The organism is Actinophytocola sp. (assembly GCF_036378875.1).
GTDB lineage: Bacteria > Actinomycetota > Actinomycetes > Mycobacteriales > Pseudonocardiaceae > Actinophytocola.
This window is the reverse complement of sequence record NZ_DASUVO010000045.1, coordinates 57672-112686: the sequence shown is the minus strand read 5'-3', so window position 1 is coordinate 112686 and position 55015 is coordinate 57672. Positions and strand designations below refer to the sequence as shown.

Genomic DNA, 55015 nt, shown 5'->3' with positions numbered 1-55015 from the left:
GCAGGGCCTGGTGATCTACCTGATCCTGGACGATCAACTCCTTGTGGATGTGCTCGAGGTGATCTGGGTCGGCTGAGCAGCGACACTTGCTCGCCAAAGTAGAACGTGTTTCACTCTGGGGGTGACCCAGGCACCGTTGTCTGCTCCGCTCGACATCGGGTTCGACTACACCCGGTCACTCGGGCCGACCTTGAGTCGGTTCGTCACCGGGCTCGCTCAGCGGCGGATCTTCGGAGCGCGTGGCTCCGACGGCCGTGTGCACGTACCGCCGCCGGAGTACGACCCCGTCACCAGCGAGCCACTCACCGAACTGATCGAGTTGGCGCACACCGGGACCGTCACCACGTGGTGTTGGCAGCCGGAACCTCTTGCGGGACAACCACTCCAGCATCCGTTCGCGTGGGCGTTCATCCTGCTCGACGGGGCTGACACGCCCATGTTGCACGCCGTGGACGCGCAGGACGTGCACACCGGCATGCGGGTGCGTGCGCGGTGGGCCGAGGAGGGCGGCAACGGGATCCGCGACATCGAGTGTTTCGCGCCCGACGCACCCGAAACCGAACCGCGGCCTGCCGACGAACTCACCATGATCACGACCCCCATCAACCTGCACTACATGCACTCGGCCTCCCCCGAGGAGAGCCTGTACCTGCGCGGGTTGGCGGAGGGCCGGCTGCTCGGGCAGCGCTGTCCGGTCTGCCGCAAGGTCTACATCCCGCCGCGGGGCGCCTGCCCGACCGACGGCGTGCCCACCGAGGAGGACGTGGAGCTTCCCGACCGCGGGATAGTCACCACGTTCTGCATCGTCAACGTGCCCTTCCTCGGGCAGCGCATCAAACCTCCTTACGTGGCCGCCTACATCCTCCTCGACGGCGCCGACATCGCCTTCCTCCACCTGGTCCTCGGTTGCGCGGCGCAAGACGTGCGGATGGGCATGCGTGTCGAGGCGGTGTGGAAACCACGCGACGAGTGGGGCACCACCCTCCAGAACATCGACCACTTCCGGCCCACCGGCGAGCCGGACGCACCCTACGACAGCTACGCGGGTCACCTATGAGCATCGACGTCTCGATCGTCTCCTTCGCACAGGCGCCCAACGTCCGCGAGACCCACGGCACCACCAACGGTGTCGAGATGCTCGTGCCCACCATGAAGGAAGCGCTGGACCGAATCGGACTGTCCAAGAAGGACATCGGGTTCTGGTGTTCCGGGTCGTCGGACTATCTTGCCGGTCGGGCGTTCTCGTTCATTGCCGCCGTGGACGCCATCGGGGCGTTCCCGCCGATCCACGAGTCCCACGTGGAGGCGGACGCCGCCTGGGCGCTGTACGAGGCGTGGGTCAAGATCCGCACCGGTGAGGTCGACACCGCGCTCGTCTACGGGTTCGGGAAGTCGTCGGCCGGGCAGCTGCGCCGGGTGCTGGCACTGCAGCTCGACCCGTACACGGTCGGTCCACTGTGGCCGGACGCGGTCAGCATCGCCGGACTCCAGGCCCGGCTCGGCCTCGACGCCGGGCTGTGGACCGAGCGTGACATGGCCGAGGTCGCCGCCCGCAGCCGGGCCGCCAACCCGGCCGCCCAGATCTACGAGCAGGTCACGGTCGACGAGCTGCTGGGACGTCCGTACGTCGCCGACCCGTTGCGCAAGCACGACTGCGCACCGATCACGGACGGCGCCGCCGTCGTCGTCCTCGCCACAGCCGATCGCGCAAAGGATCTCTGCGAGCAGCCGGCGCGGATCACGAGCATCCAGCACCGCGTCGAGTCGGCGAGCCTCGGCGCCCGCGACCTCACGGCCTCGCCGTCCACAGTGGCCGCGGCGAAGGCCGCGAACGCCGACGGGATCGCGCTCGCCGAGCTACACGCGCCCTTCACGCACCAGGAAATCCTGCTACGGCAGGCACTTGGGCTCGGTGACGAGGTCGTGCTCAACCCGTCCGGCGGACCGCTCGCCGGCAACCCGATGTTCGCGGCCGGACTGGCCCGCATCGGGGAGGCGGCCACCCGCTTGAAGCCCGGGGAACGCGCGCTCGCCCACGCGACCAGCGGGCCCGCGCTCCAGCAGAACCTCGTGTGTGTACTGGAGGCCGACTAGAAATGGCTAAGCAACGCGCCGCCGTCCTGGGTGTCGGCCAGACCCACCACCGCAGCAAACGGCTCGACGTGACCATCGGCGGGCTGTGCCGCGAGGCCATCGACCGCGCGCTCGCGGACGCCGAGCTCACGTTCGACGACATCGACGCGGTGGTGCTCGGTAAGGCGCCTGACCTGTTCGAAGGCGTCATGATGCCCGAGCTGATGCTCGCGGACGCCATCGGCGCGACCGGAAAACCCTTGCTGCGCGTGCACACGGCGGGGTCGGTCGGCGGCTCGACCGCCAATGTCGCTGCGAGCCTGATCCACGGCGGTGAGCACTCGCGCGTGCTGGCCGTGGCGTTCGAGAAGCAGTCCGAGTCCAACGCGATGTGGGCGCTGTCGATCGCGGTGCCGTTCCACATGCCGGTCGGCGCCGGCGCGGGCGGCTACTTCGCGCCCCACGTGCGGTCCTACATCCGCCGTTCCGGTGCGCCGAAACACGTCGGCGCGCTCGTGGCCGTCAAGGACCGCCGCAACGGTGCGAAGAACCAGTACGCCCACCTGCGACAACCGGACATCACGCTCGAGTCGGTGCAGGCGTCGGCGATGCTGTGGGACCCCATCCGCTACGACGAGACGTGCCCGTCGTCGGACGGGGCGTGCGCGATCGTGCTCGGCGACGAGAACGCCGCCCAGGGACGCACCGCGGCGTGGATCCACGCCACCGCCATGCGCACCGAGCCGACCACGTTCGCCGGGCGTGACCAGGTCAACCCGCAGGCCGGGAAGGACGCGGCGGCGGCGTTGTGGCGGGACGCGGGGATCACCGACCCGCTGTCGCAAGTGGACGCGGCGGAGCTGTACGTGCCGTTCTCGTGGTTCGAGCCGATGTGGTTGGAGAACCTGGGTTTCGTGGAGGAGGGCCAGGGCTGGAAGCTCACCGAGTCCGGCGAGACCGAGATCGGCGGGCGCCTTCCGATCAACCCGTCCGGAGGCGTCATGTCGTCCAACCCCATTGGCGCGTCGGGAATGCTGCGGTTCGGCGAGGCCGCCATGCAGGTGATGGGCCGGGCCGGCGAGCACCAGGTGGACGGCGCACGCATCGCCGTCGGCCACGCGTACGGCGGCGGTTCGCAGTACTTCTCGATGTGGGTCGTGGGAGCTGAAAAACCATGAAGTTCACTGTTGGCGTCGCCATGAGTCCGCTTGACCAGCTCGGCGAGCTGGCGCGGACGGCTGAGGAGTGCGGCTACTCGTCGATCGCCTTGCCGGACTCCCTGTTCTACTCCGAAGAAGCGTCCGCGAAGTATCCGTACACTCCGGACGGCAGCCGGTTCTGGGATGAGGAGACGCCGTGGGCGGACCCGTTCGTCGCGGCTGCCGCCATGGGTGCGGTGACGTCCCGGATCCGTTTCTACACGCAGGTGTTGAAGCTCAACCCGCGCAATCCGGTGCTGCTGGCGAGGCAGATCGGTTCGGTGGCCGTGCTCACCGGCAACCGCTTCGGCCTTGGGGTCGGGCTGGGTTGGTCGCCGGAGGAAACCCGTTGGTGCGGCGGGGAGTTCGACCACCGCGGCGCCCGCGCCGACGAGGCGATCGACGTGCTCAAGCTCATCCTCGGCGGCGGAATGGTGGAGTACCACGGGAAGTACTACGACTTCGACCGTCTGACGATGAGCCCGGCGCCGGCCGAACCCGTGCCGGTGTACGTCGGCGGGCACACCGACGCCGCCCTGCGGCGCGCGGCCCGCGTCGGTGACGGGTGGACGTCCGCGATGATCAAGTTCGACGACCTGCGTGACGTCATCGACCGGCTCGGCAAGCTGCGCGCCGACCACGACCGCACCGGTCCGTTCGAGATCCAGGCGGTCTGCATCGACCGGTTCGGTGTGGACGGTTACCGCAAGCAGGCCGAGATCGGCGTCACGGACGCGATCGTGGTGCCGTGGGTGTTCTACGGCGTCGGCCTCGACGGACCGCTGCAGGCCAAGAAGGACGGCATGAAGCGGTTCGCCGACGAGATCATGGGGAAGGTATGACGGCGATCACCTGGAGTGGCCCGGAGGCCACGCATCCGGCACGCAGCGCGTCGCGCAGGTCGATGGACGCGGTGACCCGCGGCGCCAAGGAGGAATGGCTCGCGTTGTTCGCCGACGACGCCGTGATCGAGGACCCGGTCGGGGTGTCCATGTTCGACCCGACGGGCGACGGCCACCGCGGCAAGGAGGCGATCTCCGCGTTCTGGGACATGGCGATCGCCAAGGCCGAACGGTTCGCCTTCGACATCCGGGACTCGTTCGCCGCGGGCAACGAGGTCGCGAACGTCGGCACCATCACGGCGTTCCTGCCCGGTGGGGCCATTGTGGACACCGAGGGTGTGTTCGTGTACCGGGTGAACGAGGACGGGCTGGTTGTGTCGCTGCGCGCGTTCTGGGAGACCGAGCGCGCGATGGCTACTCTGCGGCAGGCGTGAGCTCGATCCCGTAGTCCGCGCAGGCCTTCACCACGTCGTCCTGGTTGAAGTCGGTGCGGGCGAGGAAGTCCGCGAGCACGGCGTCCTCACTGAACACGGTCAGTGAGAAGTACGCGGAGTCGAACGCTCTCCGTAGTTCGTCGTTGGGCGCGCCCGCGCGAATCCGGGACAGCTTGTCCATCGTGGTGTCGACGACGGTGGAGAACTCGGCCGGCGCGGCGGCGTAGTTGCCTGCCGCTGAGTAGAGTGCGCTGACCGCTTTGCCGTAGTCGTCGCAGAAATGAGCCGCTGGGTTGGGTCCGGCGCACGCGGTCAGCACGCCGGCGACGACGGCGACCGCGGTGGGAAAGCGACGAACCATCCGCCCAGCCTGCCTGGTCGGCTGGGCGGCCACCTGCCTCATGCGGACGGCAGAAAGGGTCGCGGCGACCGCACCTTCGGGCAGCGGTCAGCGTGCGACGCCGACCCCCTGGCGGATCGAGCGGTCGTCGGCGAGGAGCGCGAGCATGGCGTGGGCGACCTCAGCACGGGACGCCTTGTGCCCGTTCCGCACGTTGGTGCCGAACGCGGTCCGGTACTCGCCAAGCGGATCGTTGGTGAGCTGGGGCGGTCGCACGACCGTCCACTTGAGATCTGTGGCCGCGATGTCCCGCTCCATCACGGCGAGGTCGTCGTAGATGCCGGACGCGATCTTGCGTATCGCGGCGAACATGAACCGGCCGAGCAGACCCTCACCGTCCGGTCTTGGCCCGATCGGCGCGGCACTGACGGCGACGAACCGCTCGACACCGGCACCCCGGAGCGCGGTGAGGATGTGCCGGGTGGGCACCGACGCGGCATGGACGTCCCGGAAGCCGCTAGGCCCGACGCCAGATAGCGCGGCGTCACTGCCCGAGATGGCAGCCTGGACACGTTCGGTGTCGGCGAGATCCGGCACTGTCACCAGATGTAATGCCGGATGGCTCGGCAGGCTGAACCGGGCCGGGTTCCGCACGATCGCCGTGACCGTGTGGCCTTGTTCCAGGGCGAGCTTCACCAGCTGGGTGCCGACGCCACCTGTCGCACCGAAGACCGCGAGCTTCACGATGTCCTCCCAGGTTATATTTCTGTACGCACTACATATGATATGGAAATCGTACTATATGACAAACGTAGCACAAGGGCGCGGGCGGCGCAGGCTCGTCACGACCGTCAAAGACGCGGTACGGAGCCTGAGAACAGAGCTGGCGCTGCTCAACCGGCGAGTCACGGGCCGTCTCCAGCTCCGCGAGGGAGACCTGGACCTGCTGGAGGTGATCGCACGACTGGGGCCGATGGGCCCGTCCACGCTGGCCCGACACACGGCACTGCACCCGGCGACGATGACCGGCGTGCTCGATCGCCTCGAGAAGGGCGGCTGGGTGACCCGTGAACGCGACCCGGACGACCGGCGCAGCCTGGTACTCCACGTCCGCCGCGACCGCGTCCGCGAGATCCTCACCCTGTACAGCGGCATGAACCAGGCCCTGGACGACCTGTGCGCCAACTACACCGACGACGAACTACGGGTGATCGCCGACTTCCTGACCCGCGCAGCAGAAGCAGGCAACTCAGAAACCAGAAACCTGGACGAACCATGACGAGGCCCGGCCTCCGGCCCCCGTCTCCAGCATCTCACGGAGCACCGACAGTTCCGGCGCGCGAGGCCCCAGCCGTCCACAACATCGCGTGTCCAACACCAGAGACCCGCGTGTCCAACAATCCGGACCGGTGAGTTCGACAAACGCGGCTACTGGCGTTAGCCGTTTTTGTTGAACTCAGGGGTCCACTGTGTTGGACACGCGGGTCTGGGGCGTTGGACTCGCGGGGGTTAGGCGTAGGTGACCTGTAGTTCCTTGATGCCGTTCAGCCAGCCGGAGCGGAGGCGGCGGGGTTCGCCTGCCTTCTTGATGTTGGGCATGTGGTCGGCGATCGCGTCGAAGATCAGGCCGATCTGGAGGCGGGCCAGGTTCACGCCGACGCAGTAGTGCGGGCCCGTGCCGCCGAAGCCGAGGTGGGGGTTCGGGTCGCGGGTGATGTCGAACGTGTACGGGTCGTCGAAGACGTCGGTGTCGAAGTTCGCCGAGGCGTAGAACATGCCGACCCGGTCGCCCTTCTTGATCTGGGCGCCGCCCAGCTCGGTGTCCTGCAGGGCCGTGCGCTGGAAGGACATCACCGGGGTGGCCCAGCGGACGATCTCGTCGACCGCGGTCGACGGACGTTCCGCCTTGTACAGCTCCCACTGCTCCGGGTTGTTGAAGAACGCGTTCATCCCGTGGCTGATGGAGTTGCGGGTGGTCTCGTTGCCGGCCACCGACAGCATGAGCACGAAGAAGCCGAACTCGTCGGAGGCCAGGGCCGAACCCTCGATCTCGGCATTGATCAGCTTGGTGACGATGTCGTCAGCCGGGCACTTGCGCCGTTCCTCGGCCATGTTCCACGCGTAGCCGAGCAGTTCGACGGACGCCGCCTCGGGGTCGGTCGAGTACTCGGGGTCGTCGTAGGCGGCCATCTGGTTGGACCAGTGGAACACCTTGTGCCGGTCGTCCTGCGGGACGCCGAGCAGCTCGGCGATCGCCTGCAGCGGCAGCTCGGACGCGACCTGGGTGACGAAGTCCCCTCCGCCGTGCTCCTTGGCGTCCTTGACGATCTGTTCGGCGCGCGCGGCGAGGTTGTCCTTCAGGCTGTTGATCGCCTTCGGGGTGAAGCCGCGGGAGACGATACCGCGCACCTTGGAGTGCTTCGGCGGGTCGATGTTGAGCATGATGAGCCGTTGGGCTTCGATCTTCTCCCGGGTCATGTCCGGGCCGAAGCGGATGATGGCCGTGTTCTCCTCGGCCGAGAAGACGTCGCTGTTGCGCGAGACCTCCTTGACCTCCGCGTGCCGGCTGACGACCCAGTAGCCGTCGTCCTGGAACCCCGCGATGTTGTGCGGCTGGGCGTTCCACCACACCGGCGCGGTGCGGCGGAGCTCGGCGAACTCCTCGACCGGGACACGCTGCTCCAGCAGGTCCGGGTCGGTGAAGTCGAAGCCAGCCGGGATCCGAGGTGCGGTCATTGCAACCTCCCAAACATGGAACACGTTCTACCTCGATTCAAGCACACCTCCCGAGCAGAAACCAAGCGACCGCTTGCTTCGGTAGGTAACGCGTTCTAGTTTGGTGGGCATGGGTAACCCGGTGATCGTCGCGGCCGCACGCACTCCCATCGGCAAGCGTGGCGGTGCGCTGTCCGGCTGGCACCCCGCCGAACTGCTGGGGGTCGCCCAGCGTGCCGTGGTTGACCGCGCCGGCGTCGACCCCGCACTGGTCGAGCAGGTGTTCGGCGGGTGCGTCACACAGGCCGGCGAGCAGTCCAACAACGTCACCCGCACCGCCTGGCTGCATGCCGGGCTGCCGTACCAGACCGGCTGCCTGACCCTCGACGCGCAGTGCGGCTCGGCACAGCAGGCCATGCACCTGATCGCGGCGCAGATCACGGCCGGCGCCATCGACGTGGGCATCGCGTGCGGCGTCGAGTCGATGAGCCGCGTGCCGTTGCGCAGCAACATGGGCGTGGACGTCGGCAAGCCGAGGCCCGACTCGTGGGACATCGACCTGCCCAACCAGTTCGGCGGCGCCGAGCGGATCGCCGTCCGCCGTGGACTGTCCCGAGAGGACCTGGACCGGTTCGGCGCGCTGTCCCAGCAGAAGGCGCGCAAGGCCTGGGACGCCGGCCACTTCGACCGCGAAGTCGTGGCCGTCGGTGACGCGACCCGGGACCAGGGACTGCGTGAGACCAGTATGGACGCGCTGGCAAAGCTGAAGCCCGTGCTCGAGGACGGGCTACACACGGCGGGCACGTCGTCGCAGATCTCCGACGGGGCGTCCGCCGTGCTGCTCATGGACGAGGCGAAAGCACAGGCGTTGGGGATCGCGCCGCGCGCGCGGATCGTCACCCAGTGCCTGGTCGGCGGCGAGCCCTACTACCACCTCGACGGCCCCGTCCAGGCGACCGAGCGGCTGCTCGCGCGGAGCGGCATGAAGATCGGCGACCTGGACCTGTTCGAGGTCAACGAGGCGTTCGCTTCGGTGGCGTTGTCGTGGATGGCGGTGCACCAGCCCGATCCAGACCTGGTCAACGTGAACGGCGGCGCGATCGCCATCGGCCACCCGGTCGGCAGCACGGGCACCCGGCTCGTCACCACCGTCCTGCACGAGCTGGAGCGCCGCGACGCGTCGACCGCCCTGATCACGATGTGCGCGGGCGGCGCGCTGTCGACGGGCACGATCATCGAGCGAGTGTGAGATGAGCATCGAGGTAACCGAGGCCGAGCCCGGTGTGGTCGTGGTGACGGTGGACTACCCACCGGTCAACGCGCTGCCGGTGGCCGGCTGGTTCGCTCTGGCGGACGCGGTCACGAACGCCGGTCGCGACCCCGGCACCCACGTCGTCGTGCTCAGGGCGGCCGGTCGCGGGTTCAACGCGGGCGTGGACATCAAGGAGATCCAGCAGAAGGGCCACGGCGCGCTGGTCGGCGCCAACAGGGGTTGCTACGCGGCGTTCGGCGCGGTGTACGACTGCGAGGTGCCGGTCATCGTGGCCGTGCAGGGGTTCTGCCTCGGCGGTGGCGTCGGGTTGGTCGGCAACGCGGACGTGGTGGTGGCGAGCGACGACGCGACGTTCGGACTGCCCGAAGTGGACAGAGGCGCACTCGGCGCGGCCACACACCTGTCGCGGCTCGTGCCGCAACACCTGATGCGTGCCATGTACTACACGGCGTCGACCGTCACGGCCGAACAGCTGCACCACTTCGGCTCGGTGTACCGGGTGGTGCCGCCCGCCGAACTGGAGGGCGCCGCGCTGGAGGTCGCGAAGCAGATCGCCGCCAAGGACACCAGGGTGATCCGAGCGGCGAAGAAGGCGATCAACGGCATCGACCCGCAGGACGTGCACCGCAGCTACCGTTACGAGCAGGGTTTCACGTTCGAGCTCAACCTGACCGGAGCGTCTGATGAGGCCCGGCAAAGGTTCCTGGAGGGTAAGTGAGAGACAAGCGGATGACCGCTGAAGAAGTGGTCTCCACGCTGTCTGACGGGATGACCATCGGCATCGGCGGCTGGGGGTCCCGGCGCAAGCCGATGGCGCTGGTACGCGCGATCCTGCGCTCGTCGTTGAAGGACCTCACGGTCGTCTCCTACGGCGGCCCGGACCTCGGGCTGCTGTGCGCGGCCGGCAAGGTCCGGACGGCCGTGTTCGGGTTCGTCACGCTGGACTCGATCCCGTACGACCCGTACTTCCGGAAGGCGCGCGAGTCGGGTGCCATCACGGTCCGGGAGTGGGACGAGGGCATGTTCCAGACCGGACTCCGCGCCGCGGCACACCGGTTGCCGTTCCTGCCCATGCGCGCCGGGCTCGGTTCGGACGTGGTGACCTACGACCCGACGCTGAAGACCATCCGCTCGCCCTACGAGGACGGCGCGGAGCTGCTGGCGGTGCCGGCGCTGCACCTGGACGCGGCGCTCGTGCACCTCAACCGCGCGGACCGGCACGGCAACGCGCGCTACCTCGGCCCCGACCCGTACTTCGACGACCTGTTCTGCCTGGCCGCCACCAAACGGTACGTGTCCTGCGAGTCCATCATGGACACGGCGGAGCTGGCAGCTGCCGGACCGCCGCAAACGCTGCTGCTGAACCGGATGATGGTCGACGGCGTGGTGGAAACCCCACGTGGCGCGCACTTCACCAGCTGCGCGGGCGACTACGGTCGGGACGAGGCGTTCCAGAAGGAGTACGCGTCGGCGGACTGGGAGTCCTTTGTCGACAAATACCTGAGCGGGGACGAGGCCACATACCAGAAGGCGGTGGCATGAGCACCATCGATGTCTGCGTGGTCGCCTGCGCCGAACTGTTCCGCGGTGACGGTGAGATCGTGGCCAGCCCCATGGGGTTGGTACCACAGCTCGGCGCGAAGCTCGCGCGGTCGACGTTCGAGCCGGACCTGCTGCTGTCCGACGGGGAGGCCACGTTGCTGACGGCGGACGGTGTCGCCGAAGGGTGGCTGCCGTACCGCGCGGTGTTCGACGTGGTCGCGCACGGCCGGCGACACGTCGTCATGGGCGCCAACCAGCTCGACCGGTACGGCAACCAGAACATCTCCTGCATCGGTCCACACGCGACTCCGAAGCGGCAGCTGCTCGGTGTCCGGGGTGCACCGGGGAACACCATCAACCATCGGACGAGCTACTGGGTGCCGAAACACTCGCCGAGGGTGTTCGTACCGGCCGTGGACATGATCTCCGGTGTCGGTCGCGACCGTGGCGGACACGTGTACCGCGTGGTGACCAACCTGTGCGTGCTGGACTTCGGCGGCCCGTCCCACGCGATGCGCGTCGTGTCACTGCATCCCGGCGTCACGTTGGACGAAGTCGTTGAGCAGACCGGGTTTCCCCTGCACGCGGAGGACCCGCCGGTGACCAGGTCCCCGAGCGAGGAGGAGCTGGCACTGATCGCGAAGCTCGACCCGACCGGCGCGCGGAACGCGTGATGGACACCGCGCTGACGAGGCTCGTCGGAGTCCGCCACCCGGTGGTGCAGACCGGCATGGGCTGGGTGGCCGGGCCCCGGCTGGTGTCGGCGGTCGCGAACGCGGGCGGCCTCGGCATCCTCGCGTCGGCCACGATGACCTACGAGGAGCTGGAAACCGCGATCGCCGAGGTCCGTTCCCGCACCGAGGCGCCGTTCGGGGTCAACCTGCGCGCGGACGCCGTGGACGCGAAGGACCGGGCCGAACTGCTGATCAGGACCGGTGTCCGGGTGGCGTCGTTCGCGCTGGCGCCGTCGAAGGAACTCATCGCGCGGTTGAAGGACGCGGGTGTGGTGGTGATCCCGTCCATCGGCGCGGTTCGGCACGCCGAGAAGGTCGCCGGCTGGGGCGTGGACGCGGTGATGGTGCAGGGCGGCGAAGGCGGTGGCCACACCGGACAGGTGGCGACGACGGTGTTGCTGCCCTCGGTGGTCGACGCGGTCGACATCCCGGTGATCGCGGCGGGCGGCTTCTTCGACGGCCGGGGTCTGGCCGCGGCTCTGGCGTACGGCGCGGCGGGAATCGGCATGGGCACGAGGTTCCTGCTCACCCAGGAAAGCACGGTGCCGCAGGCGGTCAAGGACGCGTACCTGGCGAGCGGCCTGACCGACACGGTGGTCACGACCAGGGTGGACGGCATGCCGCACCGGGTGCTGCGCACGGATTTGGTGGCAGCACTGGAAATCAGCGGCCGCGCACGTGGGCTCCTGCGGGCCGTCGGAAACGCGGCGCGGTTCCGAAGCCTGACGAACCTGTCCTGGCGGGGCATGATCCGCGAGGGCCTTGCCATGCGGCACAACCACAAGGTCACGTGGTCACAACTGATCATGGCCGCGAACACGCCGATGCTGCTGCGCGAAGGACTCGTCAACGGCAACACCGACGCGGGCGTGCTGGCATCGGGTCAGGTCGCCGGCGCGCTGAAGGACCTGCCGACGTGCGCGGAGCTGATCACCGGCATCGTCACCGACGCCGAGGCCATCCTCCGCAAGCTGTCCTAGTAGGACACCGCCTTCTCCAGCTCCTCCAGCGACTCGTCCAACAGGCCGAGCAGACGCTGCAGGTGCGGCACCGTGCCGCGGCAACCCGTGAGCCCGAACTCCAGGCTGCCGGCATAGCTGGTGACCGTGATGTTCAGCGCCTGCCCCTCGTACGGAATGGACAGTGGGTACACGCCCTGCATCCGGGCGCCGTTCCAGTACAGCGGCTTGCGCGGCCCTGGCACGTTCGAGATCAGGACGTTGAACGCGGGCGGCGCGACCTTGACCATCCCCGGGATCATCCCGATACCCAGCGGAATCAACGGCACCGCGGACAGCGCGAGGATCTGCAGCCGGCTCATGCCGTGGTAGAACTGCTTGCCCTTGAGCATCGAGTCGTGGATGGCCGCCAGGCGATCACCCGCGTCCGCCTCGGTCGTGGCCAGGTTGCACAGGATCAACCCGATGGCGTTACCGCCGAAGCCCTCGCCGGCGCGCAGCGACATCGGAATCGCCGCCACCAGCGGCCGGTCCGGCAGAGCGCCGAGATCCAGCAGGTACTTGCGGAGGGCGCCGGAACACATGGCGAGCATGACGTCGTTCAGCGTCACCCCGGCGGCCCTCACGACCGCCTTGATGCGGTCGAGCGGCCAGCCCTGCGCGGCGAACCGGCGGGCACCGGTGATCGCCACGTTGAACATCGACCGCGGCGCCTGGAACGACAGCGTGGCGGACTGCTCCCGGAACACCTCGTTCACGACCCTGGTCGCGGCCGACCCGGCACCACGGATCTCGTTGAGGAACTCGGTGACCGCACGGACCGGGTCGAACCCGTCGTCCTCGCGCTTGGTGTCGAACACGTCGGTCCGCACGCGCGGTGACCACGGTGGACGCACAGTCATGTCCGACGGGTCCTCTGACAGCGACGCCTGCATGAGCCGCAGCGCCGACACGCCGTCCAGCAGGCTGTGATGGACCTTCGTGTACGTCGCGAAACGGTTGCCCTGCAAGCCGTCCATCATCGTGAACTCCCACAGAGGACGATGACGGTCGAGTAGGTAGCCGTGCAGACGGGAGGTCAGCTCCAGCAGCTCACGCACCCGGCCGGGGCGGGGCAGGCCGGACAGTCGCACGTGGTGCTCGAGGTCGAGGTGATCGTCGTTGACCCACGCGAACTGGCCGACGGTCCCGACCGGCCCGCGCGGACGGCGCCGGAAGAGCGGGCGGACGTCCGCGAGCGACAGCAGCTGTTTGTGGAAGTCGTTGACGTAGTCGGGACCCGCGCCCTCCGGCAGCTCGAACAGCTGCAGACCGCCGACGTGCATGGGGTGCTCACGCGACTCCGCGAGCAGGAACATCGAATCCGTCACCGGCATGATGGGCATCGTGGACCTCCTGATCGCACCTTAGTGCGCATGCCCAACCTACGGGTGCTGGCTGCTCACCGAAATGACCTCACCCGTCAGGTAGGAGGAGTAGTCGCTCGCGAGGAACACCATCACGTTCGCGACCTCCCACGGTTCCGCCGCGCGACCGAACGCCTCACGGGCGGTCAGGTCGCGTAGAAGCTCCTCGCTCGTCACCTTTGCGAGGTGTGGGTGCATCGCGAGGCTCGGGGCCACCGCGTTCACGCGGATCCCGTGCGTGGCCACGTCCATGGCCGCGCACCGGGTGAACGCCATGACACCCGCCTTGGCGGCCGCGTAGTGGGCCTGGCCCTCCTGCGCACGCCAGCCGACCACCGACGCGTTGTTGACCACGGCGCCGCCGTCGCCCTGCGCGACCATCTGCTTCAGCGCGGCACGCGTGCACCGAAACGTCCCGTGCAACGTTACGTCCACGACGCGGAACCACTCGTCGTCGGGCATGTCCAGAACGGACCGGGTGCCGCCGAGGCCCGCGTTGTTGATCATCACGTCCAGCCGGCCGTACTCCGCGACCGTGCCGTCGATCAGCGCCTGGACCTGCTCCTCGTCGGTCACGTCGCACACGATCGGGTGGACGCCCAACTCGGCGGCGGTCTTCTCGAGCCGGCGCTCGTGCCAGTCGCTCACCACGACCCGCGCGCCCTCCTCGACGCACCGGCGAGCCACAGCGGAGCCTATGCCGGTGCCAGCCGCGGCCGTCACCACGACCACCTTGTCCCGCAACAGATCGTGGGCCTTCATGCCCTGGCCTCCCTCGGCAGACCGAGCACCCGCTCGGCGATGATGTTGCGCTGGATCTCGTTGGAGCCGCCGTAGATCGTGTCGGACCGGCTGAACAGGAACAGTCGCTGCCACTCCGAGAGGTCGCCGTCAGTCACCATGCCCGCCGCGCCCAGCACCTCCATCGCCAGCTCACCCAGTCCGCGGTGCCAGTTCGCCCATACCAGCTTGGTGACCGACGCGCCCTCGCCGTCGATCGTGCGCAGCGCGTGCCAACGCATCACGTCCAACCCGATCCGCGCCCTGGTCAGCTTCTCCCGGATGACCGGGTCGTCGAGCACCCCGGTGTCCCGCGCGAGCGACACCAGCGCCTCCAGCTCGCGACGGAACCCGACCTGCAAACCCAGCGTGGCGACGCCGCGTTCGAACGCCAGCGTGGCCATCGCGACCTGCCAGCCGCCGCCGACCTCGCCAACCACCAGGTCGGCGGTGGTGCGGGCACCGTCGAAGAACACCTCGTTGAACTCCGACCCACCGGTCAGTTGCTCAATGGGACGTACCGACACGCCCGGTTGGTCCATGGGCACGAGCAGGTACGACAACCCGGCATGCCGTTTGGCTCCCGGCGTCGTCCTGACCACCGCGAAACACCACTGGGCCACGTGGGCGAGCGAGGTCCACACCTTCTGCCCCGTGATCACAAACTCGCCGTCGTTCAGCACCGCCGACGTCGACACCGAGGCGAGGTCCGACCCGGCACCCGGCTCCGAGTAGCCCTGGCACCACAGTTCCTCGACCCGCCTGATCGGCGGCAGGAACCGGGCCCGCTGCGCGTCCGTGCCGAGCGCGATCAACGTCGGGCCGAGCAGTTCCTCGCCGAGGTGACTAACCCGTGCCGGCGCCTCCGCCCGCGCGTACTCCTCGTGGAACACCACCCGCTCCTCGACCGACGCGTCACGGCCGCCGTACTCCTCCGGCCACCCGAGGCACGTCCAACCCGCCGCCGCGAGATGCCGGTCCCACTCGATGCGCTCGTCGAAGGCCTCGTGCTCTCGACCGGGCCCGCCGAGCCCGCGGAGCGCGGCGAAGTCGCCGGACAGGTTGTCGGCCAACCATTCCCGCACCGTTGCGCGGAACTCCTCAAGGGCCGTCATGGGGTGTTAGCCTACCAAGCAATTGCTTTGGTAGGAGGCAACGTGACCGACGTCGTTCAGTACGAGGTCACCGGTCCAGTGGCGACGGTGACCATGAACCGCCCCGAGTACCGCAACGCCCAGAACTCCGCCATGACCTACGCGCTCGACGCCGCGTTCACCCGCGCCGTCGACGACGACGGGGTCAAGGTCATCGTCCTCGCGGGTGCCGGCAAGCACTTCTCGGCCGGGCACGACATCGGCACCCCGGGCCGGGACGTGGACCAGTCGTTCGAGCGCAAGGCCGTCATGTGGTGGGACCACGTCGGCAAGCCGGGCGGCGACAACCGGTACGCCAGGGAGATGGAGGTCTACCTGGGCATGTGCCGGCGGTGGCGGGAGATCCCGAAGCCCACGATCGCCATGGTGCAGGGCGCGTGCATCGCGGGCGGGCTCATGCTGGCCTGGGTGTGCGACCTGATCGTGGCCTCGGAGGACGCGTTCTTCTCGGACCCGGTCGTCCGCATGGGCATCCCGGGCGTCGAGTACTTCGCGCACCCGTGGGTGCTGGGTCCGCGCGCGGCCAAGGAGTTCCTGTTCACCGGCGGGCGGTTCGACGCGGCATGGGCCAAGGAGAACGGCATGGTCAACCGGGTCGTGCCCCGTGACGAGTTGTCGAAAAAGACCTACGAGATGGCGGAGACGATCGCGGCCATGCCCCGCTTCGGGCTCGCGCTCACCAAGCGGGCCGTCAACCAGGCCGAGGACCAGATGGGCCTGCGGAACGGCATGGACTCCGTCTTCGGCCTGCACCACTTCGCCCACGCCCACAACGCCGAGACCGAGAAGGACTCGCTCGCCGGCATGGACGCCCGATCGATGAGGGATGCCGCCAGTGGATCTTGACCTGGACGCCGCGACCATCGAGTTCCGTGACGAGGTGCGCGACTGGCTCGCCGCGCACGTGCCGGTGAAACCGTTGCCGCCCATGGACACCGACGAGGGCTTCGAGCCCCACCGCGAGTGGGAACGCACGCTCGCCGAGGCGCGACTGTCCACAGTGACCTGGCCGCACGAGTTCGGCGGGCGCGACGCGAGCCTGCTGCAGTGGGTGGTGTTCGAGGACGAGTACTACGCGGCGGGCGCGCCGGCCCGCGTCTCCGCCAACGGCATCGCACTGCTCGGTTCGACACTGATGGCGTTCGGCACGGAGGAACAGAAACAGCGCGTCCTCCCCCGCATGTCCCGCGCCGACGACATCTGGGCGCAGGCGTGGTCGGAACCGGAGGCCGGCAGCGACCTGGCGGGTGTGCGCAGCAGGGCCACGAAAACCGACGGGGGCTGGCTCCTCAACGGACAGAAGACGTGGAGCTCCCGCGCGAGCCACGCCGACCGCGCGTTCGGACTGTTCCGCAGTGACCCGGCCGCGGAACGGCATCGTGGCCTCACCTACGTGATGTTCGATCTCAAGGCCGACGGTGTGACCGTCCGGCCGATCGGACAGCTCGACGGCGTGCCGGGCTTCGCGGAGATCTTCCTCGACGACGTGTTCGTGCCGGACGAGGACGTGATCGGCGAGCCGGGCGACGGCTGGCGGGTCGCGATGAGCACGGCCAGCAACGAGCGTGGGCTGACGCTCCGCAGCCCCGGCCGGTTCGTGGCGGCAGCGGAACGGCTGGTCGAGCTGTGGCAGTCGAACCCGGACCCCAAGATCGCGGACCGCGTGGTCGACGCGTGGATCGGCGCGCGGGCGTACCGGCTGTACACGCTCGGCACGGTCAGCCGCCTGAACGAGGGCGGCACGCTGGGCGCGGAGTCGAGCATCAACAAGGTGTTCTGGTCGGAGCTGGACGTGGCGCTGCACGAGACCGCAATCGACCTGCTGGGCGCGGAGGGTGAATTGGCCGGCGCGTGGCAGTCCGGCTACCTGTTCTCATTGGCCGGGCCCATCTACGCCGGTACCAACGAGATCCAGCGCAACGTCGTCGCCGAGCGGCTGCTCGGCCTGCCGAGGGGTGGCCGATGAAGTTCACGTTGGGTGCCGAGCAGCGCGAGTTGGCCGCGAGTGTGCATGCGTTGCTGTCGGACGCGAACGTGCCAGCGGCGACCCGCGCGTGGGCGGCCGGGGAGCACGCGGCCGGGCTCGACCTCTTCAAGGGACTGGCCAAGATCGGTGCAGGCGAGCTGGCCGAGTACCCGGTCGAGCTGGCCGTGGTGTTCGAGGAACTCGGTCGGCACGCCGTGCCAGGGCCACTGATCGAGTCGTACGCGGTGGCACCGGTCCTCGGGCTCGACGCCGAACTGGCGACCGTTGCGCTGCCACCGGATGTGCCCTACGCGCTCGACGCGGACGTCGCCACCCCGTTCGTGCTCCTCGACGACGGCGTCTACCAGGCGGAGATCGTCGCCCAGCACACGTCGGTCGACCCGGCCCGCCGGTTGTTCGAGGTCCGCAGCGGTGAGCCGGTCGGGCCGCCCACAGAGGTCCTGGACCTCGGCGTGCTCTGCCAGGCGGCCCAGTTGATCGGGCTGGGGCGGGGACTCCTGGAACAGTCTGCGACATACGTGACGCAGCGGCGGCAGTTCGGGCGTGCGATCGGCGAGTTCCAGGCGGTCAAGCACCACCTGGCGGACGTGCTGGTGGCGCTCGAGTTCGCCCGCCCGCTCGTGCACGCGGCGGCGGTCACGGGCACCGCGGAGGACGTGTCGGCCGCCAGGGTGGCCGCCGCGGACGCCGCCTACCTCGCCGCGCGGGCGGCACTGCAGGTCCACGGCGCGGTCGGGTTCACGCAGGAGCACGACCTTTCGTTGTGGCTGCTCAAGGTCCGCGCGTTGCGGTCCGCATGGGGCACGCAGACCTTCCACCGGCGCCGCGTGCTCGACGCGATCACTTAGCCTCGGAGTCGATCTTCAGCTGGTCACCGATCATGGTGACGCGGACCACCTTGTGCTGGACCTGCGGTCCAGCGGCCGTGGTGTAGGTGACGTCGCACGGCACGTTCAGCGAGCCGTCGGCGTTCGGCGTGACGCCCTTAGCGTTCTCCGAGCTGACCTGGGTGAACTCGGACCAGTACCGGTTGAACTCGTCCTGGCTGCCGAAAGACGCCTGTGCGTACGGGGACAGCATGGCCCAGCGTTCTCCCAGGCTCTTGTTGCTGCTGTAGTAGTCGAGCAGGAACAGCCCGGCGGTGGTGAACGGGATCTGGGTGCCGGCGGGCGGCGCGACCTGGGACGGAGCCGCGGAAGCGCTGCTGTCGTCCTGCGCCGGCGATGTCTTCGTCGTGGGAGGGTTACTGCCGCCGCCATCGCTCGGCGGTGACCCGGCCTGCTGGGTCGTGGTGGTGTCGTTGCCCTGGGCGTTGTTGTCGGCGTTGGTCTTGTCGCCGCTGTTCAGGAGCAGCACCGTGACCAGGGTGCCGGCCAGCACCACCAGCGCGACCATGCCGACGATCACCATGTTCCGCTTGGACGGCCCGGACTGGGTCGGCTGCGGCTGTGTTTGCGGCTTCGGTAGGGCGGCGGTGGGCTGCGGCGGGACGGGCAGCAGCGCCGGCACGGAGATCGCCGCCTTCGGCGGGGTCTTGGGACCCGACGCGGCGGGCGGCACCGGCATGACCACCGTGGCCGCGGCGGCGAGGGCTTCCGCCGCCTGCTTCATGCTCGGCCGCTCGCCCGGTTCGACCCGCATGAGGCTCATCAGCGTGGGTTCGAGCGCGCCGGCGTTGCGCGGTGGCGGCACGTTGCCGGACGCGACGGCGTGCAGCAGGGCCAGCGGGTTGGAGTTCGTGCCGAACGGCGGTCGGCCCTCGATGGCGTGGTAGAGCGTCGAGCCGAGGGAGAACACGTCGGAGGCGCGCGTCGAGTTGTCGCCCCTGGCGATCTCGGGGGCGAGGTAGGCCGGGGTGCCGGCGAGCATGCCGGTCTGTGTGGTCACGGTGCCGTCGTCGAGCGCACGGGAGATACCGAAGTCGGTGATCTTGACGGTGCCGTTCTCGGACAGCAGGATGTTGCCCGGCTTGATGTCGCGGTGTGCGATGCCGACGGCATGCGCGGCGGCGATGGCCTCCGCGACCTGGGCGCCGATCTCCGCGGCCTCATGGGGCGGGAGCGTGCCACGTTCGGAGAGCACCACCGAAAGACTCTTGGACGGCAGGAACTCCATGACCAGTATCGGGTCGCCCTTGTCCTCGGCGACGTCGAACAGCGCGATGGCGTTGCGATGCTGCAGACGCGCCGCGATCCGGGCCTCCCGCATCGCGCGTCTGCGTACCTCTTCGGTCATCGTGTCGGACAGCCCGTAGCGGACTACGAGTCGCTTGATCGCGACGACACGGCCAAGCCGTTCGTCCTGCGCCTTCCACACGACGCCCATCGCGCCGCTGCCGACTTCTTCGATCAACCGATACCGGCCAGCGACCAGTGCACCCTTCTCGATGACCAAGAACTCCTCAGGTTGGTTCGTACCAGGTCCCGACCTGGACCCAGAGGATATCGAATACACCTGATCGAGGTACGTCCTAGGCAAACCAAGCAACTGTTTGGTTGAATTGGCGGGTGAGTGACGAGCAGGACGCACTGCGGGAAACCGTTCGGACTCTGCTCGGTCGTGAGTCGAACACGCGCGAGGCCATGGCATCCCCGTCCGGCTACGACGAGAAACTGTGGGCCCGGCTGTGCGACCTCGGGGTCGCCGCGCTCTGGATCCCCGAGGAACACGGTGGTCTCGGCGCGTCGTTCCTGGAAACCCGTGTGGTACTGGCGGAACTCGGCCGGTTCCTGACACCGGGACCACTGCTCGGCACCGTCGTGGCGTCAGCGGCGCTGCTGTCGGCCGGCGCCGGCTCACTGCTCTCCGGGGTCGCCGACGGCTCGGTGATCCCGTCGCTGGTGTGGGGCCCGTACGCGCTGAACGCCCAGATCGCGGACGTTTTCCTGGTGCCACGCGAGGACGGTCTCTACGCGGTGCCGCCGAACGAGGCGAACATCACACCGCACGGGACCATGGATCCGACACGCAGGTTGGCCACGGTGTCCGCAACCGGTTCCGGAGACTTCCTCGGCGTGCCGGACATGGCATGGGTGCGGGACGTGGCGTGTGCCGCTGTGGCCGCGGAATCGGCGGGTGCGGCGACCCGCTGCCTGGAGCTGACCGTGGAGTACGCGAAGCAGCGGACCCAGTTCGGCCGGCCCATCGGCTCGTTCCAGGCACTGAAGCACCGGATGGCCGACATGCACGTGCTGGTGGAGACGGCCGAGTCGGCGGCGTCGGCGGCCGCCTCCGCGGTGGTGACCGGTGCCGACCTGGCCTCGACGGCGGCGACCGCGGCGGTGTGGTGCACGGAGGCGTTCACCTCGGTGGCCGGCGAGATGATCCAGCTGCACGGCGGCATCGCGATCACGTGGGAGCACGACGCGCACCTGTACTTCAAGCGGGCACACGGCAACGCGCACCTGTTCGGCTCGCCCCGCGACCACGTGGGCCGACTAGAGGCTCTTTCGGGAGTGCGCTGAGGTCGCCGGTCTTTGGCGAGGGCGCGAGGCGGCCCTGCCCGAGCTGATGACACATGCAACCGATCCCGACGGTTACGTGTGTGGAGGGTATGAGCACGAGACGCGAGGACGACGACGAGAGCTTCCACGTGTTCGTGGCGCGGTCGACCGCGTCGTTGACACGACTGGCGTACTTGCTCTGCGGTGACCAGCACCTCGCCAACGACCTGGTACAGACCTGCTACATCAGGCTGTACGGAGCGTGGCCGAAGGTGCGGGACAAGGACACCGCCGACAGTTACGCCAGGAAGGCGCTGCTCCGGTGCTGGCTGAACGAACGACGCCGGCCTTGGCGACGCGCCGAGTCGCGGGACGGTGTCGTCCCCGACCAACCGGCGCCGGCCACCGACCCCACCGGGGCCGCGCACCTGACGGAGGTTCTCCGCGACGCACTCGCACGGCTCCCCGCGCGCCAACGCGCCGCGGTGGTCCTGCGCTACTGGTCACAGCATTCCGTGACCGAAGCCGCGGCCATCCTGCGGTGCTCAGAAGGAAACGTGAAGAGCCAGTCCGCGCGCGGCCTCGCCGCCCTGCGTGCCGCACTGGGCACCGAGACCCTCCAGGAGTTGCGGTCATGACCGACGACATCGCCCAAGGGCTGGCACTGCTGGCCGACGAAGCGGACCCCGCCCCCATCGACTCGCACGCCGTGATCGCCCGCGCGCGGGCACGCACCCGCAACCGCCGCACCACGGCGGCCGCCTTCCTCGCGGTGGTGGCGATCGGCGGGCTCGCGGTGACTTCGAACGCCGACCGACCAAGCAACGAGGTCGCCGAACAACCCGAGCTCCCCTCCCAGCGGCTCACCGCACAGCTGACCGCCGCGCTGCCCGACGTGATTCCGGCCGGGTGGGAGGCGAAACCCGCGCCGCCATACGACGGGACCACGCGCTACCCCGAACCGCTCGTCTTCGCCTGCAGTCTCGAGGCGCCGCCGCAGCCGATTGAATTCCCCGATAGTAGACCGACCATGGGCCCGTCAGGACCTCCCTCGGACTCTTGCTCCGCCATGGGCTACTACCAGGATGCCGAGGGCGCCCTCCTGGTCTATCTCACCGTCAAGGACATCAAGACGTGGCCGTTCGACTCGTGCGTGGGAGCGCCCGACTGCGACGAGTGGACCCTGTCTGACGGCACGCGGGTACTGACGGACGCGGACACCGCTGGGGTGGCCTCGCCAGGACACCTGCAGCAGATCCACGCACTTCGACCGGACAACACCCAAATCGAGTTGGCGGTGACCTGGCAGGACGGCCGTACCAGCCCGCCCCTGACCCTCGAAGAGCTGGTGAAGTGGGCGACGGCGTTCGACTACTAGGCGAACCAGTCCAGGACGCGAGCCGCGACCGTTCCGGGTTGTTCGAGGTGGAGGAAGTGCCCGACGCCGGGCAGGACCTCCACTTCGGACCCGGGCGCGAGCGCTTCGTGGGCGCTGGCGAAGAACTTCGGGTCGATGCAGCCGTCCTCAGCGCCGCCCAGTACCAGCAACGGTTTCGACGCCGGCGCTTCCGTGCGGGTCGCGTACTCCGCCAGCGCCGGGTCCATCCGGGTCGGGTCGAAGTTCGCTCGGTAGATCTTCAGGACGTTCGCGATGTACTTCTCGTCGCCGTACATCTTGTGGATCCAGGTCCGGTACGCGTCGTCGAGCCGCAGGCTCGGGGACCACGTCGACCAGAGGTGGTCGATCAACGCGCGGTCCTTGCGCAGCACGGCTTCCGCGACGCCCTCGACGGCGAACAGGAACAGGTAGAACAGTCGCTGCTGCTGCGCCGGGTCCCACAGGGTCGTCGCCAGCGTCGGAGGCGGCGGGATCGCGAGCGTCACGCCGCGGTTCAGCCGCTCCGGCCAGGCCGCCGCCACGCGCGCGACCATGCCGGCGCCGATGTCGTGGCCGATCATGTCCACCGTGCCGCCCAGCGCGGCCGCCACCGCCGCCGCGTCGGCCGCGAGCGTGATGCCGTCCGAGTACGTCAGGTCATCGATGGTGTTCGGGTGGAAACCACGCAGGAACGGCATGACCACGCGCCGCCCGGCCGCCACGAGATGCTCGGCGAGCTGCGCGAAGGTCAGCGGATGGTCCGGAAACCCGTGCCAGCACACGACAACCGGTCCGTCACCTGCGGCGAGCGCGGGGAAGTCGAGTCGGTCGGTCCTGACCACGATCTCGTCGAAGTCCACCCGCACACACTAGATCCAGTCGTCGCCCTGGGACCAGGTGATGAGGTTGTCGAGGATGCCCGGCGTCGGTTCCGCGCGTTCGGTGACCGTGTACGCGCCGCGGTGGAACAGCAGTGGCCGGTCGTCGCGTTGGTCGCCGAGTGTGGTGACGCGGCCGGTGACGATGTAGTGGTCGCCACCCTCGTGTACGTCCTCGACCGCGCAGTCCAGCCAGGTCAACGCGCCCGCGAGGATCGGGGCGCCGGACGGGGCGGGTGCCCACGGCACGGAGGAGAACTTGTCCGCGCCCGCCTTGCCGAACGTCGCGGACACGTCCTGTTGGGAATGGCTGAGGACGTTCACGCAGAAGTGGCCGTACGCCTGGATGTGCGGCCACGTGCGCGCGTTCTTCCCCGGGCAGAACAACACCAGCGGCGGGTCGAGCGAGAGCGCGGCGAACGACTGGCACGCGAACCCGACGGGCTCCTCGTCCCGCATCGCGGTCACGACCGTGACGCCCGTGCAGAAGTTGCCGAGCGCCTGGCGGAACCGCGCCTGGGTGATCATTGCGGACGGGCACCGATGGAGAAGTCGTGTCCCCACAAGGAAACCGCGGTGCTCTCCCTGGCGATCCACGACTCGTCCTCGACCTGCCGGCCTTCGCAGCCGAACTCGACGTCGAAGCCGCCGGGTGTCTTCATGTAGAACGACAGCATCAGGTCGTTGACGTGCCGGCCAAGCGTCGCGGACATGGGCACCTTGCGGCGCAGCGCGCGGTCGTGGCACAGGCCGACGTCGTCGGTGTTCTCCACCTCGACCATCAGGTGCACGATCCCGGACGGGGTCGGCATCGGCAGGAACGCGAGGCTGTGGTGGCGGGGGTTGCAGCCGAAGAACCGCAGCCACGCGGGATCGCCGTCGGCCGGGCGGCCCACGAGCTGTGGCGGCAGGCGCATCGAGTCCCGCAACCGGAAGCCGAGTACGTCACGGTAGAAGGCCAGTGCCTCGGCGTCGTCCCGTGTGGACAGTACAACGTGGCCGAGTCCCTGCTCGCCGGTGACGAACCGGTGGCCGTAGGGACTGACCACACGCCGGTGTTCCAGCGCCGCGCCGTGGAAGACCTCGAGCGTGTTACCGGACGGGTCCTCGAACGTGATCAGCTGGTCGACGCGCCGGTCCGCGCGTTCCTCCTTGCTGCCTTCCTTGTACGGCACGCCTGCGGCTTCGAGGCGGCCGCAGACCTCGCCCAGCTCGGCGACGTTCGCCACCTCCCAGCCGGCCGCGGCGAGCCGGTCGGACTCGCCGGGCAGGATGACGAGGCGGGCGGGGAAGTCGTCCATGCGAAGGTAGAGCGCGTCGTCGCGGCCGCCCTTGCCCTCGACCATGCCGAGGACCTTGAGCCCGTACACGCGCCACGCCTCGATGTCCGTGGCCTCGATGCGCAGGTAGCCGAGGGAACGGATGCCCATGTCATGCTCCTTCGAGGAAGTCCATGGCGAGCCGGTTGAACTCGGCGAACTTCTCCAGCTGCGCCCAGTGTCCACACCGGCCGAACACGTGCAGCTGCGCACGCGGGATCACTTTGAGGGCAACGAGAGCGCCGTCGAGCGGGTTGACCCGGTCCTCACGTCCCCAGACGAGCAGGACGCGCTGACGCAGGCGGTGCGCCTCACGGTACAGCATGCCTTCCTCGGGGTCGCTCGCGAACGAGGCGCCCATGGATGCCATGGCGCGCAACGTGTCCGGGTCGCTGGCAGCCGCGAACCGTTCCTCCACCAACTCGTCGGTGACGAGCGACTGGTCGTACACCAGCGTGCGGAGGAAGGCGGCGAGCTTCTCCTTGGACGGCCCTGGCGGCGCCGCGAACTGGTAGAGCCGCTTGACGCCCTCGGTCGGGTCCGGCGCGAAGACGTTGAGCCCCAGGCCACCCGGCGCCATGAGCACGAGCCGGCCGGCGCGGTCGGGATAACGCAACGCGAACCGCACCGCGGTGCCGCCGCCGAGCGAGTTGCCGACGAGATGCGCGCGTTCGACACCGACCTCGTCGAGCAGCTTCAGCAACGCGTCGGCCGAGAACGTGAAGTACTGGCTGGTGACCGCCGACTTGTCGGAGCCGCCGAACCCGGGCTGGTCGACGATCAGCGTCCGGAACCTCGCCGCGAACACCTCGAGGTTGCGCCCGAAGTTGCTCCACGCCGAGGCACCGGGCCCGCCGCCGTGCAACATGACGACGGGCTCGCCGTCACCGGCCTCGTAGTAGTGGAGGCCGACCTTGGTGTCCTCGGTCAGATCCACGCGTCCTGCACCTTCAGCCCGAGTTGCTGCTGCCCGTACATGACGAGGGCCTTCTCCGGGTCGTTGATGGCGTGCACCCGGCCGGCGTGCGCGTCGCGCCAGAAGCGCTGGATCGGCGTGCCGACCTTGAGCGCCCGCCCGCCAGCGCTCTCGAAGAGCCGGTCCACGGCGGCGATCGCGGCGCTGGTGGCGTTCACCTGGTCGCGCCGGGTCTGCACGCGCAGCGGGAACGGGACCTTCTCGCCCGCGGTCACGTGCTTCATCTCCTGGTCGAGGTTGCGCTCGATCTGCAGCACGGCCGTGTCGATCTTGCTGGCCGCCTCGGCGATGCGGAGCTGGTTGAACGAGTCGTCCGCGGCCTTGCCGCCCGTCGAGGCCCGCACCCGCTCCTTGGTGTAGTTGACGTACGCCTCGTAGGCGCCCGTCGCCATCCCGACGACCGGCACCGAGATCGAGCAGGAGAACACGGACGCGAACGGCAGCTTGTAGAGCGGTCCGGTGTTGACCTCCTGGCCCGGCCCGTAGCACCGCCCGGTGTCCATGAAGCTGAGCGTGCGGTACTCGGGCACGAACACCTTGTCGACGATGATGTCGTTGCTGCCGGTGCCCCGCAGGCCGATGGTGTCCCAGACGTCGTCGATCTGGTAGTCGGACCGGGGCAGCAGGAACGTCCGGAAGTCGATGGGCGCGCCCTCGTCGTTCACGACCAGCCCGCCGAGGAAGACCCAGGTGGCGTGGTCGCAGCCGGAGGAGAAGCTCCAGCGGCCGGAGAACTCGAACCCGCCGTCGACCGCCTTGGCCCGCCCCATCGGCGCGTAGCTGGAGGAGACGCGCGTGTCGTCGTCCTCGCCCCAGACCTCGTGCTGGGCCCGGTCGTCGAAGAGCGCGAGCTGCCAGGGATGGCACCCGAGCACGGCGGAGACCCACCCGGTGGACCCGCAGGCGGAGGCGATCAAGCGCACCGCGCGGTAGAAGTCGTTGGGATGCGCCTCGAGACCGCCGTACCGGGTTGGCTGCAACAGCTTGAAGAAGCCGGCCAGCTGCAGAGCCTTGATCGACTCGTCGGAGATCCGCCGCGCGTCCTCGGTGTCCTGCGCGCGCTCCCGGAAGGTCGGAAGAAGGTCACGCACACCGTCAAGCACCTGTTGACTCACAGCCCCAGACTAGAACACGTTCTCGTTTTTGTCGACGCAACCGTTGGTCCTAAACAGAGACGTAGACGCCCTGTGGATAACTCGGTCGTACCTGTGGATAACTTTTGGCGATCGTCGGTCCCGTGGTGCAGTCTGTGCCCCAACCGCTCCACAGCGAAAGGGGTTAACTACATGAGCCAGCCAACACGCCTCGAAGCCGAGATAGCCGAGGCGCGCTTCCTGGCCGCCAAGGCGGAGAAGGAAGTTTCGGACATGCAAGCAGTGTTCAGGGGCCACACCGGCACGATCAACGCGATCAGGGCGGACCAGGTCGACCATGGCAAGAAACTCGCCAGGGTCGAGGCGGAGATGCGGACCGGCTTTGCCGAAGTCAAAAGCGAGATGCGCAACGGCTTCGCCAACGTCGACAACCGCTTCGCCAAGGTCGACAAGCAGTTCGCCAAGGTCGACGAGCAGTTCGCCAAGGTGGATGAGCAGTTCGCCAAGGTGGATGAGCAGTTCGCCAAGGTCAACGAGCGGTTCACCAAGGTGGATGAGCAGTTCGCCAAGGTCGACAAGCGGTTCACCAAGGTGGATGAGCAGTTCGCCAAGGTCGACAAGCACTTCGACAAGGTCGACAAGCGCTTCGACAAGCTCGAAGGCGAGATGCGCGACGGCTTCTCCGAGGTCGAGAAGAAATTCGAGTTGCTCCACCGGGGGCAGGAACAGATCACGGAGTTGCTGACCAGGCATCTCGGCGAGCCGGACGAGGAGACGCGATCGGGTGGCGCCGATGAGTAACCTCGACCGGCTTCGCGAGCAACTCGACGATCTTCGTGGTCGTGTTGTCATGTTGGAACTCGAGAAGGAAGCCAACCTCAGCACGACGGTGAGGGCCGGCGGGGTCGCACAAGCGGCAGAACGTCAGCTGGTCAAGTCGCGGTCGGAATGGCGTGAGGTCGTCACCGAACTCCAAGCGGGGATGAGTCAGATCATCTCGCTGTTGTCCGCGCCAGACGCGTGCTTGCCGGCGCGACGGCCGGAGAACACGCAGTCCGCCAGGGACAGTCCGCTGACGTAGGAGTTCGAGCAGATGCCGACGGCGTTGCGGCCCGCCGCGTACAGGCCCGGGATCCCGGCGCCGTCGGCATCCAGCACCTGACCGGTGCCCTCGTCCACGACGAGCCCGCCCAGGGTGAGCATCGGGCACGGGTAGGCCAGGCGAGGACCATAGGAGCAGTCGATCAGCGCGTAGGGGCCCGCGAGCGGCGCGACCAGGTCGGAGTGCTTACCGAACTGGTCCTCTCCGCGCCCGTACGAGGCCACCGTCGCGGTCAGGCCGGCCGGGTCGATGCCCGCCTTGCGGGCCACCTCCCCGAGCGTGGCGCCGCGCACCGAGGACCGGAGGAGGTACTCCGCCGAAAGTCGTTGGAACCACAGGGTTTCCGTGCGAACCTGCTGTCGCGCGTCGGCGAGGATGCGCTCGTCCACCAGTAGCCACGCGCGGCCGCCGTGGTCGCGGACCAGCCGTTCCCCGATCGCCGCGCCGTATGCCGACTCGTCGACGAACCGGGCCCCCGACTGGTCGACGAGGATCCCCCGTATCAGCGCGCTGGGGGGCGTGAGGAACCGCCAAGCAGACACCTTGTTCATACGATCGGTGACGCCGCCGACCGACTCACCCAGGCGAATGCCCACACCGTCGTCACCTTGCGTGCCCAGCGGGAGGCCGCCCCGGAACCCGGGGGCGTGGGTCCGCATCATCTCGCGGTTGTTCACGAACCCGCCGGCCGCCAACACGACACCGCGCCGGGCCCTGATCCGGACGACCCGCCCGTGGGTCGACTCCAGCTCGGTGATGCGCCGGTGCAGTATCCGCGCGAAACCCGGCACGTACAGGCCGGGCTTGGTCGCGTACTGGTGCAGGATCCCGTGCCACCGGGACTTCAGCGTCCGGCACTCGACGCCGACGACCCGGCCGTCTTCCATGATCAGCCGGGTGACCGCCGTCTGCCGGGCGACGTGCACGCCGGCCGCGCGGGCCGCGGACGCGAGGGCCGCGAAGAACACCCGACCGGATGTCCCCCGGGCGTGTGTCCGGTGGCCGCGTGGGGCCGGGGTCGCGACTGAACGGAACGGCCACGCGTTCTCACTGCCCGAGTAGTACAGGTAGTACTGGTTCGACGGGTACGAGGTCTTGTACGGGCAGACCGACGAGTCGAACGGGACGCCGGCCTCCGCCAGCCAGTCGATCATGTCGGCGCTCTCCGCGCAGAACCGCCGCAGCGTCTCGTCGGACACCGCGTCGCCGACCTCTTCGCGCAGGTAGGCGACCATGTCGTCGACGGTGTCGGGCACGCCGGCCGCGTGCTGCACGAAGGTCCCGCCGCCCGCGTACACCACCCCGCCCGACATCGCCGTCGCGCCGCCGCCCGCGAACCGGTCCAGTGCCACCACGGACGCGCCGGCTCGGGCGGCCTCGAGTGCGGCACACGCACCCGCCCCGCCGAAGCCCACCACGACGACGTCCGCCTCCGAGTCCCACGCCAAGGGCATGGCAAAAACTATAACCTGTTCTAGTATGGGTTCCATGGACGAGTACGACGTGATCGTGGTCGGGAGCGGCGCGGCCGGCATGACCGCGGCGCTGACCGCTGCCCACCACGGACTTCGCACCGTGCTCATCGAGAAGGCACCGCACTTCGGCGGGTCGACGGCACGTTCCGGTGGCGGGGTCTGGGTGCCCAACAACGACGTGCTGCTGGCCGATGGCGTGCCGGACACGACCGAGCAGGCACGTGCCTACCTCGAGCACATCACCGGCGACGCCGTCGACGACGACCTGCGTGCCGCGTTCCTCGACAACGGACCGGCCATGCTGCGGTTCGTGCTGGCCAACACCCCGCTGCGACTGCGGTGGGTCACCGGCTACTCCGACTACTACCCAGAGGCGCCCGGCGGCCTGCCGATGGGCCGGTCACTGGAACCGCGGCCGCTCAACGCCGCGGTGCTCGGCGACGAACTGCGAAACCTCGCGCCGCCGTACCTCAAGGCGCCCACCGGAATGACCGTCACCCAGGCCGACTACCGCTGGATGAACCTCATCGCCCGGCATCCGAAGGGTCTGCTCCGCGCGGCACGGGTGGCCGGCCGCCGCGTGGTCTCCCTGGTGCTGCGCAGGCAGTTGCTGGCGATGGGGCAGGCGCTCTCGGCCGGGCTACGCGTCGGACTGTCCCGGATGGACGTGCCGGTGCTGCTGTCCACACCGCTCACCAACCTCGTCACCGAGGACGGCCGCGTGACCGGCGTCGAGATCCTTCGGGACGGCAAGCCGGACACCATCCGGGCCAGGCGCGGTGTGTTGCTGGCGTCCGGCGGGTTCGAGCACAACGAGCGGATGCGCAAGGAGTACCAGGAAGATCCGATCGGTACGGAATGGACGGTCGGCGCCGAGGAGAACACCGGTGACGGCATCGAGGCCGGCATGAGGCTCGGCGGGGCGGTCGCGTTCATGGACGACGCGTGGTGGGGCCCGTCGATCCTGCTGCCCCGCGGGCCGTACTTCTGTCTGGCGGAGCGCAGTCTGCCCGGTTGTATCCTGGTCAACCAGCGCGGAGAGCGCTTCGTCAACGAGGCGGCGCCGTACGTGGACGCCGTGCACGCGATGTACGAGACGAAGAGCGTGCCGGCCTGGCTGATCGCCGACCAGAACTACCGGAACCGGTACCTGTTCGCCGGTCTCGGTCCCCGACAGCCCTTCCCTGGCCGCTGGTACAAGTTCGGGGCCGTGCGCCGCGGTAGCACGCTCGAGGCGCTGGCAAAGGAGATCGACGTGCCGCCGGATGCCCTGCGGGACACCGTGTCGAGGTTCAACGGGTTCGCGGAGTCCGGGGTGGACAGTGACTTCCATCGCGGGGACAGCGCGTACGACCGGTACTACGGTGACCCACGCAACCGGCCCAACCCCAACCTCGCGTCGCTGCGCCGCGCGCCGTTCTACGCGATCAGGATCGTGCCGGGCGACCTCGGCACGAAGGGCGGGCTACGCACGGACACGGCGGCACGCGTGCTGCGGGAGGACGATTCGGTGATCGACGGGTTGTACGCGGCGGGCAACGCGAGCGCACCGGTGATGGGCCACACGTACGCGGGCCCCGGCGCGACGCTCGGTCCGGCAATGGTGTTCGGGTACCTGGCGGCACTCGACATGGCGGGAGAGACCAAATGACCAGCTTTCGCACGATCGACGTCGGCGCGCCACGCACGCGGTTCGCGCGCGGGTGGCACTGCCTCGGCCTCGCGGAACCGTTCCGCGACGGCAAGCCGCACGCGATCGAGGCGTTCGGCACCAAGCTCGTCGTGTTCGCCACCGAGGACGGCAAGCTCAACGTGCTCGACGCGTACTGCCGGCACATGGGCGGCGACCTGTCGCAGGGCACGGTCAAGGGTGAGGCCATCGCGTGCCCGTTCCACGACTGGCGCTGGGCCGGCAACGGCAAGTGCGTGCAGATCCCTTACGCCAAGCGGATCCCGCTCCGGGCACGCACCCGCTCGTGGCTGACCCTGGAGCGCAACCAGCAGCTGTTCGTGTGGCACGACCCGGAGGGCAACCCGCCGCCCGAGCACGTCGTGATCCCGGAGACCAAGGGCGCGTCCAGCGACGAGTGGAGCGACTGGACCTGGGACACCGTGAAGATCGAGGGCTCCAACTGCCGCGAGATCATCGACAACATGGTCGACATGGCCCACTTCTTCTACATCCACTTCGCGTTCCCGACCTACTTCAAGAACGTGTTCGAGGGTCATGTCGCCACGCAGTACCTCAACTCGCGTGCCCGCTCGGACGTTCCGCTCACGGGGTCGAGCTACTCGGTGGAAGGCGTGACGCTCAAGTCGGAGGCGTCCTACTTCGGCCCGTCCTACATGATCAACGACATTTGGCAGGACTTCTCCGGCACGACCATCGAGACCGTGCTGATCAACTGCCACTACCCGGTCACGCCGGACTCCTTCGTCCTGCAGTGGGGGGTGAGCGTGAAGAAGCTGCCGGGACTGCCGAAGGAGAAGGCGGACAAGGTGGCCGGCAAGCTCGCGAAGAGCTTCGGCATCGGGTTCCTGCAGGACGTGGAGATCTGGCGGAACAAGACCCGGGTGGACAACCCCCTGCTGTGTGAGGAGGACGGCCCGGTCTACCAGCTGCGCCGCTGGTACGAGCAGTTCTACGTGGACACCGCGGACGTGACCGAGGAGATGACGCAGCGGTTCGAGTTCGAAGTGGACACCACCCGCGCGAACGAGGTGTGGGAGCAGGAGGTCGCGGAGAACCTGGCTCGCCAGGAGGCGGAGGCGCGATGACGGTCTGGGCGAAGGCGCCGCCGCACGGCGACCCGATGGGCACGCTGTCCGACGAGCACGAGTACCTCACCAGCGGGCTGACGCCGGTCGCGTGCGCGGCCTGCACGACGGAAGTACTGGTGCGCAAGGCAAGCCGGGAGCACATGAGCATCCAGTGGCAGTCCTCGCCTGCCGACTCGTGCCCGGAGTTCGCGGCGCGGGTGGCTGCCGGCGAGCTGTCCGCCCGTATCGACACGTGCCCACGGCTGCGGGAGGCGATCGAGCGAGCGGTGGCGACCGGTGCGGTGGCGGTGCCCGAATGAGTGAGCTTGCGAACGAATCATGGACGTCGTGAGTGAGGTGCGCTCGTACCGCCTGCGGGTCGCCGAGGTGGTGCCCGAGACGGCGGACGCGTGCTCGCTCGTGTTCGACTCCCCCGGTCTCGACTACAAACCGGGCCAGTTCCTGACGCTGCGGATCCCGAGCGATCGCTGTGGCTCCGTGGCACGGTGTTACTCGCTGTCCAGCTCGCCGCACGTCGACTCGTCGTTGAAGGTGACGGTCAAGCGCACGGCCGACGGCTACGGCTCGAACTGGATCTGCGACTCGGTGTCCGCAGGTGACGAGCTGGAGTCACTGGCGCCGGCGGGTATCTTCACTCCCTCCTCTTTGGACTCGAAACTGCTGCTGTTCGCCGCGGGCAGCGGCATCACACCGGTGATGTCGATCGTGAAGTCGGTGCTGGCGGCCGGTTCGGGCCGTGTGGTCCTGGTGTACGCGAACCGCGACGAGCAGTCGGTGATCTTCGCAACCGAACTGGCCGCGCTGATGGCCGAACACCCGACCCGGCTGACGGTGATCCACTGGCTGGAGTCGGTGCAGGGACTGCCGTCCGCGCCGACGCTGTCCGCGCTGGCGCGACCCTACGCCGCATACGAGGCGTTCATCTGCGGCCCGGCGCCGTTCATGGCCGCGGTCCGCACGGCGCTGTCGGACCTGGGTGTGCCACGCGAGCGTGTCCACATCGAACGGTTCAAGTCACTGGGCGCGAACCCGTTCGAGCAGGCGGTGGTCGCCGAGTCGGCAAGCGCGCGCGTCGCCTCGGTGAAGGTCACACTGGACGGTGCGGAACACCGGTTCGACTGGCCTGCGGACACCAAGCTGCTGGACCTGCTGCTGGCACGAGGGCTTGACGCGCCGTACTCCTGCCGGGAGGGTGCCTGCAGTGCGTGCGCGTGCCGGCTCGTGGCCGGGGAGGTGAAGATGCTGAACAACGACGTCCTCGACGACGAGGACCTCGATGACGGCATCAGGCTCGCGTGCCAGTCGCTACCGGTGACCGACGACGTCGAGATCAGCTACGAGTGAGGTGACGGATGCCCATCGACCCCGACGTGGCGATCGGTGCGGACCTTGGCACGACGAAGTTCGAGTGGACCAGCTCGAACGTGCTGCTCTACCACCTGGCGTTGGGTGCGGGCGCCCAACCGGTTTCCGAGCCGGAACTGGGCTACGTGCTGGAGGACCGCCTGAAGGTGCTGCCCACCTTCGGTGTGGTGGCCCCGAACTTCCGCATGTTCGAGCCGCCGGCGGTGACGTTCCCCGGCATCGACATAGACCTGTCGAAGGTGCTGCACGGCACGCAGTCCATCACCGTGCACGGCCCGCTCCCGAGGGACGGCCAGGGCGTGGCCCAGTCCCGGATCGCGGACGTGTGGGACAAGGGCAAGGCAGCGGTGATCGTGCAGGAGGCCACGATCACCACCTCGTCCGGTGATCCACTGTGGACCACGACGTCGAGCATCTTCGCCAGGGGCGAAGGCGGTTTCGGCGGCTCACGCGGCCCGTCCAACCGGCAACCGGCCCCCGAGGGTGACCCGGTGCTGGAGGTGGAGGTGCCCACGTTGCCGCAGCAGGCACTGCTGTACCGGCTGTGCGGCGACCGCAACCCCCTGCACGCGGACCCGGCCTTCGCCGCGCTGGCGGGCTTCGACCGGCCGATCCTGCATGGCCTGTGCACGTACGGCATCGTGTGCAAGGCCCTTGTGGACAATCTGCTGTCCGGCGATGTCACCAGGGTGGCGACGTTCGGCACGCGGTTCGCCGGCGTGCTGTTCCCGGGTGAGTCGCTGCGGATCCGCGCGTGGCGGACGGAAGACGGCTACCGGGCGACCGCAACGGCCATCGACCGCGACGACGCCCCGGTGCTTGACGAAACGGTGCTGGCGGTCCGGTAGGTTCGGTCGTGTGATCGAACGTCTCAGACCTGACCACGCCCCGGCGCTGCTGACGTTCGAGCTGGAGAACCGCGCCTACTTCGCGGCGTCCATACCGGACCGCGGCGACGGCTACTTCGCCCTGTTCGCGGAACGCCACCAAGCGCTCCTCGACGAGCAGGACGCCGGCCTGTGCCACTTCCACCTGATCATCGGTGACGGCCGCGAGGTGCTGGGCCGCGTCAACCTGGTGGACGTGGCCGACGGCTCGGCCGAGTTGGGCTTCCGCATCGCGGAGAAGGCCGCCGGTAAGGGCCTGGCGACCGCCGCAGTCCGCGAAGTGTCCACTTTGGCGGCCACGACCTACGGCCTGACCAGCCTGCGAGCACGTGCGGCGGTCGACAACACCGGCTCCCGGAAGGTGCTGACCCGCACCGGCTTCGTGCCCACCGGCGAGAAGATCACCCTCGACGACAAGCCAGGGCTTTCCTATCTGCTGAAACTGGCCTGAGCTGATCGCTATGCTCGCGGGAATGTGGCGGACGCTGGCGAAAGTGGTGGCCGCGCTGCTCGTGCTGTTCGTCGGCAGCCTCGCCTTCAACGCCGCTTCCGGGCAGAGCCGCTGGCCGGGCCCCCTCGACTTCGTGCGCACCCATCCCTGGGTGGTGCTGGTCCTGTTGATCCCGCTGGCGCTGGTCGGCATGTGGCAGGCGCCGCGCCGGGAGCGCAGCGAGGCGCCCTCCGCGACCTTCCGCCTACCCCCACGCAACGGTCACTTCACGGGCCGTGAGGCCGTCATGAAGGAGCTGCGTCTTCAGCTCACGTCCGCGAACGACATCGTCATCCACGGGTTGGGCGGTGTCGGCAAGACACAGCTCGCCATCGAGTACGCCTACCGCTACCTGCCGAAGTACCGGTTCGTCGCGTTCGTGGACGCCGAGCATCCCGACCTCGTCACCACACAGTTCGCCTCACTGGCGCGCGAGCTGGGCCTGACGGAGATCGGCGCCGAGCAGGTCATCCCACGCGTGTACGGCAAGCTGCGCGACCGCCGCCCCTGGTTGATCATCTTCGACAACGGGGAGAAGCCAGGCCCGCTCGCCCACGCCCTGCCCGCGGGAGACCTGGCGGGCAACGGGCACGTGATCGTCACGACCAGGGTGAGCGGCTGGTCGTCCAGGGCGGGCGTGCTCGACCTGGACGTCTTCGCGCGTCAGGAGTCGATCGCACTGCTGACCAGGCGCGTACCCGACATGTCCGAGGCGGTGGCCGACCAGATCGCCGAGCAGCTGGGTGATCTGCCGCTCGCGCTGGAACAGGCGGCCGGGTACATGGACTACAACCACACCGCGCCTGAGGAGTACCTCGCCCTGCTGACCTCGCGGCTGGAGGAGATGATCGCGCAGGGCGAGTTGGCCGACCGCCCCGCGGTGGTGGTGGCCACGCTGTGGCAGATGAGCCTGCGCCAACTACCGCCTGCCTCGGTCGAACTGTTGGAACTGTGCGCGCTGCTGGCGCCCGAGCCGATCCCGTTGGGCCTGTTCGAAACGCTGCCAGCCGCGGCCGACCCGCTGACGTGGGACACGACGGTGGGTGCCCTGGCCGGTCTGGGCCTGGCCCGCCGCACGGACGCACACCTGGTGGTGCACCGGTTGGTGCAGGCCGCGGTCCGAGCCGCCATGCCGCAGGGTTCACATCGTGCGCGGCTTCGTGAAGCGCTGCTGTCCGCGGCCCCACATGACATCCACGGCGACCCGGCCGCGCCAGAACGCTGGCAGGAACTCCTCCCACACGTCCTGGCGGTCACCACCGAGGACTCGTCCCCCGAAACGGCACTACTGCTGCGCCTCGCCGCGACGTACCTGATACAGATCGGCGACCGCCGGCTGGCCGCGCCACTGTGCGAACGCGCACTGACCATCAACGAGTCCCTCGACCGGGACTCGGAGATCGGCTTCGACCTGATCACGCTGGCCCAGATCCACCGCGAGCTCGACGCCGCCGACCGTGCACTCCCGCTGGCGGAACGCGCACTGCGGCTACACGAGAGCAGTCTGCCGGCGGACAGCCCAGCCATCGCCACGGACCTGGCCACACTGGCCCGAATCCAGCGGCAACTGGGCGACCACGCCTCGGCTCTGCCGCTCGCCGAACGCGCACTGCGGATCGACGAGGCCGCGTACGGTCCGGACAACGCGTACGTGAGCTTCGACCTGATCGCACTGGCATCGATCCACGTCGACCTGGGCGACCACGCGACGGCACTGCCGCTGATCTCCCGCGCCCTCGAGATCCGCGAGGCGATCTACGCGCCGGACCACCTGTACATCGGATATGCCCTGCTGTTCAAGGCACAGGTCCTGCACGCACTCGGCGACCCAACAACCGCCCCGCTCGCCCAACGCGGCGCACGCATCCACCGCACCCAACTCGGCGCGGACCACCCCAAGACCGAGGAAGCCTTCGCCCAACTCAAGAAGATCACAGGACGCTGACCACCGACCTCGGACGCGACCCTGCGGATGCCCGCCGGGCGCTGTGACGGGGTCACTTCAGCTCTGCGGAAGTCTTCCCGAGCAGGCGGCGGGCGATGATCAGTTGCTGGATCTGTTGGGTGCCTTCGAAGATGTCCATGATCTTGGCGTCTCGGGACCACTTTTCCAGTAGTTCGTGTTCCGTGTAGCCGATCGAGCCTGCCAGTTCTACGCAGCGCAAGGTGATCGCGGTGGCTGAGCGGCCTGCTTTTGCCTTTGCGTACGAGGCCTGTAGTGAGTTGGGTTGGCGGTTGTCGGCCATCCATGCGGCCTGCAGTGTCAGCAGGTACATGGCCTCGTAGTCCGCTTCCATTTCCAGGAAGGCGGCCGCCGCGGCGGGTTGGTTGTTCGTGGGGCGGTCGTAGTCGATTTCCACGCCTGCTTCGGTCAGGAGGCGGCGGGTTTCCTCCAGGGCGGCGCGGGCGATGCCGACCGCCATGGCGGCTACCAGTGGCCTTGTGTTGTCGAACGTCTGCATGACGCCCGCGAAGCCCTGGTCTGGCTTGATTTCCGGGGTGCCCAACAGGTTTGACGCCGGAACCCGGCAGTTGTCCAGGCGGAAGTGGGCCGTGTCCGAGGCTCGGATGCCCAGTTTGTGTTCCAGGCGCACCAACTCGAAGCCGGGAGTGTCACGTTCGACCACGAAGGACTTGATCGCGGCCTTGCCCAGGGAGCGGTCCAGCGTCGCCCACACGACAACGCAGTCCGCGCGCTCGCCGGACGTCACGAAGATCTTCTCGCCGTTCAGGACATAGTGGTCACCGTCGCGGACGGCTGTTGTGCGGATGGCTCCCGAGTCCGAGCCCGTGTCCGGTTCGGTGATCGCCATGGCCGCCCACTTGCCCTTGAAGCGGGCCAGTTGCTCCTCCGACGCCACCGACGCGATCGCCGCGTTGCCCAGGCCCTGGCGAGGCATCGACAACAGCAGACCCGCGTCGCCCCAGCACATTTCCATGGTGCCCAGGCAGACGGACATGTTCGCTGTGGACGGTTTGCCCGAGGTGCGGCGCACGCCCCCCGCACCCGCGCCGCCGCCAGACGCGCTCAGGCCGTCCAAAAGGGACGCCAGCGTGTCCAGCTCCTTCGGGTACGTGTGCTCTGCCTGGTCGTACTTCCGCGAGTTCGGGCGGAGGAACGCCATGGCCGCCTGGCGGGCCTGGTCCACCAAGGTGGTCAGCTTGCGGGGAACCTCGAGGTTGATCACACCAGCACCGCGCCTTCCATCACGCCGACCGCCCGCAGGTCGCGGTACCACCGCTCCACCGGGTGCTCCTTCACGAACCCGTGGCCGCCGAGCAGCTGCACGCCGTCGCTGCCGATCTGCATTCCCTTGTCCGTGCACAGCTTTCGCGCCAGCGCCGTCTCTCGGGCGAACGGAAGCCCAAGGGCCGCACGGGAAGCAGCCCGGTAGGTCACCAGTCGCATACCGTCCAGCTCCGTGCCGATGTCCGCGACCCGGAACGCCACGCCCTGCCGGTGCGACACCGGCTCACCGAACGCCACCCGCTCGTTGACGTACGGGATGACGTAGTCCAGCACCGCACGGCCCGTCCCCACCGCGAGTGCGCACCAACCCAGCCTCGCCAGCCGGACACACGCGGCGTAGTCCGCCGCCAGCAAAGCGGATTCCGGCACGGCCACCTGATCCAGCACCACCCTGCCGGTGCCGGCGGCACGGATACCCATGGCCGGCTCCGACTCGATCGTCACCGACGAGGACTCCACAATGAACAGTGCTGGTCCGCGACCCTCCACATCGGCCGCGATGACGAACAGCTCAGCAAAAGCCGCTCTGGGCACCAGCGACTTCACGCCGGTCAACCGGAAGCCGCCGGCGGTCCGGTACGCCTTGGTACGCAAGGAGAACGGGTCGAACAGCGGATAGGGCTCCTGGATGGCCAGTGCCGCGGCCGGCACGTCGTCACCGGTGAACGCCGGCAGGTATGTCGCCTGCTGGTCCTCGTTCCCCCACCGCACCAACGCGTTCGACACGGCTGCCGGCGCGAGGCACGCCAGCGCGAGACCCATGTCCCCCGTGGCAAGGGCCTCCGCCACCAGCAGGTTGGTCACGGTCGAACTCTCGGTCGCGACACCGCCGAACTCCTCCGGCACGCCGAGCAACGCGATGCCCAGCTCGCCGGCGGTCCCGAGCAGCTCCGGGGGTGTCTCGCACTTCTCGTCAGCGGCGGCCGCCGCGGGGCGCAGCCGCTCGGTCGCGAACTCGCGGACCGTGTCGACGATCAGCTGCTGCTCCTCGGTGGGGGTCAGATCGAACACGCCGCTGTCCGACACGGGTGGCAAACGTTTGGCGGACCCCAGTTCGCGGGCGGCCGTGAACGTGCGGGTCGCCGCCCCGGCAGCCTGGAACCCGGTCTTCGTCGCCTGGTACAGCGCCCTGTCCACCGGTTTCTTCAGCCCGAGCCGGTCGATGACGGGCGCGCCCGCGACCTTGTTGAGTGCGGACATCACGGCACCCATGGCATTGCGCCTGTGCGGCTTGGCGCCAAGTCCCTCGCTGGCCGACACCCGATCCCCCTTACCTACTCGCGAGTTAAATAACGCTAGCTACTCTAGAGTAGGGTACGCGAAAACGCGGTTCAGGAGTGACTTGGGTCACGATTCGGTTGCCATGGCCGCGCCTGTTCGAAGGCGGCACACGCGGCCAGCACCCGCGCGTCCGCATGCCGCGGGCCCACGACCTGCAGGCCAACGGGCAACCCAGCCGAGGTGAACCCGCACGGCACCGTCGCGGCCGGCTGCTGCGTCAGGTTGAACGGGTACGTGAACGGCGTCCACCCGGTCCACCGGTCGAACCCCGGCGGTGCCTCGACGCCCGCCTCGAACGCCGGGATCGGCATGGTCGGCGTCAGCAGCAGGTCGTACTGCTCGTGGAACGCGCCCATGGTCCGGCCGAGCGCCGCGCGGGTCGCGGTCGCCTCGATGAAGTCGAGGGCCGAGTACTCGGCGCCCTGCGCAGACACCTCCCGCAACCCGGGGTCCAGCCGCGCCCGTTGCGCGTCCGTGAGCGGCGCGGTCACCGCCGCGGCACCGGAGAACCACAGCACGTGGAACGCGTCGACCGGGTCCGCGAAACCGGGGTCGGCGACCGACACGACCGCACCCAGTTCGGTGAACACCGAGACGGCCGACTCCACCAGTGCGGCCACCTCGGGATCGACGGACACGTAACCGAGGTCGGGGCTGAACGCGATCCGCATGCCCGCGACGGTCGCGGACTCGGCGGCGGCCACAAAGGACTCGTGTGGCCGGGGCCCTGCCGACCAGTCTCGACTGTCCATACCGGACAGCACGTCGAGCGCGAGCGCGGAGTCACGCACGGACCAGGACAGCGGGCCGACGTGCGAGAGCGTCCCGAACGGGCTCGCGGGATAGATCGGCACGAGCCCGTAGGTCGGCTTGATCCCGAAGACCCCGCTGAACGACGCCGGGATGCGGATCGACCCGCCGCCGTCGGTGCCGAGCGCGATCGCGCCCATGCCGGTGGCCACCGCGACGGCCGCACCGCCGCTCGACCCACCCGCTGTCTTCGTGGTGTCCCAAGGGTTCCGGGTGACGCCGGTGAGCGGGCTGTCGGTGACGCCCTTCCAGCCGAGCTCCGGCGTCGTGGTCTTGCCGATGATCACGGCATGGTGCTCACGCAGCCGCGCGACCGACGGCGCGTCGACGTCCCACAGCTGGTCGGGGTCGATCGAGTGCGAGCCACGCAGCGTCGGCCAGCCGGCCGTGAGCAGCAGGTCCTTCACCGAGACGGGCACGCCGTCGAGCAACCCGCGTGGCTCGCCGCGCCGCCACCGTTCTTCGGAGGCCGCGGCGTCGGCCAGTGCTCGCGCCGCGTCGACCAGGCAGAACGCGTTCAGCGAACCGTCCTGCTCCTCGATGCGGCCGAGCGCGTCCTTCACCGCCTCCACCGGAGACAGCCGGCCAGCCCGGTACTCGGCGAGCATCGACGTCGTGGTCATGGATTCTCCCTCACATAGCCACGGGACTTGTCGACCACGTTCAGCAGCGGCTGGCCCTCCAGGTAACGCCGGAGGTTGTCGGCGAACAACGCCACCAGCTCCGACCGCCATCCCACCGCGTCACCGGACATGTGCGGCGACACGATCACGTTCGGCAGGTGCCACAGCGGGGACGAGACGGGCAGCGGCTCGTCGACGAACACGTCGAGCGCCGCTCCCGCGAGCCGGTCGGCCGCCAGCGCCTCGACCAGGTCCTCCTGCACGACCAGCGGTCCGCGACCGACGTTGATCAGCCGCGCGGTCGGCTTCATGGCTGCGAGGGCCTTCGCGTCGATCATGCCGCGTGTCTCGTCGGTCAGCGGCGCGGCCAGCACCACGTAGTCGGCGTCCGGCAGAGCCTCGGACAGCGACGATATGGGAAGCACCTCACCCAGGTCAGGGTCCTCCGACCGGGCAACACGACCAAGGCCCGTGACGGTCATGCCGACCGCGGTGAGCTTGCGGCCGATGGCACGGCCGATCGGGCCGGTGCCCGCGACCAGCGCGTGCCTGCCGCTGACCCGCTCGGTCTCCCGGTGGCGCCAGCGGCGTTCCCGTTGCTGGGCCAGCGTGGTCGGCAGGTCCTTGGCGAGCGCGAAGACCAACCCGAGGACGTACTCCGCCATCGGCTCGTCGAAGACACCCCGGGCGTTGGTGACCACGATGTCGCCGGCCACCACTTCGGGTGTCAGCACATGGTTGACGCCGGCACTCGCGGCATGCACCCAGCGCAGCGCGGACGCGGCGGGCCAAGCGGTGGCCAGTGCGCTCGACCGGAAGTCCCAGACGCACAGGACATCGGCTCCCGGCAACACGTCCACCAGGTCGTTCCCGGTGGAATAGCGGACGTCCGCGAGGGCCTCGACCTGGGCCATCCCGTCCGGTCGCCCGGTGTTGCCACTCGGGGCGTGAAGGACTACGACAGTACTTGCTGACACGGGATTGACACGCTATGTACCGCTCGTATGATTGTCAACAATCTTCACGAGGGGTACGCCGATGGCTCGATTCATGACGATCACACTCGAACGCCGTGGCGTCTCGTGCGTGGCCCAGCTCCTCGACAAGGACGCACCCCGAACCTGTGACGCCGTGTGGGAGAACCTCCCCCACGCCGGGCCGGTGCACCACGCCAAGTACGCCCGCAACGAGATCTACACGATGGTGGAACGGTTCGTCGACGAGCCCATCGGCTACGAGAACCCCACCGTCACCCCGATCCCCGGCGACGTGGTGTTCTTCGACTTCCCCGGCGGCATGCTCGACCGCGCCTTCAAGGAGGAGAAGGGTCTCGAGCAGCTGCCGGGCGTCATCGACCTCGCGATCTTCTACGGCCGCAACAACATCCTGCTCAACGGCGATGTCGGTTGGGTGCCGGGGAACGTCTACGGCTCGATCGTCGAGGGGCTCGACGCGATGGCCGAGGCATGCAACGACGTCTGGAGGTCGGGCAGCGTCGGTGAGCGGCTGGTTTACCAGCGGCACGACGGCTGAGCGGGGGCGGCCATGCTTCCCGACAGACCCCCGGTGGAGGTCCTCGGCCTGGTCGCGCAGCGCGGCGTCGGCGTGGTGGCGCCGTTCGACTTCGCCCTCGACCGTGAGCTGTGGCGCTGGGCGCCGGACGACATCTCCCTGTACATGACGCGGCTGCCGTTCGTGCCCGTGCCGGTGACCATCGAGATGGCCCACGCGCTGTCCGACTCCGAGCGGGTGCGGCGCGCCACGCGGGACGTGCTGGCGCCGGAACCGCTGGTGGTGACGTACGCGTGCGCGTCGGGCAGCTTCGTCGGCGGCGCGGCCGGCGAGCGCGCGCTGCACGCCAGCATGATGGCGGCCGGCGCGCCGGTGGCGACCACGACGTCCGGCGGGCTCATCGCGGCCCTGCGGGCGCTGGCGCTGACGCGGATCGCGGTTGTGACGCCCTACATCGACAGCGTGACCGAGCGGCTGCTGTCCTTCCTGGGTGAGCACGGGGTCGAGGTGGTGACGAGCATCGGGCTCGGGCTGCTCGACCACATCTGGCGGGTCGGCTACTCGGAGACCGTGCGTGCGGTCTCCTCGGTGGACGTGCCGGCCGCCGAGGGCGTGTTCATCAGCTGCACGAACGTGCCCACCTACGACATCATCGGCCCGCTGGAACGGTGGCTCGGCAAGCCGGTGCTGACGGCGAACCAGGTCACCATGTGGTCGGCGCTGCACGCGATCGGGTCGCCGATGATGGCGGCCGGGCAACTGCTGGCGCAGGTCACCGAGCCGCACCTGAGCGAGCCGCCGGGAACAGGCCCGCGAACGCCGAGCGGAGCGAGGCCATGACACAGCCTGGCTCGGGGATGAACGTGACCACCATCGGCTTCCTCTACCCCGGCTACAGCGCGGAGGACGAGTACCCGGCGATGGAGCGGCTGTTGGCCGCGTCCGGTACCGCGGTGTCGCTGCCGGTCGTGCACACGCTGATGCGCGAGGACGCGCACCGGGTCGACGCGCTGCTGGACATCGGCGGCGCGGACGTGCTGGCCGAGGGCGCCCGGTCGTTGGGGGACGTCGACGCCGCGGTGTGGGCGTGCACGAGCGGGAGCTTCGTCTTCGGTTGGGACGGCGCGTCCGCGCAGGTGGAGGGCGTGCGCGCGGCGGCCGGTGCGCCGGCGTCCAGCACGTCCTTCGCGTTCGTCAACGCCGCTCGGCACCTGGGGCTGCGCCGGGTGGCCGTGGCGGCGACCTACCCGCGGGACGTCGCGGCGCGGTTCGTGGCGTTCCTCGCCGCCGCGGACGTCGAGGTCGTTTCGCTGTCGTGCAAGGGAATCGTCACCGCCGCGGAGGTCGGCACGCTCGGCCGCGACGACGTGCTGTCGTTCGTGGCCGCGCAGGACCACCCGGACGCCGAGGCCGTCCTCGTGCCCGACACGGCACTGCACACGGTGGAATGGCTGACCGATTTGGAAGACTTGCTCGGCAAGCCCGTGCTGACCGCGAACCAGGTCAGCGTCTGGGAAGGGCTGCGGCTGGTGGGCGCTACCGAGCCGCGTACGGGGTTGGGGGCTTTGTTCTCGTGAGTGAGTTGGGTGAGTTGGAGCCGGTCGCACGGCAGTCGACGGCGGAGCTGATCGCCGAGCAACTGCGGGCGGCGATCATGTATGGCACGCTGGCACCCGGAACGCAGCTGGGCGAGTCGGACCTGGCCGCACGCTTCGCGGTGAGCCGGGGTCCGTTACGGGAGGCCATGCAGCGGCTCGTGCAGGAGGGGTTGCTGCGTGGCGAGCGGCACCGGGGGCTGTTCGTGATCGACCTGTCGGCATCGGACGTGCGGGACGTCTATCTCGCCCGCCTGGCCATCGAGCGCATGGCGTGCCAGCTGATCATGGCGGGCAACCGGGGCGAGGCCGTCGCGCGGCTGTCGGAGGCGCTGTCCACGCTGGTCACGGCGGCGTCGGGCGGCGACCGGCACGCGATGAGCGACGCGGACCAGGCCTTCCACCAGACGCTCGTGAGCTGTTCGGGCAACAGCCGGCTGGAGCGGATGGCGCAGACGCTCCTCGTCGAGACCCGCATGTGCCTGACCGCCCTGCAGAAGCACTACCCCGAGTCCGACGAGCTGGTGGCCGAACACCGGGCACTGGTGAACGCCATCTCAGACGGCGACGAGCAGCTGCTGGCGTCACTGATCGAGGCACACATGCAGGACTCGATCGACCGGCTCGTCCCGCCGCTGCCCTGACCTCAGGTGCCCTCGCGGAGCAGGTCCGTGTCGAACTTGCCGTCCACTATGGATAAGGCCAGCTCGCTGACGCGCATGTTGTGACTGCGTGCGTGGGTGCGCAACGCGCCGAACGCCTCCGGCATGGTCAGGCCGAGGCGCTCGGACACCACGCCCTTCGCCTGTTCGATGACCACCCGGCTGTTCAGTGCGTGCTGGAGCTGCGCGGCGAGGGTCTCCTGCTTGTGCAGCGCGCGGGCGCGCAGGATGCCGATCGTCGCGATGTCGGCCATGGCCTGGGCCAGGCGGGCGTCCTCCTTCGCGACGTCGCCCGGCTCGGTCCGGTACAGGGTCAGCGTGCCGGCCAGCTCCTCGTGGCGCCGGAGCGGGAACGTGTGCGTCGCCATGAAGCCGGCCTTGCAGACCGCGGCCACGTAGCTCGGCCAGCGGTCCCGCTCCGCGGTGAGGTCCGGGACGGCGATCGCCTCGCCGGTGCGGCAGCAGTCCCGCCATGGCCCTTCGTCGTGACGTTGGATCGATAACTCCACGAGAGTAAGCCGGTCGCTCGACGCGGCCACGCCGTGCTCGATCAGGAACACGCCGGCGGCGTCGACATCGAGCAGCCGAACGCAGCGATTCGCCAGCAGACGCAGAAAGTCGTCAAGCTCGAACTCCGCGGACAACGTGTCGGCTAGCTCGACGAACGCTTCCGCCAGTTCTTCCGCTGGCCTGCTGGTCACGACGTAAGACTACGGCCGAATGATCAGGCTGGGGGCAAGGTCATCGGCACCCGGCCCACTATTTGGCGAAAAATCCCACTGTGCCGTAACCATTTCAATTCACCCCGAAACGAAGATCAATTAACCGTGCTTGTCACACACCGCAGTGGTGTCGGCACCCTGCGAAGGACGCTACTCTGAGTGGTTGTCGTCGCGACCCGACAGAAATCGAACAGGGCCCTTGGACTCTGTTGGTTGACCGTTGAAATTTACGAGTATCACTCACGTGCGGGAGACGGTGGGCGTGGAGGTCACGTGAGTGCGCAGGTTATGTCGTCGGATGCTACTGAGATCTTCAGTCGTCTCAAGAGCGCCGCGTTCCATGAGCTCGTCAGATCGTCGATGGCAGGGGAACAGGAGGCGGTCGCGACGCTGTTCGCATGGGTCCGACCGGCCATAGTTCGCTACTGTCGGTCACGCATCGGACGCAGTGGCTCGGCCTACTCGTCGGCGGACGACGTGGCCCAGGAGATCTGCATGGCCGTGCTGGGCGCGCTGGCGCGGTACGGCGACGAACCCGAGTCGTTTCTTCCGTTCGTGTACGGCATCGCCGCGCACAAGGTGGCCGACCACTACCGGCGCGCCGGCCGCGACCGTTCGGACCCGGCCGCGGACGTGCCGGACGGCATCGACCTCGGGGCCAGCCCCGAGCAGATCATGATGGCCGCGGACCTGCGGCACCGACTGACCGAGCTGCTCGGCACGCTGCCACCCCGGCAGCGGGAGATCCTCGTGCTGCGGCTGATCGTGGGTCTGTCGGCGCAGGAGACGGCGACCGCGGTCGGTCTGACCCCGACGGCGGTCCGGGTCACGCAGCACCGTGCGCTGGCCAAGCTGCGCGCGGCGCTCACCCCCGGGGAGTGGGTTTAGGTTCCCTTGGCACGCAGGTAGATCTGCACTTCCAGACGGTTGCGCTCCGCCTCCGCCTCGACCTCCCGGAGATCGAGGACCTCGAAGCCGGCCCGCTCGACGACATGTGCGAGTTCGTCGGGCGGGTAGGCGGTCACGGCGGTGGGCGCGCCCATGAAGACGATGGGTAGCTCGTCGAAGTCGCCGAGCACCATCGCGATCTGCAGCAGCTTGGGCCCGCGCAACTGGCCGCGAAGTTGGCTCAGCAGCGGCGTGATGTCCCGGCGCGGCAACATGATGAACGAGAAGAAGGCGACGGCGGCGTCGAACTCGCCGAGGTCCGCGATGTCCCGGAGGTCGCGGTGGAGGTAGCGGCCGCCGGGCGCCTGGCGCTCGGCGAGCGACAGCATGACGGCGGACTCGTCGACGCCGACGACCTCGACCCCGGCATCGAGAAGCTGCCGGGCCGTCGGCAGCCCGCTGCCGACCCCGAGATCGAGGACCCGCGCGGGGGGCGTGAGCTGGCTGATCAGCCAGGCGCCCTCGGCGATCTGCTCGTCCCGCTCGACGAACGACTCGTCGTACTGCTTGCCGATCTGGTCAAATGCCGGGTTCTGCGACACCCGAACCAGCATGCCGTGCCGGGTCGGTCACGTCCAGTTAACTGGTGGCTTTGTGTGTGAGCAGTAGGCGAACGGTCAACTCGAGGCGTTCCGCCACGTCCGAGGCCGAGGACCGGCGCGTCACCCAGGCCACCAGGTTCGACAGCCACACGTCGCCGATGACCCTGGCCAGCGCCCGGTCCTCCTCGGTGGGCTCGCCCTCGTGCAGTGCGTGGGTGAACATGCGCTCGATCAGCTTGCCGACGGCGTCGACCTCGGCGGCCGCGGACGCGTCGGCGAACATGAACGCCCTGGTCATCGCCTCGGTGAGGTTCGGGTCGCGCTGCATGGCGCGGGTGATCCGACCCAGTACGAAGAGCATCCGGTCGTAGGCCGTGTCGCCGGGGATCGCGGACCGGTCGTTGCGTTCCTGACCCCGCTCGAGCTCGCGCGCGAGGCCCGACACCAGCAGGTGGATCTTCGACGGGAAGTACCGGTACAGCGTGCCGAGAGCGACGTCCGCCTTCTCCGCGACGGTCCGCATCTGGACCGCCTCGAACCCGCCCTTCGACGCGAGCGCGATCGTCGCGTCCAGGATCCTCTTGCGACGATCCCGTTGCGCGGCGGAGCCGAGCTCCTCGTCGGTGAGCACGTTCAGCGCGTTAGCGCCGGACGTTCGCGGTCTCGCCATCGGTCGGTTCCCCTGTTTCGAAACGCGTTCCTGCCTGCTCAAGATACCTTACGCGACTCCGGTACCGGACATGTTACGTCCGTCCACAGCACAAAAACTAGAACGTGTTCTATAGTAGTCGATGTGACCTTCGAGGCTGCGATCAGCGACGCCGCCAGGCGGGCCGACACCCTGGCCACGGTCCGCGCGATGGAGACCGAGCCGCAGGCCTGGACCAAGCACCAGACCATGGTCACCGAACTGGGGCTGTGCACGATCACCCAGGACGGTGGCACCCTCGCCGACCAGGCCGCGGCGCTCACGGCGGCCGCGCGGCACCTGATCCCCGGACCGCTGCTGCCCACCGCACTGGGCAGCCTCCTCGACCTTCCGCACGTCACGGCCGTCGCCCTGGACCCCGGCGACCTCACCGTGACCGGCGACCGGGTCACCGGCACCACCTCCCCCGTGCTCGGCGCCGACGGCGTCGTCCTCCTCCGCGCGGGCGACACGTGGTGCACCGTTCAACACCCCCTCACGCCCCTCACGCCGCTCGACTTCTCCCGCCCGCTGGGCCGGCTCACGCTGACGGACGTCCCGGTCACCAGGCTCGACCTCGACACCACCACCGTCACACACCTGGCCGCGACGCTGTTCGCCGCCGAGGCCGCGGGCATCGCGCGCTGGTGCCTCGACACCGCGGTCGCCTACGCCAAGATCCGCGAGCAGTTCGACCGGCCCATCGGCTCTTTCCAGGCCGTCAAGCACCTGTGCGCGGAGATGCTGTGCCGCAGCGAGCAGGCCGCGGCACTCGCCTGGGACGCCGCGCGGGCACCCGAGTCGCTGTCCGCGCCCGCCGCCGCGGCGCTCGCACTCGACGCCGCGGTCGACAACGCCAAGGACTGCGTCCAGATCCTCGGCGGCATCGGCTTCACCTGGGAACACGACGCCCATCTGTACCTGCGCCGCGCGCTCGCCAACCGCCAACTGCTCGGCGGGAGCGCTCGTTGGCGCAGGCGGGTCGCCGATCTGGCACTGGCCGGCGAACGTCGCGGGCTCGGCGTGGTGGCCGACGACGAGGCGGCCCGTTCGGCGGCACGGGAGTTCGCGGCCAGCCTCAGTGGACTGTCCACAGCGGAGCAGCGATCGCTGCTGGCGGACAGCGGGTACCTGGTGCCGCACTGGCCACGTCCGTACGGGCTCGCGGCCTCCGCCAAGGCGCAGCTCGTGATCGACGACGAGCTGACGAAGGCCGGTGTCACACGGCCGGACCTGGTGATCGGCGCGTGGGCCGCGCCGACGATCCTCTCGCACGGCACCGAGGAGCAGCAGAAACGGTTCGTGCCACCGACGTTGCGCGGTGAGCTGCACTGGTGCCAGCTGTTCTCGGAGCCGGGCGCCGGTTCGGACCTCGCCTCTCTCCGCACCAAGGCGGTGCGGGTGGAGGGGGGTTGGGGACTGTCCGGGCAGAAGGTGTGGACGTCGGCTGCCGTGGAGGCCGACTGGGGCATCTGTCTCGCCCGCACCAACCCGGACGCGCCGAAGCACTCCGGTATCACGTACTTCCTCGTGGACATGAAGTCTCCGGGCATCACGCTGCGCCCGCTGCGGGAGATCACCGGCGAGGCCCGCTTCAACGAGGTGTTCCTCGACGACGTGTTCGTCCCGGACGAGTGCGTGGTGGGCGAGGTCGACGGCGGCTGGCGGCTGGCCCGCACGACGCTCGCCAACGAGCGGGTGGCGCTCGGCGGCGGCTCGTCGCTCGGCGATGGGGTCGAACGCCTGCTGTCCCTCGTCACCGACGTCGACTACTGGTCCCGTGAGCGCCTCGGGTTCCTGGTGGCGCAAGGGCTTTCGGTGTCTCTTGTGGACCTTCGGGCCACGCTGCGGCAGCTGGACGGTCGCGGGCCAGGTCCGGAGTCGAGCGTGTGCAAGCTGGTCGGGGTCCGGCAGCGGCAGGACGTCGCCGAGGCCGCCGTGGACCTGCTCGGTCCGGCCGGCGCGGCCGTCGACGAGACCACCGAGCCGGTGTTGCACGAGCTGCTGCTCACCCGCTGCCTCAGCATCGCCGGTGGCACCACACAGGTGCTACGCAACCTCGTCGGCGAGCGCATCCTCGGCCTGCCAAGGGAGAAACCCTGATGGACTTCGCGCTGGACGACACACAGCAGGCGGTCGCCGCCCTCACCCGCGAGATCCTCACCCGGGAGCCGGATCCGGACTCGGCGTGGAAAGCCCTGGCACAGGCCGGTTTGCTGGCGGGCGACGGGCTCGGTGTGATGGAGACCGCCGTGGTGCTGACCGAGGTGGGCCGGGTCGCGGCGCCGTTGCCTGCGTTCAGCACGCTCGCGCTCGGCGTTCTCCCGATCGCCCACCACGGCTCGTCGGAACAGCAGGAGATACTGGCGCAGGTGGCCACCGGCGAGCACCGGCTGACCGCGGCCCTCCGCGCCTCCGTGACGTGCGATGAAGGACGCCTTTCTCTCACTGGACGTGGGGAAGGCGTCCTTCATCGCACACTGTCCGGCCGGGCCGTCGGGGTGCCGGACGCCGCTTCCGCTTTTCGGATCCTGGTTCCTGTTGGGGACACCGTTTTCCTCGTCTCGCCTGACGACACCACCCTGACCCGCACCTACTCGGCCGGTGGGACACCCGAGTACACCGTCGTCCTGGACGGGACGCCGGGCGAGGCACTCTGTGCAACGGCTGCCCTGCAACGGTTCGCGGTCGCTGGTGCGTGTGGCTACGGCGACGGTCTGCTCGCCGGTGCCCTGGACCTGACCGCCACGCACATCCGCACCCGCGAACAGTTCGGCAAGCCGCTCGCCACGTTCCAGGCCGTGGCACAGCAGATCGCCGACGTCTACATCTCGGCCAGGACACTGCATCTCGCGGCGTGGTCGGCGATCTGGCGACTTGCTCACGACAAGGACCCGGACAGCGACCTCGACGTCGCCGCCTACTGGCTCGCCGAGGAGGCCATGCCCGCGCTCCATACGTGCCACCACCTGCACGGCGGCGTCGGCGTCGACGTCAGCTACCCACTGCACCGCTTCTACTCCGCCATCAAGGACCTGGTCCGACAGCTGGGTGGCGTCGAGCGCCGGCTGGCGGAGGTCTGACATGGACATCGAGCTCACCCCCGCACAGCACGCGCTCACCCTGGAACTACGCGAGTACTTCCGCGATCTCATGTCCACTTCGGAACGTGAGGCGCTGCTCGTCGAGCGGCACGGCGAGACCTATCGCGCGGTCGTGCGTCGCATGGGCCGGGACGGCTGGCTCGGCGTCGGCTGGCCGCAGGAGTACGGCGGTCGCGGCTTCGGCCTGGTCGAGCAGCAGATCTTCGTCAACGAGGCCGCCCGCGCCGACATTCCTCTGCCGGGCGTCACGCTGCAGACCGTCGGCCCGACGCTGCAGGTGTTCGGCACCCCGGCACAGAAGGACTTCTTCCTCCCGAGGATCCTCGCCGGCGAGATCCACTTCGCCATCGGCTACACCGAACCGGAGGCCGGCACGGACCTGGCCTCGTTGCGCACCGCCGCCGTGCGGGACGGGGACACGTACGTCGTCAACGGCCAGAAGATCTTCACGACCGGCGCGCACGACGCCGACTTCATCTGGCTGGCGGTGCGCACCGACCCGAAGGCCGCCAAGCACAAGGGGATCTCGATCCTGATCGTCGACACCAGCGACCCCGGCTACACGTGGACGCCGATCATCACCTGCGACGGCGCCCACCACGTCAACGCGACCTACTACAGCGACGTGCGGGTGCCGGCCGACATGCTCGTCGGCACGGAGAACGCCGGCTGGCGGCTGATCACCACACAGCTCAACCACGAACGCGTGATGCTCGGCCCGGCCGGCCGCCTCGCCGCGATCTACGAGCGGGTGCGGGACTGGGCGGCCCAACGCGACCTGCTCGACGAGCCGGACGTGCGGCGCGCGCTCGCGAAGGCACGGGCCAACACACGGGTGAACGAGCTGCTCAACTGGCAGGTCGCGGCGGCGGGCGCCGATGTGTCCATCGCGGACGCCTCGGCCACGAAGGTGTTCCAGTCCGACCGGATCCAGTGGCTCAACCGGACACTCGAGGAGGTCGTCGGCACGCACGGCGACCCGGCGGACCCAGGGACGGGTGAGCTGATGCGGTGGCTTGACGTACAAGCGAAACGCAACCTGGTACTCACGTTCGGCGGTGGGGTGAACGAGGTGCAACGCGAGCTGATCGCCATGGCCGGCCTGAACCTGCCGAGGGTGCCGCGATGATTGAGATCGAGACGGCCGCGCAAGAAGTAATGGCCCGCGGTGAGTCGGCGAGGCGCGCGGGCCGTGACCCGGTCAACCGGCCCATGGTCCGCAACTGGCTGGAGGCACTCGGCGACAAGAACCCGGTCTACGCCGACGTCGCGCCGCCGGCCATGGCGCAGGTGTGGACGATGTTCGGCCTGCACGGCAAGCGACCGGACGACGATCCGTTGGGCGCCATGGTGTCCGTGCTCGACGAGGCAGGCTACACGTCGGTCGTGGCGACGAACTGTGAGCAGACCTACCACCGCTACCTGCGCTATGACGAGGAAGTGTCGGTTGCGTCCACTTTGGAGAGCGTGGTCGGCCCGAAGAACACCGCGCTGGGCGAGGGCTGGTTCGTGACCACCCGCAGCACCTGGTACGTCGACGACGAGCCGGTCGCGGAGATGCGGTTCCGCGTGCTGAAGTTCGCGCCGAAGCCCGCGCCACCGCCGGTCGCGCCCGTGATCCGGCCGTCGATCAACCGGGACACCGCGTTCTTCTGGGAAGGCACCGCACTGGGCGAGCTGCGGATCCAGCAGTGCGGCGGCTGCGGCGCGCTGCGGCACCCACCCGGCCCGATGTGCCCGAACTGCAACGAGACCAAGCCGAAGCACATTGTCGCGAGTGGACTCGGCGAGGTCTACAGCTTCGTCGTCCACCACCACCCTCCGGTGCCGGGGCACGCGCTGCCGTTCGTGATCGCACTCGTCGAACTGGAGGAAGGAGTCCGGTTGTTGGCCGAACTCGTTGGCGTGGAGCCCGAAGTAGGGCTGCCGGTGAAGATCGGCTTCACGAAGGTCGACGACGAGTTGACGATGCCCGTATGGCGGCCGCGATGATCACCGTCGGCGAGGAGCTACCGGCCCTGGAGATCGACGTGACGCCGACGTTCGTGGTGAGCACGGCCATCGCGACGAGGGACTTCCAGGACGTCCACCACGACCGGGACCTGGCCGTGGCCCGCGGCTCGAAGGACATCTTCCTCAACATCCTCACGGACACGGGTCTCGTGCAGCGGTTCGTGACGGACTGGGCAGGTCCACACGCGCTGGTGCGGCAGATCTCGATCAAGCTCGGTGTGCCGTGCTACGCCTACGAGAAGCTGACGTTCACCGGCCGGGTCGTCGCGCACGAAGGACGTGAGTACGTCGTGGAAGTGGCGGGCCGCAACAGCCTCGGCGACCATGTGACCGGCACCGTGCGAATCGAGGTGCCCTGAATGTTGGACGCCGCGATCGTGGGTATCGGCGCGACGGAGTTCTCCAAGGACTCGGGCCGTAGTGAGCTGCAACTGGCGGCCGAAGCCGTTCGGGACGCACTGGCGGACGCGGGACTCACGCCGTCCGATGTGGACGGTCTGGTGACGTTCACCATGGACGCCAACGCGGAGATCGCGGTGGCACGCGAGCTGGGCATCCCGTCGCTGTCGTTCTTCTCCCGCGTCGGGTACGGCGGCGGGGCGGCGTGCGCGACCGTGCAGCAGGCGGCCATGGCCATCGAGACCGGTATGGCGTCGGTCGTGGTGTGCTACCGGGCGTTCAACGAGCGGTCGGGCCACCGGTTCGGCCGCGTGCAGACGGCGGCCGCGGCGGCCCCGACCTCCAGCGGGATCGACAACAGCTGGCACTACCCGATGGGCCTGGGCACACCGGCCGCCACGGTCGCGATGTTCGCCCGCCGCTACATGCACGAATACGGCGCGACGAGCGAGGACTTCGGCAGGGTGGCCGTGGCGGACCGCCGGCACGCGGCGACGAACCCGAAGGCGTGGTTCTACGGCCGACCGATCACCCTCGACGACCACCAGTCGTCCCGGTGGATCGCGGAACCGTTGCGACTGCTGGACTGCTGCCAGGAAAGCGACGGCGGCGTCGCACTGGTCGTCACGTCGCGAGCCAGGGCCGCGGATCTGCCCAACGTGCCCGCGTTGGTGGCGGCCGCGGCGCAGGGCTCCGGCACCGACCAGTTCACGATGAACAGCTACTACCGCGACGACCTGACCGGACTGCCCGAGATGGGCGTGGTGGCCCGGCAGCTGTGGGCACAGAGCGGGCTGGGACCGTCGGACATGTCGATCGCCGTGCTGTACGACCACTTCACCCCGTTCGTCCTGGTCCAGCTGGAGGAGCTGGGTTTCTGCGGCCGCGGCGAGGCCCGCCACCTCATCGCCGACGGCGCGCTGGAACTGGACGGCCGCCTACCGACCAACCCACACGGCGGCCAACTGGGCGAGGCGTACATCCACGGCATGAACGGCATCGCCGAAGGCGTCCGCCAGATCCGCGGCACCGCTGCCAACCAGGTCGCCGAAGTAGCGAACGTGCTGGTCACGGCCGGTACGGGCGTTCCGACGAGCGCCCTGGTCCTGACCACTACCTGACAAGCGTCAGGTTAGCGCGTACAGTACCTAACTGATGTCAGGTAAGCGCAGGCTCACGCCGGAGAACAGGCGTGCGGTGATCCTCTCGGCGGCCCTTCCGGTGTTCGCCGAGAGCGGGTATGACCGCGCGTCGATGCGGGCCGTGGCCAAGGCCGCCGGCATCACCACTCCGGTGCTGTACGACCACTTCGGGTCCAAGGCCGATCTCTACGCCGCGCTCGTCGAGGCCGAGGCCGACGCGCTCATCGCGGCGTGGGAGCAAGCGGGGCTCGCGATGCGGGAGGGCTCGGTCGAGGAGTTGTTCCGCCGCACGATCGGCACGATCTACGAATGGGTCGCGGCCAACGAGGCAGGCTGGCGGATCGTCTTCCTCGACTCCCCGAGCGATCCGGCCGTGCGCGAGGCGCACCGCCGGCGGCAGGAGCGGGCGACCGCCGTGCTCGCCGCGCAGTTCGCCAGGGTGCCGTCGCTCCGTCTTTCCGTCGACCTGACACGGGAACGGGCCGACGACTTCCTCGCGGAGGCGGCAAAGTGGACGGTCAACGCGATAGCCGTGTGGTGGTGGGGTAACCGGGACCTCAGCAGTGACCAACTGGTGGCGCTCACGGCCGACCTACTGTGGCGTGGGCTGGGACAGGTGACGGGAGACTCAGATGTCCATTGAGGACCTTCAGAAGGCCGCCGCGGACAAGGACGTCGAGCTGGCTGTGAGCGCACTGGCGGACGACGTCGTGCTGCGGTCGCCGCTCACGGACCGGTTCACCTTCGACGGCAAGGACGCGGTGCGGGCGCTGTTCGAGACCGCGTACGAGAAGTTCGACGGGCTGAACTACCACACCGTGATCGGCGACCGCGTGCTCGTCGGCAGCGCGACCGTCGGTGGGCAGCCGATCGAGGAGACGCTGGTGCTGACGCTCGACGATGCCGGCAAGATCGCCGAGATCAGGCTGTTCATCCGCCCGCTGACCGGGCTCACCGCGGTGATGGCCGCACTCGGCCCGGTGCTCGCACGGAAGAACGGCCGGTCCCGGTTCACGGCCGGCCTGCTGCGTGTGATGACCGCGCCCCTCGTCGCCGCGACCCGGTCCGGCGACAAGGTCGGCATCAGGCTCGCGCTAC

60 protein-coding genes (3 of these 60 cut by a window edge) are annotated in these 55015 nt (G+C 68.9%); 39 read left to right on the top strand and 21 right to left on the bottom strand.

Annotated elements, in window-relative coordinates:
* The 6 genes in view from VF106_RS12160 to VF106_RS12135 are tightly spaced (at most 45 nt apart) and all read left to right on the top strand, a layout consistent with a single transcriptional unit that may run on beyond the window.
* Positions 1–76 carry the final stretch of a hypothetical protein gene (locus tag VF106_RS12160; RefSeq protein WP_330839753.1) on the top strand. Its footprint begins 89 nt before the window's first position, so the window shows 76 of its 165 coding nt (coding positions 90–165); its start codon lies beyond the left edge, outside the window; the stop codon is at positions 74–76.
* Between the two features lie 45 nt (positions 77–121).
* Positions 122–1057, top strand: a complete 936-nt coding sequence (locus tag VF106_RS12155; RefSeq protein ID WP_330839752.1) for a Zn-ribbon domain-containing OB-fold protein — start codon at positions 122–124, stop codon at positions 1055–1057.
* The gene (locus VF106_RS12150) at positions 1054–2094 is read left to right on the top strand and encodes a thiolase family protein (RefSeq protein WP_330839751.1); all 1041 of its coding nucleotides are present in this window, start codon (positions 1054–1056) and stop codon (positions 2092–2094) included. Before VF106_RS12155 ends, VF106_RS12150 begins: the two co-directional genes overlap by 4 nt.
* A gap of 2 nt (positions 2095–2096) precedes the next feature.
* Positions 2097–3251, top strand: a complete 1155-nt coding sequence (locus VF106_RS12145; protein WP_330839750.1) for a thiolase family protein — start codon at positions 2097–2099, stop codon at positions 3249–3251.
* Complete coding sequence (locus VF106_RS12140) at positions 3248–4114, top strand: TIGR03619 family F420-dependent LLM class oxidoreductase (RefSeq protein WP_330839749.1); 867 nt, start codon at positions 3248–3250, stop codon at positions 4112–4114. The genes VF106_RS12145 and VF106_RS12140 overlap by 4 nt, the downstream gene beginning before the upstream one ends.
* Positions 4111–4548 (top strand): nuclear transport factor 2 family protein, encoded by a 438-nt coding sequence (locus VF106_RS12135; protein ID WP_330839748.1) that lies wholly within the window; start codon positions 4111–4113, stop codon positions 4546–4548. Before VF106_RS12140 ends, VF106_RS12135 begins: the two co-directional genes overlap by 4 nt.
* Here VF106_RS12135 and VF106_RS12130 read toward each other — a convergent pair.
* The gene (locus tag VF106_RS12130) at positions 4529–4909 is read right to left on the bottom strand and encodes a hypothetical protein (protein WP_330839747.1); all 381 of its coding nucleotides are present in this window, start codon (positions 4907–4909) and stop codon (positions 4529–4531) included. The two genes, VF106_RS12135 and VF106_RS12130, sit on opposite strands and share 20 nt — an antisense overlap.
* Positions 4910–4996: 87 nt before the next feature.
* Positions 4997–5632: an NAD(P)-dependent oxidoreductase gene (locus tag VF106_RS12125; protein ID WP_330839746.1), complete on the bottom strand. Its 636-nt coding sequence runs from the start codon at positions 5630–5632 to the stop codon at positions 4997–4999.
* A 58-nt stretch (positions 5633–5690) separates the two neighbouring features.
* On the opposite strand from VF106_RS12125, the gene VF106_RS12120 reads away from it, so the two are divergent.
* Entirely contained in the window at positions 5691–6167 is a 477-nt protein-coding gene (locus VF106_RS12120; RefSeq protein WP_330839745.1) for a MarR family transcriptional regulator, read from the top strand.
* A 230-nt stretch (positions 6168–6397) separates the two neighbouring features.
* Here VF106_RS12120 and VF106_RS12115 read toward each other — a convergent pair whose 3' ends face one another.
* Positions 6398–7624: a cytochrome P450 gene (locus tag VF106_RS12115; RefSeq protein ID WP_330839744.1), complete on the bottom strand. Its 1227-nt coding sequence runs from the start codon at positions 7622–7624 to the stop codon at positions 6398–6400.
* Positions 7625–7733: 109 nt separating this feature from the next.
* Between VF106_RS12115 and VF106_RS12110 the strand changes: the two genes are divergently transcribed.
* From VF106_RS12110 to VF106_RS12090, 5 genes are read left to right on the top strand one after another with little or no spacing between them, the layout of a single operon-like run.
* Positions 7734–8852, top strand: coding sequence for a steroid 3-ketoacyl-CoA thiolase (locus tag VF106_RS12110; RefSeq protein WP_330839743.1), 1119 nt, complete (start codon positions 7734–7736; stop codon positions 8850–8852).
* Between the two features lies 1 nt (position 8853).
* On the top strand, positions 8854–9594 hold the full coding sequence (locus VF106_RS12105) for an enoyl-CoA hydratase family protein (protein ID WP_330839742.1): 741 nt from the start codon (positions 8854–8856) through the stop codon (positions 9592–9594).
* The gene (locus VF106_RS12100; RefSeq protein ID WP_330839741.1) at positions 9591–10418 is read left to right on the top strand and encodes a CoA transferase subunit A; all 828 of its coding nucleotides are present in this window, start codon (positions 9591–9593) and stop codon (positions 10416–10418) included. Before VF106_RS12105 ends, VF106_RS12100 begins: the two co-directional genes overlap by 4 nt.
* The gene (locus VF106_RS12095; RefSeq protein WP_330839740.1) at positions 10415–11092 is read left to right on the top strand and encodes a CoA-transferase subunit beta; all 678 of its coding nucleotides are present in this window, start codon (positions 10415–10417) and stop codon (positions 11090–11092) included. The genes VF106_RS12100 and VF106_RS12095 overlap by 4 nt, the downstream gene beginning before the upstream one ends.
* Positions 11092–12132 (top strand): NAD(P)H-dependent flavin oxidoreductase, encoded by a 1041-nt coding sequence (locus tag VF106_RS12090; RefSeq protein WP_330839739.1) that lies wholly within the window; start codon positions 11092–11094, stop codon positions 12130–12132. Before VF106_RS12095 ends, VF106_RS12090 begins: the two co-directional genes overlap by 1 nt.
* On the opposite strand, the gene VF106_RS12085 is transcribed toward VF106_RS12090, so the two are convergent.
* From VF106_RS12085 to VF106_RS12075, 3 genes are read right to left on the bottom strand one after another with little or no spacing between them, the layout of a single operon-like run.
* Positions 12129–13496 carry a WS/DGAT/MGAT family O-acyltransferase gene (locus tag VF106_RS12085; RefSeq protein ID WP_330839738.1) on the bottom strand — a complete coding sequence of 456 codons (1368 nt, stop codon included), beginning with the start codon at positions 13494–13496 and terminating at the stop codon, positions 12129–12131. The two genes, VF106_RS12090 and VF106_RS12085, sit on opposite strands and share 4 nt — an antisense overlap.
* 39 nt (positions 13497–13535) lie before the next feature.
* Entirely contained in the window at positions 13536–14279 is a 744-nt protein-coding gene (locus tag VF106_RS12080) for an SDR family oxidoreductase (RefSeq protein ID WP_330839737.1), read from the bottom strand.
* Entirely contained in the window at positions 14276–15412 is a 1137-nt protein-coding gene (locus tag VF106_RS12075) for an acyl-CoA dehydrogenase family protein (protein ID WP_330839736.1), read from the bottom strand. The genes VF106_RS12080 and VF106_RS12075 overlap by 4 nt, the downstream gene beginning before the upstream one ends.
* A 42-nt stretch (positions 15413–15454) precedes the next feature.
* Between VF106_RS12075 and VF106_RS12070 the strand changes: the two genes are divergently transcribed.
* The 3 genes from VF106_RS12070 to VF106_RS12060 are packed head-to-tail and all read left to right on the top strand — an operon-like array spanning position 15455 to position 18286.
* Positions 15455–16297, top strand: a complete 843-nt coding sequence (locus tag VF106_RS12070; RefSeq protein WP_330839735.1) for an enoyl-CoA hydratase — start codon at positions 15455–15457, stop codon at positions 16295–16297.
* A complete protein-coding gene (locus tag VF106_RS12065; protein WP_330839734.1) occupies positions 16287–17417 on the top strand; it encodes an acyl-CoA dehydrogenase family protein in 1131 nt (376 codons plus the stop codon). The genes VF106_RS12070 and VF106_RS12065 overlap by 11 nt, the downstream gene beginning before the upstream one ends.
* A complete protein-coding gene (locus VF106_RS12060; protein WP_330839733.1) occupies positions 17414–18286 on the top strand; it encodes an acyl-CoA dehydrogenase family protein in 873 nt (290 codons plus the stop codon). Before VF106_RS12065 ends, VF106_RS12060 begins: the two co-directional genes overlap by 4 nt.
* Here VF106_RS12060 and VF106_RS12055 read toward each other — a convergent pair.
* Positions 18279–19832 carry a serine/threonine-protein kinase gene (locus VF106_RS12055; RefSeq protein WP_330839732.1) on the bottom strand — a complete coding sequence of 518 codons (1554 nt, stop codon included), beginning with the start codon at positions 19830–19832 and terminating at the stop codon, positions 18279–18281. The genes VF106_RS12060 and VF106_RS12055 overlap by 8 nt on opposite strands.
* Before the next feature lie 113 nt (positions 19833–19945).
* On the opposite strand from VF106_RS12055, the gene VF106_RS12050 reads away from it, so the two are divergent.
* The 3 genes from VF106_RS12050 to VF106_RS12040 all read left to right on the top strand — a co-directional run bounded on the left by VF106_RS12050 (position 19946) and on the right by VF106_RS12040 (position 22259).
* Entirely contained in the window at positions 19946–20902 is a 957-nt protein-coding gene (locus VF106_RS12050) for an acyl-CoA dehydrogenase family protein (RefSeq protein WP_330839731.1), read from the top strand.
* Between the two features lie 89 nt (positions 20903–20991).
* Entirely contained in the window at positions 20992–21519 is a 528-nt protein-coding gene (locus VF106_RS12045) for a SigE family RNA polymerase sigma factor (RefSeq protein WP_330839730.1), read from the top strand.
* Positions 21516–22259 (top strand): hypothetical protein, encoded by a 744-nt coding sequence (locus VF106_RS12040; RefSeq protein WP_330839729.1) that lies wholly within the window; start codon positions 21516–21518, stop codon positions 22257–22259. The genes VF106_RS12045 and VF106_RS12040 overlap by 4 nt, the downstream gene beginning before the upstream one ends.
* Here the strand turns inward: VF106_RS12040 and VF106_RS12035 are convergent.
* The 5 genes from VF106_RS12035 to hsaA are packed head-to-tail and all read right to left on the bottom strand — an operon-like array spanning position 22256 to position 26547.
* Positions 22256–23119 carry an alpha/beta fold hydrolase gene (locus tag VF106_RS12035; RefSeq protein WP_330839728.1) on the bottom strand — a complete coding sequence of 288 codons (864 nt, stop codon included), beginning with the start codon at positions 23117–23119 and terminating at the stop codon, positions 22256–22258. The two genes, VF106_RS12040 and VF106_RS12035, sit on opposite strands and share 4 nt — an antisense overlap.
* 9 nt (positions 23120–23128) lie before the next feature.
* Positions 23129–23665, bottom strand: coding sequence for a 3-hydroxy-9,10-secoandrosta-1,3,5(10)-triene-9,17-dione monooxygenase reductase subunit (gene hsaB / locus VF106_RS12030; protein WP_330839727.1), 537 nt, complete (start codon positions 23663–23665; stop codon positions 23129–23131).
* Positions 23662–24567 carry an iron-dependent extradiol dioxygenase HsaC gene (hsaC, locus tag VF106_RS12025; protein WP_330839726.1) on the bottom strand — a complete coding sequence of 302 codons (906 nt, stop codon included), beginning with the start codon at positions 24565–24567 and terminating at the stop codon, positions 23662–23664. Before hsaC ends, hsaB begins: the two co-directional genes overlap by 4 nt.
* Position 24568: 1 nt before the next feature.
* Positions 24569–25393: a 4,5:9,10-diseco-3-hydroxy-5,9,17-trioxoandrosta-1(10),2-diene-4-oate hydrolase gene (gene hsaD, locus VF106_RS12020; RefSeq protein WP_330839725.1), complete on the bottom strand. Its 825-nt coding sequence runs from the start codon at positions 25391–25393 to the stop codon at positions 24569–24571.
* The gene (gene hsaA / locus VF106_RS12015; RefSeq protein WP_330839724.1) at positions 25384–26547 is read right to left on the bottom strand and encodes a 3-hydroxy-9,10-secoandrosta-1,3,5(10)-triene-9,17-dione monooxygenase oxygenase subunit; all 1164 of its coding nucleotides are present in this window, start codon (positions 26545–26547) and stop codon (positions 25384–25386) included. The genes hsaD and hsaA overlap by 10 nt, the downstream gene beginning before the upstream one ends.
* 171 nt (positions 26548–26718) lie before the next feature.
* Here hsaA and VF106_RS12010 point away from each other — a divergent pair, with 171 nt between their 5' ends.
* Positions 26719–27327 carry a GPO family capsid scaffolding protein gene (locus VF106_RS12010; RefSeq protein WP_330839723.1) on the top strand — a complete coding sequence of 203 codons (609 nt, stop codon included), beginning with the start codon at positions 26719–26721 and terminating at the stop codon, positions 27325–27327.
* Between the two features lie 186 nt (positions 27328–27513).
* Here VF106_RS12010 and VF106_RS12005 read toward each other — a convergent pair whose 3' ends face one another.
* Positions 27514–29082: an FAD-binding protein gene (locus tag VF106_RS12005; protein WP_330839722.1), complete on the bottom strand. Its 1569-nt coding sequence runs from the start codon at positions 29080–29082 to the stop codon at positions 27514–27516.
* Between the two features lie 34 nt (positions 29083–29116).
* Here VF106_RS12005 and kstD point away from each other — a divergent pair, with 34 nt between their 5' ends.
* From kstD to fxsT, 7 genes are read left to right on the top strand one after another with little or no spacing between them, the layout of a single operon-like run.
* The gene (gene kstD, locus VF106_RS12000; protein ID WP_330839721.1) at positions 29117–30754 is read left to right on the top strand and encodes a 3-oxosteroid 1-dehydrogenase; all 1638 of its coding nucleotides are present in this window, start codon (positions 29117–29119) and stop codon (positions 30752–30754) included.
* Positions 30751–31881, top strand: a complete 1131-nt coding sequence (locus VF106_RS11995; protein ID WP_330839720.1) for a 3-ketosteroid-9-alpha-monooxygenase, oxygenase component — start codon at positions 30751–30753, stop codon at positions 31879–31881. Before kstD ends, VF106_RS11995 begins: the two co-directional genes overlap by 4 nt.
* Complete coding sequence (locus VF106_RS11990) at positions 31878–32183, top strand: hypothetical protein (protein ID WP_330839719.1); 306 nt, start codon at positions 31878–31880, stop codon at positions 32181–32183. The genes VF106_RS11995 and VF106_RS11990 overlap by 4 nt, the downstream gene beginning before the upstream one ends.
* Positions 32184–32202: 19 nt before the next feature.
* Entirely contained in the window at positions 32203–33228 is a 1026-nt protein-coding gene (locus tag VF106_RS11985; RefSeq protein WP_524535852.1) for a 2Fe-2S iron-sulfur cluster-binding protein, read from the top strand.
* Positions 33229–33236: 8 nt separating this feature from the next.
* Positions 33237–34097 carry an enoyl-CoA hydratase ChsH3 gene (gene chsH3 / locus VF106_RS11980; RefSeq protein WP_330839717.1) on the top strand — a complete coding sequence of 287 codons (861 nt, stop codon included), beginning with the start codon at positions 33237–33239 and terminating at the stop codon, positions 34095–34097.
* Positions 34098–34107: 10 nt separating this feature from the next.
* Positions 34108–34587, top strand: a complete 480-nt coding sequence (locus VF106_RS11975) for a GNAT family N-acetyltransferase (RefSeq protein WP_330839716.1) — start codon at positions 34108–34110, stop codon at positions 34585–34587.
* 22 nt (positions 34588–34609) lie between these two features.
* Positions 34610–36571 carry an FxSxx-COOH system tetratricopeptide repeat protein gene (gene fxsT / locus VF106_RS11970; protein WP_330839715.1) on the top strand — a complete coding sequence of 654 codons (1962 nt, stop codon included), beginning with the start codon at positions 34610–34612 and terminating at the stop codon, positions 36569–36571.
* A gap of 52 nt (positions 36572–36623) precedes the next feature.
* Here the strand turns inward: fxsT and VF106_RS11965 are convergent, their stop codons facing one another.
* The 4 genes from VF106_RS11965 to VF106_RS11950 form a co-directional block, all read right to left on the bottom strand.
* Positions 36624–37814 (bottom strand): acyl-CoA dehydrogenase family protein, encoded by a 1191-nt coding sequence (locus VF106_RS11965; RefSeq protein ID WP_330839714.1) that lies wholly within the window; start codon positions 37812–37814, stop codon positions 36624–36626.
* Positions 37811–39088: an acyl-CoA dehydrogenase family protein gene (locus VF106_RS11960; RefSeq protein ID WP_330839818.1), complete on the bottom strand. Its 1278-nt coding sequence runs from the start codon at positions 39086–39088 to the stop codon at positions 37811–37813. The genes VF106_RS11965 and VF106_RS11960 overlap by 4 nt, the downstream gene beginning before the upstream one ends.
* Before the next feature lie 119 nt (positions 39089–39207).
* Positions 39208–40590, bottom strand: coding sequence for an amidase (locus VF106_RS11955; RefSeq protein WP_330839713.1), 1383 nt, complete (start codon positions 40588–40590; stop codon positions 39208–39210).
* A complete protein-coding gene (locus VF106_RS11950) occupies positions 40587–41504 on the bottom strand; it encodes a D-2-hydroxyacid dehydrogenase (RefSeq protein ID WP_330839712.1) in 918 nt (305 codons plus the stop codon). The genes VF106_RS11955 and VF106_RS11950 overlap by 4 nt, the downstream gene beginning before the upstream one ends.
* Before the next feature lie 136 nt (positions 41505–41640).
* Here VF106_RS11950 and VF106_RS11945 point away from each other — a divergent pair, with 136 nt between their 5' ends.
* Genes VF106_RS11945 through VF106_RS11930 form a run of 4 tightly spaced genes read left to right on the top strand, consistent with a single transcriptional unit; the run spans position 41641 to position 44341 of the window.
* On the top strand, positions 41641–42123 hold the full coding sequence (locus VF106_RS11945) for a DUF3830 family protein (RefSeq protein WP_414638939.1): 483 nt from the start codon (positions 41641–41643) through the stop codon (positions 42121–42123).
* A 12-nt stretch (positions 42124–42135) separates the two neighbouring features.
* Positions 42136–42942 (top strand): maleate cis-trans isomerase family protein, encoded by an 807-nt coding sequence (locus VF106_RS11940; protein WP_330839710.1) that lies wholly within the window; start codon positions 42136–42138, stop codon positions 42940–42942.
* Positions 42939–43679: a maleate cis-trans isomerase family protein gene (locus tag VF106_RS11935; protein ID WP_330839709.1), complete on the top strand. Its 741-nt coding sequence runs from the start codon at positions 42939–42941 to the stop codon at positions 43677–43679. Before VF106_RS11940 ends, VF106_RS11935 begins: the two co-directional genes overlap by 4 nt.
* Positions 43676–44341, top strand: coding sequence for a GntR family transcriptional regulator (locus VF106_RS11930; protein ID WP_330839708.1), 666 nt, complete (start codon positions 43676–43678; stop codon positions 44339–44341). The genes VF106_RS11935 and VF106_RS11930 overlap by 4 nt, the downstream gene beginning before the upstream one ends.
* A gap of 2 nt (positions 44342–44343) precedes the next feature.
* Here VF106_RS11930 and VF106_RS11925 read toward each other — a convergent pair whose 3' ends face one another.
* Entirely contained in the window at positions 44344–45060 is a 717-nt protein-coding gene (locus VF106_RS11925; protein WP_330839707.1) for an ANTAR domain-containing protein, read from the bottom strand.
* Positions 45061–45369: 309 nt separating this feature from the next.
* On the opposite strand from VF106_RS11925, the gene VF106_RS11920 reads away from it, so the two are divergent.
* Complete coding sequence (locus VF106_RS11920; RefSeq protein WP_330839817.1) at positions 45370–45969, top strand: RNA polymerase sigma factor ShbA; 600 nt, start codon at positions 45370–45372, stop codon at positions 45967–45969.
* Here VF106_RS11920 and VF106_RS11915 read toward each other — a convergent pair.
* Positions 45966–46571: a class I SAM-dependent DNA methyltransferase gene (locus tag VF106_RS11915; RefSeq protein ID WP_330839706.1), complete on the bottom strand. Its 606-nt coding sequence runs from the start codon at positions 46569–46571 to the stop codon at positions 45966–45968. The genes VF106_RS11920 and VF106_RS11915 overlap by 4 nt on opposite strands.
* Positions 46572–46608: 37 nt before the next feature.
* Positions 46609–47241 carry a cholesterol catabolism transcriptional regulator KstR gene (kstR, locus tag VF106_RS11910; RefSeq protein WP_330839705.1) on the bottom strand — a complete coding sequence of 211 codons (633 nt, stop codon included), beginning with the start codon at positions 47239–47241 and terminating at the stop codon, positions 46609–46611.
* A 189-nt stretch (positions 47242–47430) separates the two neighbouring features.
* Here kstR and VF106_RS11905 point away from each other — a divergent pair, with 189 nt between their 5' ends.
* The 8 genes in view from VF106_RS11905 to VF106_RS11870 are tightly spaced (at most 34 nt apart) and all read left to right on the top strand, a layout consistent with a single transcriptional unit that may run on beyond the window.
* Complete coding sequence (locus VF106_RS11905; protein WP_330839816.1) at positions 47431–49362, top strand: acyl-CoA dehydrogenase family protein; 1932 nt, start codon at positions 47431–47433, stop codon at positions 49360–49362.
* Positions 49362–50342, top strand: a complete 981-nt coding sequence (locus VF106_RS11900) for an acyl-CoA dehydrogenase family protein (protein WP_330839704.1) — start codon at positions 49362–49364, stop codon at positions 50340–50342. The genes VF106_RS11905 and VF106_RS11900 overlap by 1 nt, the downstream gene beginning before the upstream one ends.
* A gap of 1 nt (position 50343) precedes the next feature.
* Positions 50344–51492, top strand: a complete 1149-nt coding sequence (locus tag VF106_RS11895; protein ID WP_330839703.1) for an acyl-CoA dehydrogenase family protein — start codon at positions 50344–50346, stop codon at positions 51490–51492.
* Positions 51492–52355 carry a bifunctional MaoC family dehydratase N-terminal/OB-fold nucleic acid binding domain-containing protein gene (locus VF106_RS11890; RefSeq protein WP_330839815.1) on the top strand — a complete coding sequence of 288 codons (864 nt, stop codon included), beginning with the start codon at positions 51492–51494 and terminating at the stop codon, positions 52353–52355. The genes VF106_RS11895 and VF106_RS11890 overlap by 1 nt, the downstream gene beginning before the upstream one ends.
* The gene (locus tag VF106_RS11885; RefSeq protein WP_414638943.1) at positions 52352–52735 is read left to right on the top strand and encodes a MaoC family dehydratase; all 384 of its coding nucleotides are present in this window, start codon (positions 52352–52354) and stop codon (positions 52733–52735) included. The genes VF106_RS11890 and VF106_RS11885 overlap by 4 nt, the downstream gene beginning before the upstream one ends.
* Positions 52736–53896, top strand: a complete 1161-nt coding sequence (locus VF106_RS11880) for a lipid-transfer protein (protein WP_330839701.1) — start codon at positions 52736–52738, stop codon at positions 53894–53896.
* A gap of 34 nt (positions 53897–53930) precedes the next feature.
* Positions 53931–54560: a TetR/AcrR family transcriptional regulator gene (locus VF106_RS11875; RefSeq protein ID WP_330839700.1), complete on the top strand. Its 630-nt coding sequence runs from the start codon at positions 53931–53933 to the stop codon at positions 54558–54560.
* Positions 54550–55015, top strand: partial view of a nuclear transport factor 2 family protein gene (locus VF106_RS11870; RefSeq protein ID WP_330839699.1) — the 5' portion only. It continues 23 nt past the right edge of the window; 466 of the gene's 489 nt are visible here — the first part of the coding sequence; the start codon lies at positions 54550–54552; its stop codon lies beyond the right edge, outside the window. Before VF106_RS11875 ends, VF106_RS11870 begins: the two co-directional genes overlap by 11 nt.
* Positions 55012–55015: the end of an alpha/beta fold hydrolase gene (locus tag VF106_RS11865; protein WP_330839698.1), read on the bottom strand. It continues 1049 nt past the right edge of the window; only the last 4 of its 1053 coding nucleotides appear in the window; the start codon falls outside the window, past its right edge; it ends in the stop codon at positions 55012–55014. The two genes, VF106_RS11870 and VF106_RS11865, sit on opposite strands and share 27 nt — an antisense overlap.

Excerpts from the sequence above, each read along its gene's own strand:
- VF106_RS12150 (WP_330839751.1), top strand. The coding sequence starts at position 1,054 with ATGAGCATCGACGTCTCGATCGTCTCCTTCGCACAGGCGCCCAACGTC.
- VF106_RS12145 (WP_330839750.1), top strand. The coding sequence starts at position 2,097 with ATGGCTAAGCAACGCGCCGCCGTCCTGGGTGTCGGCCAGACCCACCAC.
- VF106_RS12140 (WP_330839749.1), top strand. The coding sequence starts at position 3,248 with ATGAAGTTCACTGTTGGCGTCGCCATGAGTCCGCTTGACCAGCTCGGC.
- VF106_RS12135 (WP_330839748.1), top strand. The coding sequence starts at position 4,111 with ATGACGGCGATCACCTGGAGTGGCCCGGAGGCCACGCATCCGGCACGC.
- VF106_RS12130 (WP_330839747.1), bottom strand. The coding sequence starts at position 4,909 with ATGGTTCGTCGCTTTCCCACCGCGGTCGCCGTCGTCGCCGGCGTGCTG.
- VF106_RS12120 (WP_330839745.1), top strand. The coding sequence starts at position 5,691 with ATGACAAACGTAGCACAAGGGCGCGGGCGGCGCAGGCTCGTCACGACC.
- VF106_RS12115 (WP_330839744.1), bottom strand. The coding sequence starts at position 7,624 with ATGACCGCACCTCGGATCCCGGCTGGCTTCGACTTCACCGACCCGGAC.
- VF106_RS12110 (WP_330839743.1), top strand. The coding sequence starts at position 7,734 with ATGGGTAACCCGGTGATCGTCGCGGCCGCACGCACTCCCATCGGCAAG.
- VF106_RS12105 (WP_330839742.1), top strand. The coding sequence starts at position 8,854 with ATGAGCATCGAGGTAACCGAGGCCGAGCCCGGTGTGGTCGTGGTGACG.
- VF106_RS12095 (WP_330839740.1), top strand. The coding sequence starts at position 10,415 with ATGAGCACCATCGATGTCTGCGTGGTCGCCTGCGCCGAACTGTTCCGC.
- VF106_RS12090 (WP_330839739.1), top strand. The coding sequence starts at position 11,092 with ATGGACACCGCGCTGACGAGGCTCGTCGGAGTCCGCCACCCGGTGGTG.
- VF106_RS12085 (WP_330839738.1), bottom strand. The coding sequence starts at position 13,496 with ATGCCCATCATGCCGGTGACGGATTCGATGTTCCTGCTCGCGGAGTCG.
- VF106_RS12080 (WP_330839737.1), bottom strand. The coding sequence starts at position 14,279 with ATGAAGGCCCACGATCTGTTGCGGGACAAGGTGGTCGTGGTGACGGCC.
- VF106_RS12075 (WP_330839736.1), bottom strand. The coding sequence starts at position 15,412 with ATGACGGCCCTTGAGGAGTTCCGCGCAACGGTGCGGGAATGGTTGGCC.
- VF106_RS12060 (WP_330839733.1), top strand. The coding sequence starts at position 17,414 with ATGAAGTTCACGTTGGGTGCCGAGCAGCGCGAGTTGGCCGCGAGTGTG.
- VF106_RS12045 (WP_330839730.1), top strand. The coding sequence starts at position 20,992 with ATGAGCACGAGACGCGAGGACGACGACGAGAGCTTCCACGTGTTCGTG.
- VF106_RS12040 (WP_330839729.1), top strand. The coding sequence starts at position 21,516 with ATGACCGACGACATCGCCCAAGGGCTGGCACTGCTGGCCGACGAAGCG.
- hsaB (WP_330839727.1), bottom strand. The coding sequence starts at position 23,665 with ATGATCACCCAGGCGCGGTTCCGCCAGGCGCTCGGCAACTTCTGCACG.
- hsaC (WP_330839726.1), bottom strand. The coding sequence starts at position 24,567 with ATGGGCATCCGTTCCCTCGGCTACCTGCGCATCGAGGCCACGGACATC.
- VF106_RS12010 (WP_330839723.1), top strand. The coding sequence starts at position 26,719 with ATGAGCCAGCCAACACGCCTCGAAGCCGAGATAGCCGAGGCGCGCTTC.
- VF106_RS12005 (WP_330839722.1), bottom strand. The coding sequence starts at position 29,082 with ATGCCCTTGGCGTGGGACTCGGAGGCGGACGTCGTCGTGGTGGGCTTC.
- kstD (WP_330839721.1), top strand. The coding sequence starts at position 29,117 with ATGGACGAGTACGACGTGATCGTGGTCGGGAGCGGCGCGGCCGGCATG.
- VF106_RS11995 (WP_330839720.1), top strand. The coding sequence starts at position 30,751 with ATGACCAGCTTTCGCACGATCGACGTCGGCGCGCCACGCACGCGGTTC.
- VF106_RS11990 (WP_330839719.1), top strand. The coding sequence starts at position 31,878 with ATGACGGTCTGGGCGAAGGCGCCGCCGCACGGCGACCCGATGGGCACG.
- VF106_RS11985 (WP_524535852.1), top strand. The coding sequence starts at position 32,203 with ATGGACGTCGTGAGTGAGGTGCGCTCGTACCGCCTGCGGGTCGCCGAG.
- chsH3 (WP_330839717.1), top strand. The coding sequence starts at position 33,237 with ATGCCCATCGACCCCGACGTGGCGATCGGTGCGGACCTTGGCACGACG.
- fxsT (WP_330839715.1), top strand. The coding sequence starts at position 34,610 with ATGTGGCGGACGCTGGCGAAAGTGGTGGCCGCGCTGCTCGTGCTGTTC.
- VF106_RS11960 (WP_330839818.1), bottom strand. The coding sequence starts at position 39,088 with ATGGGTGCCGTGATGTCCGCACTCAACAAGGTCGCGGGCGCGCCCGTC.
- VF106_RS11955 (WP_330839713.1), bottom strand. The coding sequence starts at position 40,590 with ATGACCACGACGTCGATGCTCGCCGAGTACCGGGCTGGCCGGCTGTCT.
- VF106_RS11950 (WP_330839712.1), bottom strand. The coding sequence starts at position 41,504 with ATGGCCCAGGTCGAGGCCCTCGCGGACGTCCGCTATTCCACCGGGAAC.
- VF106_RS11945 (WP_414638939.1), top strand. The coding sequence starts at position 41,641 with ATGACGATCACACTCGAACGCCGTGGCGTCTCGTGCGTGGCCCAGCTC.
- VF106_RS11940 (WP_330839710.1), top strand. The coding sequence starts at position 42,136 with ATGCTTCCCGACAGACCCCCGGTGGAGGTCCTCGGCCTGGTCGCGCAG.
- VF106_RS11935 (WP_330839709.1), top strand. The coding sequence starts at position 42,939 with ATGACACAGCCTGGCTCGGGGATGAACGTGACCACCATCGGCTTCCTC.
- VF106_RS11920 (WP_330839817.1), top strand. The coding sequence starts at position 45,370 with ATGTCGTCGGATGCTACTGAGATCTTCAGTCGTCTCAAGAGCGCCGCG.
- kstR (WP_330839705.1), bottom strand. The coding sequence starts at position 47,241 with ATGGCGAGACCGCGAACGTCCGGCGCTAACGCGCTGAACGTGCTCACC.
- VF106_RS11905 (WP_330839816.1), top strand. The coding sequence starts at position 47,431 with ATGGAGACCGAGCCGCAGGCCTGGACCAAGCACCAGACCATGGTCACC.
- VF106_RS11900 (WP_330839704.1), top strand. The coding sequence starts at position 49,362 with ATGGACTTCGCGCTGGACGACACACAGCAGGCGGTCGCCGCCCTCACC.
- VF106_RS11895 (WP_330839703.1), top strand. The coding sequence starts at position 50,344 with ATGGACATCGAGCTCACCCCCGCACAGCACGCGCTCACCCTGGAACTA.
- VF106_RS11885 (WP_414638943.1), top strand. The coding sequence starts at position 52,352 with ATGATCACCGTCGGCGAGGAGCTACCGGCCCTGGAGATCGACGTGACG.
- VF106_RS11880 (WP_330839701.1), top strand. The coding sequence starts at position 52,736 with ATGTTGGACGCCGCGATCGTGGGTATCGGCGCGACGGAGTTCTCCAAG.
- VF106_RS11875 (WP_330839700.1), top strand. The coding sequence starts at position 53,931 with ATGTCAGGTAAGCGCAGGCTCACGCCGGAGAACAGGCGTGCGGTGATC.